48 protein-coding genes (2 of these 48 running past the window's edge) are annotated in these 57,365 nt (G+C 64.0%); 15 read left to right on the top strand and 33 right to left on the bottom strand.

The annotated features are described in order from the left end of the window. The 21 genes from lon to GGQ74_RS13260 all read right to left on the bottom strand — a co-directional run. Window positions 1–2,195, bottom strand: partial view of an endopeptidase La gene (gene lon / locus GGQ74_RS13360; protein ID WP_167942093.1) — the 5' portion only. The gene continues 229 nt to the left of window position 1, outside the view; only the first 2,195 of its 2,424 coding nucleotides appear in the window; the start codon lies at window positions 2,193–2,195; its stop codon lies beyond the left edge, outside the window. A 136-nt stretch (window positions 2,196–2,331) separates the two neighbouring features. Further along, window positions 2,332–2,610, bottom strand: a complete 279-nt coding sequence (locus tag GGQ74_RS13355; protein WP_425338093.1) for an acylphosphatase — start codon at window positions 2,608–2,610, stop codon at window positions 2,332–2,334. Window positions 2,611–2,644: 34 nt separating this feature from the next. Further along, window positions 2,645–3,322, bottom strand: coding sequence for a RadC family protein (gene radC, locus GGQ74_RS13350; RefSeq protein WP_167942092.1), 678 nt, complete (start codon window positions 3,320–3,322; stop codon window positions 2,645–2,647). A 99-nt stretch (window positions 3,323–3,421) separates the two neighbouring features. Beyond that, the gene (holA, locus tag GGQ74_RS13345; RefSeq protein WP_167942091.1) at window positions 3,422–4,423 is read right to left on the bottom strand and encodes a DNA polymerase III subunit delta; all 1,002 of its coding nucleotides are present in this window, start codon (window positions 4,421–4,423) and stop codon (window positions 3,422–3,424) included. Window positions 4,424–4,505: 82 nt separating this feature from the next. Beyond that, entirely contained in the window at window positions 4,506–5,006 is a 501-nt protein-coding gene (gene lptE / locus GGQ74_RS13340) for an LPS assembly lipoprotein LptE (RefSeq protein WP_167942090.1), read from the bottom strand. Continuing rightward, window positions 5,007–7,496 (bottom strand): leucine--tRNA ligase, encoded by a 2,490-nt coding sequence (gene leuS / locus GGQ74_RS13335; protein WP_167942089.1) that lies wholly within the window; start codon window positions 7,494–7,496, stop codon window positions 5,007–5,009. It lies immediately after the preceding gene. 11 nt (window positions 7,497–7,507) lie between these two features. Beyond that, window positions 7,508–8,050 (bottom strand): hypothetical protein, encoded by a 543-nt coding sequence (locus GGQ74_RS13330; protein ID WP_167942088.1) that lies wholly within the window; start codon window positions 8,048–8,050, stop codon window positions 7,508–7,510. Further along, on the bottom strand, window positions 8,028–8,498 hold the full coding sequence (nusB, locus tag GGQ74_RS13325) for a transcription antitermination factor NusB (RefSeq protein ID WP_167942087.1): 471 nt from the start codon (window positions 8,496–8,498) through the stop codon (window positions 8,028–8,030). Before nusB ends, GGQ74_RS13330 begins: the two co-directional genes overlap by 23 nt. 3 nt (window positions 8,499–8,501) lie before the next feature. After that, a complete protein-coding gene (gene ribH / locus GGQ74_RS13320; RefSeq protein ID WP_167942086.1) occupies window positions 8,502–8,972 on the bottom strand; it encodes a 6,7-dimethyl-8-ribityllumazine synthase in 471 nt (156 codons plus the stop codon). Window positions 8,973–9,035: 63 nt separating this feature from the next. Next, window positions 9,036–10,253 (bottom strand): bifunctional 3,4-dihydroxy-2-butanone-4-phosphate synthase/GTP cyclohydrolase II, encoded by a 1,218-nt coding sequence (locus tag GGQ74_RS13315; protein WP_167942085.1) that lies wholly within the window; start codon window positions 10,251–10,253, stop codon window positions 9,036–9,038. Window positions 10,254–10,347: 94 nt separating this feature from the next. Beyond that, window positions 10,348–11,013, bottom strand: coding sequence for a riboflavin synthase (locus tag GGQ74_RS13310; RefSeq protein WP_167942084.1), 666 nt, complete (start codon window positions 11,011–11,013; stop codon window positions 10,348–10,350). Window position 11,014: 1 nt separating this feature from the next. Beyond that, entirely contained in the window at window positions 11,015–12,142 is a 1,128-nt protein-coding gene (gene ribD / locus GGQ74_RS13305; protein ID WP_167942226.1) for a bifunctional diaminohydroxyphosphoribosylaminopyrimidine deaminase/5-amino-6-(5-phosphoribosylamino)uracil reductase RibD, read from the bottom strand. After that, window positions 12,129–12,587, bottom strand: coding sequence for a deoxycytidylate deaminase (locus tag GGQ74_RS13300; RefSeq protein WP_167942083.1), 459 nt, complete (start codon window positions 12,585–12,587; stop codon window positions 12,129–12,131). Before GGQ74_RS13300 ends, ribD begins: the two co-directional genes overlap by 14 nt. 162 nt (window positions 12,588–12,749) lie before the next feature. Then, complete coding sequence (gene glyA, locus GGQ74_RS13295) at window positions 12,750–13,988, bottom strand: serine hydroxymethyltransferase (protein WP_167942082.1); 1,239 nt, start codon at window positions 13,986–13,988, stop codon at window positions 12,750–12,752. A 71-nt stretch (window positions 13,989–14,059) separates the two neighbouring features. Then, complete coding sequence (gene fabF, locus GGQ74_RS13290) at window positions 14,060–15,304, bottom strand: beta-ketoacyl-ACP synthase II (protein WP_167942081.1); 1,245 nt, start codon at window positions 15,302–15,304, stop codon at window positions 14,060–14,062. A 123-nt stretch (window positions 15,305–15,427) separates the two neighbouring features. Beyond that, window positions 15,428–15,658 (bottom strand): acyl carrier protein, encoded by a 231-nt coding sequence (gene acpP, locus GGQ74_RS13285; RefSeq protein WP_167942080.1) that lies wholly within the window; start codon window positions 15,656–15,658, stop codon window positions 15,428–15,430. 67 nt (window positions 15,659–15,725) lie between these two features. Then, window positions 15,726–16,469, bottom strand: a complete 744-nt coding sequence (gene fabG, locus GGQ74_RS13280; RefSeq protein ID WP_167942079.1) for a 3-oxoacyl-[acyl-carrier-protein] reductase — start codon at window positions 16,467–16,469, stop codon at window positions 15,726–15,728. A gap of 161 nt (window positions 16,470–16,630) precedes the next feature. After that, window positions 16,631–17,620 carry a beta-ketoacyl-ACP synthase III gene (locus tag GGQ74_RS13275; RefSeq protein WP_167942078.1) on the bottom strand — a complete coding sequence of 330 codons (990 nt, stop codon included), beginning with the start codon at window positions 17,618–17,620 and terminating at the stop codon, window positions 16,631–16,633. Window positions 17,621–17,719: 99 nt separating this feature from the next. Continuing rightward, window positions 17,720–18,748, bottom strand: coding sequence for a phosphate acyltransferase PlsX (plsX, locus tag GGQ74_RS13270; RefSeq protein WP_167942077.1), 1,029 nt, complete (start codon window positions 18,746–18,748; stop codon window positions 17,720–17,722). Then, on the bottom strand, window positions 18,738–18,917 hold the full coding sequence (gene rpmF, locus GGQ74_RS13265; RefSeq protein WP_167942076.1) for a 50S ribosomal protein L32: 180 nt from the start codon (window positions 18,915–18,917) through the stop codon (window positions 18,738–18,740). The genes plsX and rpmF overlap by 11 nt, the downstream gene beginning before the upstream one ends. Before the next feature lie 61 nt (window positions 18,918–18,978). Then, window positions 18,979–19,512, bottom strand: coding sequence for a YceD family protein (locus GGQ74_RS13260; protein ID WP_167942075.1), 534 nt, complete (start codon window positions 19,510–19,512; stop codon window positions 18,979–18,981). 211 nt (window positions 19,513–19,723) lie between these two features. Here GGQ74_RS13260 and rpmB point away from each other — a divergent pair, with 211 nt between their 5' ends. Further along, window positions 19,724–19,921: a 50S ribosomal protein L28 gene (gene rpmB / locus GGQ74_RS13255; RefSeq protein WP_167942074.1), complete on the top strand. Its 198-nt coding sequence runs from the start codon at window positions 19,724–19,726 to the stop codon at window positions 19,919–19,921. Between the two features lie 186 nt (window positions 19,922–20,107). Here the strand turns inward: rpmB and gltX are convergent, their stop codons facing one another. Together gltX and GGQ74_RS13245 are read right to left on the bottom strand one after the other, a co-directional pair. Further along, complete coding sequence (gene gltX / locus GGQ74_RS13250; protein WP_167942073.1) at window positions 20,108–21,499, bottom strand: glutamate--tRNA ligase; 1,392 nt, start codon at window positions 21,497–21,499, stop codon at window positions 20,108–20,110. Window positions 21,500–21,639: 140 nt separating this feature from the next. Then, window positions 21,640–21,861, bottom strand: coding sequence for a NifU family protein (locus GGQ74_RS13245; RefSeq protein WP_167942072.1), 222 nt, complete (start codon window positions 21,859–21,861; stop codon window positions 21,640–21,642). Window positions 21,862–22,090: 229 nt separating this feature from the next. Between GGQ74_RS13245 and GGQ74_RS13240 the strand changes: the two genes are divergently transcribed. From GGQ74_RS13240 to GGQ74_RS13230, 3 genes are all read left to right on the top strand, one after another. Then, complete coding sequence (locus tag GGQ74_RS13240) at window positions 22,091–23,260, top strand: UDP-N-acetyl glucosamine 2-epimerase (RefSeq protein WP_167942071.1); 1,170 nt, start codon at window positions 22,091–22,093, stop codon at window positions 23,258–23,260. Window positions 23,261–23,311: 51 nt separating this feature from the next. Next, complete coding sequence (locus GGQ74_RS13235; protein ID WP_167942070.1) at window positions 23,312–24,448, top strand: AI-2E family transporter; 1,137 nt, start codon at window positions 23,312–23,314, stop codon at window positions 24,446–24,448. Between the two features lie 69 nt (window positions 24,449–24,517). Beyond that, window positions 24,518–25,642 carry a glycosyltransferase gene (locus tag GGQ74_RS13230; RefSeq protein WP_167942069.1) on the top strand — a complete coding sequence of 375 codons (1,125 nt, stop codon included), beginning with the start codon at window positions 24,518–24,520 and terminating at the stop codon, window positions 25,640–25,642. 41 nt (window positions 25,643–25,683) lie between these two features. On the opposite strand, the gene GGQ74_RS13225 is transcribed toward GGQ74_RS13230, so the two are convergent. Further along, a complete protein-coding gene (locus GGQ74_RS13225; protein WP_167942068.1) occupies window positions 25,684–26,277 on the bottom strand; it encodes a VOC family protein in 594 nt (197 codons plus the stop codon). 194 nt (window positions 26,278–26,471) lie between these two features. Between GGQ74_RS13225 and rdgC the strand changes: the two genes are divergently transcribed. From rdgC to lgt, 3 genes are all read left to right on the top strand, one after another. Beyond that, a complete protein-coding gene (gene rdgC, locus GGQ74_RS13220; protein ID WP_167942067.1) occupies window positions 26,472–27,086 on the top strand; it encodes a recombination-associated protein RdgC in 615 nt (204 codons plus the stop codon). A gap of 14 nt (window positions 27,087–27,100) precedes the next feature. Continuing rightward, window positions 27,101–27,625 (top strand): hypothetical protein, encoded by a 525-nt coding sequence (locus GGQ74_RS13215; protein ID WP_167942066.1) that lies wholly within the window; start codon window positions 27,101–27,103, stop codon window positions 27,623–27,625. 105 nt (window positions 27,626–27,730) lie between these two features. Next, entirely contained in the window at window positions 27,731–28,525 is a 795-nt protein-coding gene (gene lgt / locus GGQ74_RS13210; protein WP_167942065.1) for a prolipoprotein diacylglyceryl transferase, read from the top strand. A gap of 192 nt (window positions 28,526–28,717) precedes the next feature. Here the strand turns inward: lgt and GGQ74_RS13205 are convergent, their stop codons facing one another. The 4 genes from GGQ74_RS13205 to thiL form a co-directional block, all read right to left on the bottom strand. Next, on the bottom strand, window positions 28,718–30,169 hold the full coding sequence (locus tag GGQ74_RS13205; RefSeq protein ID WP_167942064.1) for a hypothetical protein: 1,452 nt from the start codon (window positions 30,167–30,169) through the stop codon (window positions 28,718–28,720). Window positions 30,170–30,348: 179 nt separating this feature from the next. Next, window positions 30,349–30,651 carry a hypothetical protein gene (locus tag GGQ74_RS13200; protein WP_167942063.1) on the bottom strand — a complete coding sequence of 101 codons (303 nt, stop codon included), beginning with the start codon at window positions 30,649–30,651 and terminating at the stop codon, window positions 30,349–30,351. Window positions 30,652–31,053: 402 nt separating this feature from the next. Further along, window positions 31,054–32,037, bottom strand: coding sequence for a tRNA (N6-threonylcarbamoyladenosine(37)-N6)-methyltransferase TrmO (tsaA, locus tag GGQ74_RS13195; protein ID WP_167942062.1), 984 nt, complete (start codon window positions 32,035–32,037; stop codon window positions 31,054–31,056). Between the two features lie 10 nt (window positions 32,038–32,047). Further along, window positions 32,048–33,031 carry a thiamine-phosphate kinase gene (gene thiL / locus GGQ74_RS13190; protein WP_167942061.1) on the bottom strand — a complete coding sequence of 328 codons (984 nt, stop codon included), beginning with the start codon at window positions 33,029–33,031 and terminating at the stop codon, window positions 32,048–32,050. Between the two features lie 260 nt (window positions 33,032–33,291). Between thiL and GGQ74_RS13185 the strand changes: the two genes are divergently transcribed. The 7 genes from GGQ74_RS13185 (at window position 33,292) to GGQ74_RS13155 (ending at window position 48,956) form a co-directional block, all read left to right on the top strand. Beyond that, window positions 33,292–34,614 carry a tetratricopeptide repeat protein gene (locus GGQ74_RS13185; protein ID WP_167942060.1) on the top strand — a complete coding sequence of 441 codons (1,323 nt, stop codon included), beginning with the start codon at window positions 33,292–33,294 and terminating at the stop codon, window positions 34,612–34,614. Between the two features lie 162 nt (window positions 34,615–34,776). After that, window positions 34,777–36,696, top strand: a complete 1,920-nt coding sequence (gene glgB / locus GGQ74_RS13180) for a 1,4-alpha-glucan branching protein GlgB (protein ID WP_167942059.1) — start codon at window positions 34,777–34,779, stop codon at window positions 36,694–36,696. 22 nt (window positions 36,697–36,718) lie between these two features. Then, entirely contained in the window at window positions 36,719–38,266 is a 1,548-nt protein-coding gene (gene malQ / locus GGQ74_RS13175; protein ID WP_245168303.1) for a 4-alpha-glucanotransferase, read from the top strand. Window positions 38,267–38,382: 116 nt separating this feature from the next. Then, a complete protein-coding gene (locus tag GGQ74_RS13170; protein ID WP_245168302.1) occupies window positions 38,383–39,708 on the top strand; it encodes a TolC family protein in 1,326 nt (441 codons plus the stop codon). Between the two features lie 360 nt (window positions 39,709–40,068). After that, entirely contained in the window at window positions 40,069–45,699 is a 5,631-nt protein-coding gene (locus GGQ74_RS13165; RefSeq protein ID WP_167942058.1) for a FecR domain-containing protein, read from the top strand. Between the two features lie 471 nt (window positions 45,700–46,170). Further along, the gene (locus GGQ74_RS13160) at window positions 46,171–47,799 is read left to right on the top strand and encodes a Gfo/Idh/MocA family oxidoreductase (protein ID WP_167942057.1); all 1,629 of its coding nucleotides are present in this window, start codon (window positions 46,171–46,173) and stop codon (window positions 47,797–47,799) included. Further along, window positions 47,796–48,956: a DegT/DnrJ/EryC1/StrS family aminotransferase gene (locus GGQ74_RS13155; RefSeq protein ID WP_167942056.1), complete on the top strand. Its 1,161-nt coding sequence runs from the start codon at window positions 47,796–47,798 to the stop codon at window positions 48,954–48,956. The genes GGQ74_RS13160 and GGQ74_RS13155 overlap by 4 nt, the downstream gene beginning before the upstream one ends. Window positions 48,957–49,104: 148 nt before the next feature. On the opposite strand, the gene GGQ74_RS13150 is transcribed toward GGQ74_RS13155, so the two are convergent. The 5 genes from GGQ74_RS13150 to GGQ74_RS13130 all read right to left on the bottom strand — a co-directional run bounded on the left by GGQ74_RS13150 (window position 49,105) and on the right by GGQ74_RS13130 (window position 56,486). After that, window positions 49,105–51,738, bottom strand: coding sequence for a M16 family metallopeptidase (locus GGQ74_RS13150; RefSeq protein WP_167942055.1), 2,634 nt, complete (start codon window positions 51,736–51,738; stop codon window positions 49,105–49,107). Between the two features lie 187 nt (window positions 51,739–51,925). Beyond that, window positions 51,926–52,195, bottom strand: a complete 270-nt coding sequence (locus tag GGQ74_RS13145) for a hypothetical protein (RefSeq protein ID WP_167942054.1) — start codon at window positions 52,193–52,195, stop codon at window positions 51,926–51,928. A 55-nt stretch (window positions 52,196–52,250) separates the two neighbouring features. Then, window positions 52,251–52,844: a DUF1318 domain-containing protein gene (locus GGQ74_RS13140; protein WP_209280203.1), complete on the bottom strand. Its 594-nt coding sequence runs from the start codon at window positions 52,842–52,844 to the stop codon at window positions 52,251–52,253. After that, a complete protein-coding gene (locus GGQ74_RS13135) occupies window positions 52,844–56,110 on the bottom strand; it encodes a hypothetical protein (protein ID WP_167942052.1) in 3,267 nt (1,088 codons plus the stop codon). The genes GGQ74_RS13140 and GGQ74_RS13135 overlap by 1 nt, the downstream gene beginning before the upstream one ends. A gap of 136 nt (window positions 56,111–56,246) precedes the next feature. Continuing rightward, window positions 56,247–56,486 carry a hypothetical protein gene (locus GGQ74_RS13130; RefSeq protein WP_167942051.1) on the bottom strand — a complete coding sequence of 80 codons (240 nt, stop codon included), beginning with the start codon at window positions 56,484–56,486 and terminating at the stop codon, window positions 56,247–56,249. 501 nt (window positions 56,487–56,987) lie between these two features. On the opposite strand from GGQ74_RS13130, the gene GGQ74_RS13125 reads away from it, so the two are divergent. After that, on the top strand, window positions 56,988–57,365 hold the 5' portion of the coding sequence (locus tag GGQ74_RS13125) for a Ros/MucR family transcriptional regulator (protein ID WP_167942223.1). It continues 30 nt past the right edge of the window; only the first 378 of its 408 coding nucleotides appear in the window; it begins with the start codon at window positions 56,988–56,990; its stop codon lies off the right edge, out of view.

Raw genomic sequence — 57,365 nt, 5'->3', positions numbered from 1 at the left:
TCCGGGCGCACGGGGGTTTCCGTGAGGGCGGAGATGAGCGCCGTGACCAGCGTGACGCCCGCCGAGGGGCCGTCCTTGGGGGTGGCACCGGCCGGGACGTGGACGTGGATGTCCAGCTTTTCGGTGAACTCGGGGTCGATGCCGAAGAGTTCGGCGCGGCTGCGTGCGTAGGACATTGCCGCCTGCGCGGATTCCTTCATCACGTCGCCGAGCTTTCCGGTGAGGGTCAGCTTGCCCTTGCCCTTCATGGGCGTGATCTCGATGTGCAGCACCTCGCCGCCGTAGGGCGTCCATGCGAGGCCAAGCGCAACGCCGGGAGGCAGGATCTTCTCCATCTCGTCGTCGCGGAAGCGGGCCGGGCCGAGGTACTTTTCGAGGGCCTCGGCGTCCACCACGTAGGGACCGCCGTCACCCTCGGCCTTGCGCCGGGCGAGCTTGCGGCAGATGGAGCCGATTTCGCGCTCGATGTTGCGCAGACCTGCCTCGCGCGTGTAGTCGCGCACGGTCTGGGTCAGCACCTCGTCGGAAATCTGCACCTCGTCGAGTTCGAGACCGTTGTCCTTGGCCTGCCGGGGCAGCAGGTAGCGCCGGGCGATGCGGACCTTCTCGTGCTCGGTGTAGCCGGGGATGCGGATGGTCTCCATGCGGTCGAGCAGCGCGGCGGGCACGGTGTCCAGCGTATTGGCCGTGCAGATGAACATGATCTTCGACAGGTCGAAGGGCACGTTGAGGTAGTGGTCCGAGAACGAGAAGTTCTGTTCGGGGTCCAGCACCTCCAGCAGGGCGGACGACGGGTCGCCGCGGAAGTCCGCGCCGAGCTTGTCAATTTCGTCGAGCATGAACACGGGGTTGCGCGTGCCGACCTGCTTGAGGCCCTGAATGACGCGGCCGGGCATGGCACCGATGTAGGTGCGGCGGTGTCCGCGAATTTCGGCCTCGTCACGCATGCCGCCAAGGGAGATGCGCAGGAACTTGCGGCCGAGCGCCCGTGCGATGGAGCGGCCGAGCGAGGTCTTGCCCACGCCGGGAGGGCCCACGAAGCACAGGATCGGTCCCTTCATCTTCGGGTTCAGCTTGCGCACGGAAAGGTATTCGAGGATGCGCTCCTTGACCTTTTCGAGGTTGTAGTGGTCCTCGTCGAGGATTTCCTGCGCCTTGACGATGTCCAGCCGATCCTTGGAGGCCTTGCGCCACGGCAGTTCTGCGATCCAGTCGAGGTAGGTGCGGATAACCGTGGCCTCGGAGGAGTCCGGATGCATGTTGGCCAGCCGCTTGAGCTGCTTGTCGGCCTCCTTGCGGACCTCCTGCGGCGGGTTGGCCTTGTCGAGGGCCATGGCGATGTCCTCGATCTCCTCGTTTTCCTCGTCCATGTCGCCAAGCTCGCGGCGGATGGCCTTGAGCTGTTCGCGCAGGAAGAAGTCGCGCTGGGCCTTGTCCATCCCTTCCTTGGCCATGGACTGGATCTTGGCCTGCATGGAGGCAACCTCGATCTCGCGGGCGAGCTGGGTGTTGATCAGCTCCAGCCGCTCCAGCGGGTCGATGCATTCGAGGATGGCCTGCGCGTCCTCGACGCGAAGACGCAGGTTGGAGGCGATGAGGTCGGCCATGCGGCCCGGCTCGTGCACGCTGTTCAGCACGCCGAGGATGTCCGGCGAGGACATGCCCTTGAGGGTCATGAGCTTTTCGCTCTGGTCCTTGGCGGTGCGCAGCATGGCCTCGGTGGTGGGCGTCACGTCGGTGACGTCCATCTCGCGGATCAGTTCCACACGTGCGGTGTGGTAGGGCGTGTCGCCGGTGAATTCGGTGACGCGGGCGCGCGAAAGGCCCTGCACGAGAATCTTCAGGCGGCCGTCGGGCATTTTGAGCATGCGCATGATCATGCCGACGGTGCCGATGGTGTAGAGGTCGTCGCCGGTGGGGTCGTCGACCTTTTCGTCGCGCTGGGAAAGAATGAGAATGTGGCGCTTGTCGGCCAAGGCGGCGTCCACGGCGGCCACGGACTTCTCGCGTCCGACGAACAGGGGCAGGATCATGTAGTTGAAAACCACGATGTCCCGCACCGGAAGGACGGGAAGCTCCTCGGGAATCTCGGGGACGACGACGCTGTTGTCGTCCGCCCCTTCGCCCGTCTTCGCCCCTGCGGTGTCGTCGCCTTCGGAGACGAGGAGGATGGTATCGAGTATATCGTCCGTCATGTGCGCTTCCTTTGGAGTGCAGTGTTGTCGAATCGTTCGGGCGCACTGATCGAAGCGCGCGCTTTCGCGGCGCGTTTCGGCGGTGCGCCCGTGCATGCCCCGTGGCCCTGCGGCGCGGGGGCGTCCTGTGCGTGCGTCAGGATCGGATCTGGAACCCCTGATGTTCCTTGTCGTAATCGATCCATTTGCACTGCACGTTGTCAACCCGTGAGAGGGGCGGCCCGGCCAAAAGGCGGCGCTTGAGCGTGTTGATGGACTCTTCGTCCCCTTGCGCCAGCACCTCGACGGTGCCGTCCGCCAGATTGCGGATCCATCCGTTGACGCCGAGGTTGCGAGCCTGGTCATGGACCCAGCTCCGGAACATCACGCCCTGAACTTTGCCCGTGACGACGCATTGCAGGCTGCGAACCATCATGGCCTCCTTTGTTCGGGTTGGCGCGCGAAAAAAACTAGAGCATCCCCTGAGACTGAAAGCTGAAATATCGTCCGTCCGCGACCACGAGATGGTCGAGGACGCGCATGCCCAGATCATGCGCCGCCCGGCATATGCGGGCCGTTATCTCCTCATCCTGCACCGACGGCTTCAGGTTTCCGCCGGGGTGGTTGTGGATGAGGATGATCGCGCTGGCCGCGCGTTCGAGCGCCATGGACAGCACCTCGCGCACGTAGACCGGAGCCTGATCCACTGTGCCGCTGGAGAGCCGCTCCCAGGCCAGCAGGCGGTTGCGCGTGTCGAGCAGCGCGATCCAGAATTCTTCCTTCACCGCAGGGCCGAGGCGGGCAAGGGCCATTTCGGCCACGGCGGCCGGGGTGCACAGCACCTCGCGCTCTTTCACGCGCGATTCGCCCATGCGCGCCCATGTCTCCCGCCACAACCGCCAAAAGTTCTCAAGCTGCGGGCCGAAGCCCGGCACGGCGCGAAGCTCCGCAGGCCGCGCGGCGAAAACTCCGTACAGGGAGCCGAAGCGCGTCAGAAGCTCCTTGGCCAGCGGCTTGGTGTCCACGCGCACGAGGACGTGGCCGAGCAACAACTCCAGAATCTCGTAGTCGGCCAACTGGGCGGGATTGGTGGCCAACTGTTCCCGCAGGCGTTTGCGGTGGCCCAGATAATGCCTGTTATCGCTCATAATAGGTCTTCGTGGCGAGGCGGGCAAGGGGCCGCCAGCATTTTTCGCGGTGGCCGCACAGGGTGGCGTGTGACGCATCCTGCCGGATTCAAGAAGGATTTATCTCATTCCGGTAGGATTTGCATCCCGAAAAACGCCATACAGACCGCCGACGAGGGCCTCGAAGGCCTGCTCCGGCGTGCGCTGGCCGGACTTGATGCCGAACTCGGCTTCGAGCGAGAGGTCCCAGATGCGGGCGAGTCGCGTCGCGCCGAGGCTGCGGGCCATCTTCGTCTTGGCGGAGAGTGCGCCACGGGGCACGTAGGCCGAGGGCTGGTCGCCGTGGGCCAACTCCCACAGGATGCGTGCCTCGCGTTGCAGCAGGGCGAGGAAGGAAAAGAGGATGCTGTCGGTGGAGCTGACGAGCCGGTTGTCGAAGACCTTCTTCCACACCTTTTCCGGCGATCCGCCGGAGAACAGGGTGGAGATGAATTCGAAGACATCCATGTCCGTCTCCGCCGCGACGATGGACAGCATGGACGCGTCCACGCGGCCCGAGTCCCCGGCGGCGAGGATGAGCTTGTCGAGTTCGTTTCGCGCGCCGAGGGCGTCCAGCGGAAGCAGGTCGGACAGGGCGTTGAGCGCGTCGGGCTGGATGGTCACGCCGTTTCTGGCGGCGTGGCGCTTGATGAAGCCGGGGAGGGTGGAGCGGGTCAGGCCCGCAGAGCTCCAGACCCAGCCGCGCTTTTCGGCCACGGCCCAGTACTTCTGCTTGGTCAGCGTGGCCGGAGCCTTGGGGTTGCCCTGCTTGTCCAGCCCGGCTTCGAGGCAGAAGATGGGCCAAATGTGGGAGCTGAAGCTCGACAGGGTGGAGGTCAGCCGGTTCCAGCCGTCCACGAGGAAGGCGTTGGCCCGGCGCACCACCACTAGCCGCGAGGTGCCCATGAGGTCCGGGATGGTCAGGTCCTGCCAGAACGCGCCGGGGAGGTCGCCGTCGTCGGCCCAGTAGACGCGGCGGAACCATGTGGTCCCCTCGCCGTGGGTTTCCACGAGGGTTTCGATCTGCTGGCGCAGGAGTTCCGCGTCGGGGCAGAGGAGGAAGGAGAATCCGGGGCGGGGCATGCTGCTCCTGACTGGTAGGCGTGAATGTGCCGCGCAGGCCCGCATGGTGCGGACCTGCGCGGCGGATATGCCATTGGGCGGGCTAGTAGGCCTGCGTCAGCCTGTCGGCCAGTCTGCGCACGGCGAGGTTCACGACGACGTGTTCCGCCGATTCCTTGCCGCCGGTGGTGAAGGACTGGCTGGCGCTCACGGGGCCGGAGTTCCACAGCTCCGCGCCCGTGTCTCTGCTCACGATTCTGGCCGTCAGCGTGATGGTCGAGCTGGACTTGATGGTCTCGTCGTCCGAGTCGGTCAGCGAGGCGTCGGACCGGAAGGAGTTGACCACGAGGTGCAGGTCGGCCTGCGCGTCCTTGACGGATGCCCAGTCGATGTGCCCGCGGCGGGTGAATTCGTCGCGCACCTCGGCACGCAGAACGCTTTCGAGCCACGGCTTGAGCGTGGGGTTCTCCACGCTACGGATGCACAGGGCGCGATGCGAGGCGTCGAGGACGAGGTGTTCGCCGTGGCCGGTGGCGTGGTAGCCGCATCCGGACAGGGCGAGGGCGAGAACGGCCGAGAGGAGAATCGTGCGCAGTACAGTCATTTAGCCCACCACTATGTTGACCAGTTTGCCGGGAATCACGACGACCTTGCGCACCGTCACGTTTTCGAGGTGCTTGGTCACGTTGGGTTCCTCAAGGGCCAGACGCTGCACGTCCTCGCGCGAGGCGGAGGCGGGCACGGTCAGGCGGCCGCGCAGCTTGCCGTTGACCTGCACGACGACGGTCAGCTCGTCGCGGACGAGGGCCTTTTCGTCGAGAATGGGCCAGGGCTGGGCAGCGAGGTGCGAGGTGTAACCCATCATCTGCCAAATCTCCTCGCACACGTGGGGCGCGACGGGAGAGAGGACGGTGAGCGCGGTGCTCACGGCGGAGGACAGGACGAGATTTCCGTCCTTGGTGCCGGCCAGTTCGTCCTTGGCGAGGTATAGGGCGTTGACCAGTTCCATCACCGCGGCGATGGCGGTGTTGAACTGGAAGTTCTTCTCGACGTCCGAGGTGACCTTGAGCACGGTCTCGTGCTCCTTGCGGCGCAGGTCGCGGGCGGCGGTGGAAAGCTCCACGCCGTCCACGGGGGCGCAGGCGCCAACGGGCGAGAGGGTGCCTTCGAGTTCCTCGACAAGACGCCACACGCGCTTGATGAAGCGGGCGGAACCTTCGATGCCCTGATCGCTCCATTCGAGGTCCTTCTCCGGCGGAGCGGCGAAGAGGCAGAACAGGCGCACGGTATCAGCGCCGTAGCGGGCGATCATCTGGTCGGGATCGACGATGTTGCCCTTGGACTTGGACATCTTGGAGCCGTCGAGCAGCACCATGCCCTGCGTGAGCAGGTTGTCGAAGGGTTCGTCGATGTCGATGAACTTTTCGTCGCGAAGTGCCTTGATGTAGAAGCGCGAGTAGAGCAGGTGCAGGATGGCGTGCTCAATGCCGCCAATGTACTGGTCCACGGGCAGCCAGTAGCGCACCGCCTCGGGGTCGAGGGCCTGCTCGTCGTCGCGGGCGCAGGTGTAGCGCAGGAAGTACCACGAGGACTCCATGAAGGTATCCATGGTGTCGGTCTCGCGGCGGGCCATGGCGCCGCACTTGGGGCAGGGGACGTTGAGGAATTCGGGCGTCTCCGGCAGGGGGCTGCGTCCGTCTGGCCGGGTTTGGACGTGCTCGGGCAGCTGCACGGGCAGGTCCTTTTCGGGCACGGGCACGATGCCGCACTTCTTGCAGTAGATCATCGGAATGGGCGCGCCCCAGTACCGCTGGCGGGAGATGTTCCAGTCGCGCAGGCGGTAGTTCACGGTCTTGCGGCCGCGTCCGGTCTCGGCGAGGTGGTCGGTGATGGCGGTCTTGGCCGCCTCGTTGTGCATGCCGTCGAACTGTCCGGAATTCACGAGGATTCCGGGTTCGGTGTAGGCAGCCTCCATGGTGGCCGGGTCGAGGGTTTCGCCCTCGGGCTGGATGACCACCTTGAGGGGCAGGCCGTACTTGCGGGCGAATTCGAAGTCGCGCTGGTCGTGCGCCGGAACGGCCATGACCGCGCCGGTGCCGTAGTCCATGAGCACGAAGTTGGCCACGTAGATGGGCATGCGCGCGCCGGTGACGGCGTTCACGCAGTATGCGCCGGTGAACGCGCCTTCCTTTTCGAGGTCGTCGGAACCGCGCACGATCTTGTCCATGTTGCGGACCTTGTCCACGAACGCGCGCACGGCCTCGGCCTCGGGCTTGCCGTCGATGAGCTTCTCGACCAGCGGATGCTCGGCGGCGAGGCTCATGAAGGTCGCACCGTGGAGGGTGTCGGGCCGGGTGGTGAAGACCGGGATGCGCTCCTCGATGCCCTCGATCTCGAATTCCAGCTCGGAGCCGTAGCTCTTGCCGATCCAGTTGCGCTGCATGGTCTTGACGCGCTCGGGCCAGCCGGGGAGCTTTTCGAGGAACTCAAGGAGTTCGTCGGCGTAGTCGGTGATCTTCAGGAACCACTGGGACAGCTCGCGGGTCTCAACAACGGAGTCGCAGCGCCAGCACAGGCCTTCCTCCACCTGCTCGTTGGCGAGCACGGTGTGGCAGGTGGGGCACCAGTTCACGGGTGCCTTCTTGCGGTAGACGAGGCCCTTCTCGAACAGGCGCACGAAGAACTGCTGCTCCCACTTGTAGTACTTGGGATGGCAGGTGGCCACCTCGCGGTCCCAGTCGTAGGAGTAGCCGAGGCGCTTGAGCTGGGTGCGCATGGTGGCGATGTTCTCGTAGGTCCACTTGGCCGGGTGCACGTTGTTCTTCACAGCGGCGTTTTCGGCGGGCAGGCCGAAGGCGTCCCAGCCCATGGGATGCAGCACGTTGAAGCCCTGCATGCGCTTGAAGCGCGCCACCACGTCGCCGATGGAGTAGTTGCGCACGTGGCCCATGTGGATGCGACCCGAGGGATAGGGGAACATTTCGAGGCAGTAGTACTTGGGCTTGCTAGGATCGACCTCGGACTTGAAGTGTCCGGCCTCTTCCCAGATTTTCTGCCACTTGGCCTCTATGCTTTCCGGAGCGTAATCAGGCATTGGGTTTCCTTTCACAGTCTGTCGCGGATGCGGGAGAACAGGTCGGCCACGCGTTCGGTCAGTGTCGCGTTGCGTCTGGCCTCGGCCTCCTGCCGTTCCCGGAGATCAATGTCGAAGCTGTTGTTGAAGGCCACATGCGGGAAGCAGCGTTGCCACGCGAGGATGCTCGCGTAGGCGGACTCGCGCAGGGTGTCGCCGACCAGCACGTAGACCACGCAGTCCGCGTGGTAGTGGGGCCAGAAAGCCTGCCCCCACAGGGTCAGCGACTCGGTGACCGAACGGCCGAGGGTGGCGGCCACGGATTGCGTGTCCAGCCACCACTCCTTCCAGTTCAGGTCCGTGAGGGAGGCGGCCATGCCGCCGCCCCACTGCCCAAGACGCGAGACATCCGCCGGGACATCCCAGCGGAGTTCGTAGCGCTGGCCCTTTCTGTCGGACCATGCGCAGATGGTTGGGCGGGCCTCTCCGGCGGCGTCCGCGCCGCGTCCGAGATAGACGCGCGGGGTGCCGGGCGGGGTCTGCCCTGCGTCCCTAATGAATCCTAAGTTGACCATTTTCAACAGCTTTGGCAATGGCGTCCAGAATGCCGTTGACGAAGTTCTTGGAATTGTCGTCGCCAAAGCGCTTGGCCAGCTCCACGGCCTCGTTGATGGTGACCTTGACGGGCACATCGTCGAGCCAGAGCATTTCGTACAGGGCCAAGCGCAGGATCGTCAGCTCGATGCGGGCGATGCGCGATAGCTTCCAGTGCTGGGAGTACTCGTCAATCCTCTTGTCGATGGCGGCGAGGTTGCGCCACACACCGGCTACGAGCTCCCAAGCGAACTCCTTCCTGCCGGCGGCATTGCGCTCGGCTGCTTCATCGGACGGAGCCGGTGCGAGGGTGAACGCCCGCTCAAGCTGGTCGATGCTCTGGACAGTGTTGAAGCACAGTCCGTACAGAACCTCGAACGCCCGTCTGCGGCCGCCTCTGCGGCTCCCCTTCTTCATCTCGTCGGTCATGGATTAGATCTGCTCCAGCACGCGAATCATCTCGAGAGTGGCGGCGGCAGCCTCCACACCCTTGTTGCCGCCCTTGGAACCGGCGCGCTCGATGGCCTGTTCGAGGGTATCGGTGGTCAGCAGACCGAAGCCGATGGGCAGGTTGGTTTCCAGCGAAACGTGGGCGATGCCCTTGGCGCACTCGGAGCACACGTAGTCGAAGTGCGGGGTCGCGCCGCGGATCACCGCGCCGAGACAGATGACGCCGTCGTACTTGCCGGAGGCGGCCAGCTTGCGGGCAGCAAGGGGTAGCTCGTAGGCGCCGGGCACCTTGACGAGGGTCAGGTTGTCCTTGGATGCGCCGTTGCGGCACAGGTAATCGACGGCACCGCCGATGAGACGGTCAACGATGAAATCGTTGAAACGGCTCGCGACGATGGCGAAGGAAAGTCCCTCGGCCTGGAACTGTCCCTCGATGGTTTTGATGTGGTACATGCGGGTCTCCTCGCAGATGGAAAGATATGAAATGGGGGGCGGGCGCTTTCGCCCGCCGGGCCGCTATTCCTCGTCGTCGAGATGGAGCATGTGCCCCATCTTCTTTTTCTTGGTCTCAAGATAGTGGTAGTTCCACTGGCAGGACTTCATCTCGATGGGCACGCGGTCGACAACCTCCAGACCGTAGCCTTCGAGGCCCACGATCTTCTTGGGGTTGTTGGTCATGAGCCGCATCTTGGTCACGCCGAGGCTGACCAGAATCTGCGCGCCAACGCCGTAGTCGCGCAGGTCCGCCTTGAAGCCGAGCTTCTGGTTGGCCTCGACGGTGTCGAGACCCTTGTCCTGAAGGGCGTAGGCCTTGATCTTGTTGCACAGGCCGATGCCACGGCCTTCCTGGCGCATGTAGAGGATGACGCCCTTGCCTTCCTCGGCGATCATGTTCATCGCGGTCTGGAGCTGGCCGCCGCAGTCGCAGCGCAGGGAACCGAGCGTGTCGCCGGTGAGGCACTCGGAGTGCACGCGCACCAGCACAGGCTCGCCGGGTTCGATGTCGCCCTTGACCAGAGCGAGGTGCTCCTTCTTGTCGATGTCGGAGTAGAAGGCCACGGCCTTGAACATGCCGCCGAAGCAGGTGGGGAGGTCGGCCTCGGCCACGCGGTCCACGGCAAGCTTGCCGAACTTCATGCGGTATTCGATGAGGTCGCGGATGGTGGCGATCTTGAGATCGTGCTTCTTGGCGAACTCGATGAGGTCGGGCATGCGAGCCATGTTGCCGTCCTCGCGCATGATCTCGCAGATGACGCCAGCGGGCTTGAGGCCTGCGAGCTTGGCGAGGTCCACGCTGCCTTCGGTCTGTCCCGCGCGCACGAGCACGCCGCCGGGATTGGCCTTGAGCGGGAAGATGTGGCCCGGAGTGACGATGTCGTCGGGGGTCACGTCGTCGTTGATGGCGGTGAGGATGGTGGTGGAACGGTCATAGGCGGAGATGCCGGTGGTCACGCCGTTGCGGGCCTCGATGGACACCGTGAACGGAGTCTGGAAGCCGGACTCGTTCTTGGTGGTCATCATGGGCAGCTGGAGGCGGTCCACCATTTCGCCGGCCATGGACAGGCAGATGAGGCCGCGACCATGGGTGGCCATGAAGTTGATGACCTCGGGGGTGGCGAACTCGGCCGCTATGGTGAGGTCGCCCTCGTTCTCGCGGTCCTCGTCATCGACGAGGATGATCATCCGGCCTTTGCGGATTTCTTCGATGGCTTGTTCAGCCGTGCAGATGGGCATGGTTTCTACCTCGTTGAATATATCGCCGGACGCGAGTGCGCCCCGGCATCTGGCCCGCCTCCGGGGAAGTGGGCCGAGAGAAGTCCTGTGCGATCTAGAATCCGTTCATGCGCAGGAAGGCCTCGGTGATTCCGGAGGAATCTTCCGTGCTTTGCGCGTCGTCGCCGGTCCAGGGGGCGACCATACGACGCACGTACTTGCCTATCAAGTCCGTTTCCATGTTCACGCCATAGCCGGGCTTCCAGCCAGAGATGGTGGTGGCGCGCTGGGTCTCGGGGATGATGTTCACTTCGAGCCAGTCTGGACCGCAGGCGTTGACCGTGAGGCTGATGCCGTCGAGGGCCACGGAGCCCTTTTCTATGACGTAGCGGCCGTGTTCGGCCGGGAAGGAAAGTCGGTAGATGCGCGAGAGGCCCGCAGGGGAGATGGACTGAACCCGCGCGGTGCAGTCCACATGGCCGCTGACCAGATGCCCGCCCAGCCTGTCGCCGAGGGCGAGGGCGCGTTCGAGGTTGACCAGCGAGCCGGGGCGCAGCGTACCGAGATTGGTGTGGGAGAGCGTTTCGGCGGAGGCGTAGGCGGTGTACCAGTCCTTGCCGAAGGTTTCCACCGTGAGGCAGGTGCCGTTGACGGCGATGCTCTCGCCGAGTTCGAGATCGGGCAGCGCACTGGACGGGAAGCCGATGCACAGCCGCGTCTCGCTGCCGCGCGCTTCCACGGAGCGTACGGTTCCGGTTGTCTGCACAAGTCCGGTGAACATGTCAGTCCGCCTCCCGACGGTAGATAATGAGCGTGTCCTCGCCGCACTGCCGGGTCTCGGCGGTGCGCAGGGCGATGGCCTCGTCCATGGTGAGCGGACTGCGGCCGGTGAACAGGTTTCTGGCCATTTCGTCGCCGAGAATCTTGGGGGCGACGAAGAGGCGGAACTCGTCAATAAGGCCACTGGCGAGGAAACTCAAGGCCAAACCGCCGCCGCCCTCGCACAGTGCGCGTAGGCACCCGCAATCGCTGCGGAGCTTTTCGAGACCTTTTGCGAGGTCCAGACCGTCACCCGAGGAGGGCAGGCCCCAGACCCGGCAGCCGAGCGTGCGCAGGGCGTCGGCCTGCAGGCCGTCGGCCGCGTCCTGTGTGGTCCAGAAGATCGTTTCCGATGCGCGGCGCGCGAGGAGCTGGAAGTCCGCGTCGGCGGCGGGCAGGGTGGCGGTGACCACCACGGCCAGCGGCTGGCGCAGGGCGTCCGGCGCATTCTGCGGGCGTGCGTCGAGTCCGGGATTGTCGGCGCGGAAGGTGCCGCCGCCCACGATGACGGCGTCCACGCGGGAGCGCAACTCGTGCACGGACCGGCGCGAGGCTTCGCCGCTCACCCACTGGGAGTGCCCGGTGCGCGTGGCTATCTTGCCGTCGAGGGTGGCGGCCATCTTGAGGATGACATAGGGGCGCTCGGTGGCCTTCCACACGCGGAAGTCCGCGATGAGGTCGCGGCAGGCCGATTCGGCCACGCCCACGTGCACGGCGACGCCGTTCTCGCGCAGGAATTGCGCACCGCCCTTGGCCACGGGGTTGGGGTCCAGCGTTCCGACGTAGAGTTCGCGCACTCCGGCGGCGAGGACGGCGCGGGAGCAGGGCGGGGTCTTGCCGTGATGGTTGCACGGCTCCAGCGTGACGAACATGGCGCACTGGGCCGGGTCCACGCCACGGGCCTTCGCGTTGGCGAGGCATTCGATCTCGGCATGGGGACCGCCGAAGCGCTGGTGCCAGCCCTCGGCCACGATCTCGCCATCGCACACCAAAAGCGCGCCGACGCTTGGGTTCGGTGCGGTGTGGCGGCGGCCGCGCTTGGCCAGCTCCACGGCGTGGAGCATGAAGGCGGTGGCCCTATCGGGGCTGATAGTCGAGACGTTCAAGTCCCACCCCCGCTTCGGCGAACATGGTTTCGGAAAGCTCGTCGGGGTAGCCCTCGGCGAAGAAGATGGTTTTCACGCCGCAGTTGATGAGCATTTTGGCGCAGATGAGGCAGGGCTGGGTGGTGCAGTAGATGTCCGCCCCGGCGATGCTGACGCCGTGCACGGCGGCCTGGATGATGACGTTTTGTTCCGCGTGGAGACCGCGGCAGATTTCGTGGCGCTGGCCGGAGGGCACGCCCAGCTGTTCGCGCAGGCAGCCCACGTCTAGGCAGTGGGAAATGTTTGCGGGCGCACCGTTATAACCGGTGGCGAGGATGCGCTTGTCCCGCACGGCGATGGCGCCAACCTTTCGCCGCAGGCAGGTGGAGCGTTCAGACACCATGTAGGTGATTCCCATGAAGTATTCGGGCCAGGGCAGTCGTGTTTCCATAGGCGCATCCGTGTGCGACGGGCGTCCCGTCGCGTCTTCTCGTTGTCAAATCGGGCAAAGTGCCCGTCGTTTCGCCGCCGGTGGCGGCGCGCCCGTCCTGCGATCATGGCGGGACGCGACGAAAGTCCGGGCGGGACTGGCCCGCCCGGACGGCAGTGCTTTCTACCAGGCGAACAGGGGGAACTGGCGCGAGAACGTTTCGACGTCCTTGCGGATTTCCTCGAGGCGCGTGTCGTTGTCGATGTTCTTGAGGACATCGACGATCCAGCCGGCGACCTTCTCTATGTCGGCTTCGCGGAAGCCGCGAGTGGTCAGGGCCGGGGTGCCGAGGCGCACGCCGGAGGTCACGAAGGGCGAGCGGGTCTCGAAGGGCACGGTGTTCTTGTTGCAGGTGATGCCCGCCTTGTCGAGGGCGATCTCCGCGTCCTTGCCGGTGATGTCCTTGTTGGTGAGGTCCATGAGCACGAGGTGGTTGTCCGTGCCACCGGAGACCAGCTCGTAACCCGCGTCCACGAGGCTCTTGGCCAGCGTGGCGCAGTTCTTGAGCGTCTGCTCCTGATAGCGCTTGAACTCGGGCTTGAGGGCCTCGCCGAAGGCCACGGCCTTGGCGGCGATGACGTGCATGAGCGGGCCGCCCTGAATGCCGGGGAAGATCTGGGAATTGAGGGTCTTTCCGTACTCCTCGCTGGAGAGGATCATGCCGCCGCGGGGGCCGCGCAGGGTCTTGTGCGTGGTCGTGGTGGTGATGTGGGCCACTCCGATGGGCGAGGGGTGCAGGCCCGCAGCCACGGGACCGGCGATGTGCGCCATGTCGACCATGAGCTTCGCGCCCACCTCGTCGGCGATGGCGCGGAAGCGGGCGAAATCGATGATGCGCGGGTAGGCGCTGGCACCGGCGATGATGAGCTTGGGCGAGTGCTCGCGGGCGAGGGTTTCGACCTGCTCGTAGTCGATGGTGCCGGTCTCGCGCTTCACGCCGTAGGACACCACGTTATACAGCTTGCCGGAGAAGCTGACCGGGCTACCGTGGGTGAGGTGACCGCCGTGGGAGAGGTCCATGCCCATGATGGTGTCGCCGGGCTTCAGGAATCCGAAGTAGACGGCCATGTTGGCCTGCGATCCGGAGTGGGGCTGGACGTTGGCGTACTCCGCTCCGAACAGCTGCATGGCGCGGTCGCGGGCGAGGTTTTCGCACATGTCGACGTATTCGCAGCCGCCGTAGTAGCGCTTTCCGGGGTATCCTTCGGCGTACTTGTGGGTGAGCACGCTTCCCATGGCCTGCCGGACGGCAGGGGAGGTGAAGTTCTCGGAGGCGATGAGCTCGAGCTTGCTGGTCTGACGATCGATTTCGAGGTTGATCGCCTTCGCGATCTCCCTGTCCTGAAGCAGCAGTTCTTCCATTGGGACGACCTTCCGTTTGTGGGTGTGACGATGCGTGGGCGCCCCGGCGGCTTGCGCCGCCGGGATGCTCGCTAGTCTTCGTATCGCTTGAAGATGATGCTGGCGTTGGTCCCGCCGAAGCCGAAGGAGTTGGACATGGCGTAGGTGCACTGTCTTTCGACGGAGCCGTTCGCGGTGTAGTCCAGATCGCACTCCTCGCCGGGGATGTCGAGATTGGTGGTGCCGGGGATGATGCCCCGGTTGAGCGCCAGCACCGAGAACACGGCCTCCACGCCGCCGGCAGCGCCAAGCAGGTGGCCGATCATGGACTTGTTGCCCGTGATGGCGATGTCCTTGGCGTGGTCGCCGAAGACGGTCTTGATGGCGCGGGTCTCGCACAGATCGTTCAGATAGGTCGAGGTACCGTGGGCGTTGATGTGGTCGAGCTCCTCGGGGGTGAGACCGGCGTCGGACAGGGACGCGCGCATGGCGATGGCCATGCCTTCGCCGTCCTCGGCGGGCGCGGTCATGTGGAACGCGTCGCCGGATGCGCCGAAGCCGATGATCTCGGCGTAGATCTTCGCGCCGCGAGCCTTGGCGTGCTCGTATTCCTCAAGCAGCAGCATGCCGCAGCCTTCGCCCATGACGAATCCGTCGCGGTCCTTCTCGAAGGGACGGGAGGCGCGTTCCGGCTCGTCGTTGCGAGTGGTCATGGCCTTGAGGGAGCAGAATCCGCCGAAGCCGAGAGGCGTGATGGTGGATTCCACACCGCCGCAGATCATGGCGTCCGCCCTGCCGAGGAGAATCTCGGAGAAGGCGTAGCCGATGGCATGCGTGCCGGAGGCACAGGCCGAGGTGGACGCGAGGTTCGGGCCCTTGGCGCCGACCTCGATGGACACCATGCCCGGAGCCATGTTGGAGATGACGATGGGGATGAAGAAGGGGGACACCTTGCGGGGGCCGCCCGTCATCAGCTTCTCGTGGGTCTTCTCGATGGTGTCGAGACCGCCGAGGCCGCAGCCGAGGTTGACGCCCACGCGGTGGGCCTCTTCGGCCGGGATGGTCCAGCCCGCGTCATCGAGAAGCATTTTGGAGCACGCCACGGCGAACTGGGTGAAGCGCTCCATGCGCTTGGCCTGCTTGGCCGGGATGAAATCGGTAGGCTCGAATCCCTTCACTTCGCCCGCGATGCGGGTGGCGAACTCCGTGGCGTCGAACTGGGTCACGGGTCCGATGCCGGAAACGCCGTCGACGAGGTTCTTCCAGCTCGTCTCGACATCGTTTCCGATGGGGGTGAGGGCCGAAAGGCCCGTAACAACTACCCTTTTTCTGGTCATTGTTCCTCGCCTCTTGAGGGTCGGGGACGCGCTAGTGAGCGCTCTATTTGAAATGCCGAAGCGCCTTGAGGCCGTAGGACCGCAAGACGCTTCGGGGTCGAATATCGAAAAGCGGGGAAATCCCTACTTGTTCTTGGCGATGTAGTCGATGGCGTCCTGCACCTTGACGAGCTTCTGGGCCTCGTCGTCATCGATCTCGATGCCGAACTCCTCTTCCATGGCCATGATCAGCTCGGTGAGGTCCAGGGAATCCGCGCCGAGATCCTCGACGAAGGAAGCGTCGTTTTTGACTTCGTCTTCGGCGACGCCCAGCTGGTCGACAATGATCGCTTTGACTTTTGCTTCAACGGACATAATGCCCTCCGATGTGTTTTTTTTGCCCATGTGGGGCAATGTTTTCAGTTTGTAACGTATCAGTCAATCACATGTACATGCCGCCGGTGACGGACAGCACCTGGCCGGTGATGTAGGAGGCATCGTCCGAAACCAGGAAGGCCACGGCCCCCGCGATGTCCTCGGGCGTGCCGGGACGCTGCAGGGGAATCTGCGCCTTGAACGAGTCGAGGACCTGTTCGGGCAGATCGGCGGTCATGTCGGTGGTGATGAAACCCGGAGCGACGGCGTTGACCGTGATCCCGCGGGAGGCCAGCTCCAGCGCGGCGGTCTTGGTCAGGCCGATGAGACCGGACTTGGAAGCGACGTAGTTGGCCTGACCGGCATTGCCGGACTGCCCGACCACGGACGCCATATTCACGATCCGGCCCGCACGCTGGCGGACCATGATCTTCGCGGCCTCGCGCAGACAGGCGAACGCACCGGTGAGGTTCACGTCGATGACGCGGTCCCAGTCGTCATCCTTCATGCGGATGAGCAGACCGTCGCGCGTGAGTCCGGCGTTGTTCACCAGTGCGGAGAGGTGCACCTGGCCCTTGATGTGTTCGGCGAAGAAGGCCGCAACGGCCTCCCTGTCGGAGCTGTCGAGCTGGAACGCGCGGGCGGTGCCGCCTGCGTTCGCGATTTCCTCGACCACCGCCTCGGCCTCGGCCGGGCGGCTGACATAGGTCAGATATATCTGGAAGCCCTCGCGGGCAAGGCGCAGGGCGCAGGCCTTGCCGATGCCGCGAGACCCTCCGGTCACCAGCGCTGTTTTGACGAGATCGCTCATTTTCAATCTTCCTCTTGTTCCCTGATAGGAACGGAACCAGAGTTTTTAGCTCAATTCCGGGCAGACTTCAACCTTGGCGTTGCACACGGAAATCCTGCAAAACCGGATGGTTGCAAATGACCGTTGCGCACGCATGTATGAACCTGAGAAAAAAGCGCTTCCTAGAAGCGCAGGAGGAAGGCTCCCCAGGTGAAGCCGCCACCGAAGGTGGTGACGAGCACGGTCTGTCCGGGACGGATGTCCCCGTTCTGCACGCCTTCGGCCAGCGCGATGCCCACGCTCGCGGCGGAGGTGTTGCCGTAGCGGTCCACGTTGACGAAGACGCGCTCGGTGGGAATCTCCAGTTTCTTGCCCACGGCCTCGATGATGCGGCTGTTGGCCTGATGGGGCACCAGCCAGTCCACGTCGGCGATGGTCATGGAGTTCTTTTCGAGCAGGCGTTCGCAGGCGCTGACCATGCTGCGCACGGCCACCTTGAACACCTCGCGTCCCTGCATCTGGATGAAGTGGGATTCGCCCACGGTGTCGCCCAGCTTGTAGGGGACGGCGGAGCCGCCGCCGGAGATGGTGAGCAGGTCGCCATACTGGCCGTCGGATTCGAGGAGCGCGTCCACGAGCTCCACGCCGTTCTCGCCCTTCTCGGAGGTGAGCACGGCAGCGCCGGAGCCGTCGCCGAACAGGACGCAGGTGGTGCGGTCCCCCCAGTTGACGCGCGAGGTCATGACCTCCACGGCGCACACGAGAACCTTGGCCGACGGCTCAAGCGCGAGCATGGCGCGGCCGGCCTGCAGGCTATACAGGAAGCCGGAGCATGCGGCGCTGATGTCGAAGGCCATGCAGCCGCTCGCGCCGATCTTGTGCTCCAGCCGGGTGGCCGTGTTGGGGCAGTAGGAGTCGGGCGTGCAGGTGCCGCAGATGATGTGCGTCAACTCTTCGGGCGCGACGCCCGCCGAGGCCAATGCCTTGCGCGAGGCCACGGCGCCGAGGTCGGAGGCGCATTCGCCTTCGGCGGCGACGTGACGCGCCCGGATGCCGGTGCGGGACGTTATCCATTCGTCGGAGGTCTCGACGATCCGTTCCATGTCCGCGTTGGTGAGAACCTTTTCGGGCACGTGGAAGCCGAGTCCGTGGATATATGCTTTCGTGGTCATTGCTCCATCAACTGTTGAATGTGCCGCTGGGTCGCCGCGCCGATGCGCGGCACGCAGGCAGTCTGCGAGGCAGGAAAGGGCGAGTGCTGTCCGTAGGCTCTAGGCGCAGGCCGAGAGGTCCTGATTGGACTGCAACTCCTCCTTGATGTGCTCGTTGGCAGCGCTGCGTACGAATTGACCGGCCATCTTCACGGCGTTGGTGATGGCCTTCTCGTTGGATGCCCCATGGCAGACGATGACAATGCCGTTTAGGCCGAGGATGGGAGCGCCGCCGTATTCGGCGTAGTCCACGAACTTGGCGAAGCGCTTGAGGCGCCCCTTGGCGAGGAAGGTGCCGATCTTGCCGAGCCAGCTGCCGAGCAGCTCGCGCTTGAGGACCTTTCCGAGGCTCATGGCTAGGCCTTCGGAGAGCTTGAGAGCCACGTTGCCCACGAAGCCGTCGCAGACGATGACGTCCACGTCGCCCGTGAACACGTCGCGACCTTCCACATTGCCCTTGAAGTTCATGGATGAGGCCTTGAGCAGGTCGAAGGCTTCCTTGACCTGCACGTTGCCTTTGCCCTCTTCCTCGCCGATGGACATGAGTCCCACGCGGGGGCGCTCGTAACCGAGCACGTCACGGGCGAAGACTTCACCCATGATTCCGAACTGGAACAGATGTTGAGGCTTGGAATCCACGTTGGCACCCACGTCCAGAAGGACCATGGGCTTCTTTACCGTGGGGAGGACGCTGGCGAAGGCAGCACGTTTTACGCCGCGGACGCGGCCGATGATGAACATGCCGCAGGCCGTCGTGGCACCAGAGTGCCCGGCGCTGACGACACCGTCCGCAAGACCGTCCTTCACCAGACGGCATGCCACCTGGATAGAGGTGTCGGTCTTGCGACGCAGGATTTCGGAGGGCTTTTCGTGCATCTCAGCGACGTCCCCGGCGTGGACAACGGAAATGTCCAGTCCGGCGGTGTCGAGGCGGAACAGCTCGGTGCTGATGGCCGACTCGTCTCCCACGAGGGTCACGGACAGGCCGTGCTCCCGTGCCGCCCGGACAGCGCCGGGGACGACGATGCTGGGGCCGTTGTCGCCGCCCATGGCGTCAACGGCAATACGCGGCTTCGTATTAGGCTTCATCCTTGAAAAGCATCTGCTTGCCTTTGTAGTTGCCGCACTTGCTGCAGGCGCGATGAGGCAGGGTGGGCTCGCCGCACTCGCAGAAGATGACGTTGGGAACGGAAACGTGGTCATGCGCACGACGCATGTTGCGCTTGGACTTGGACGTTTTTTTCTTGGGGACTGCCATGTTCGTCTACCTCTTTTTTTCGTATGTATGCTCGCCGCCCGCGAGGGACGGTGACATCCGTTTAGTGTTTCTTGCGATCCGGAATGGTCAGGCCGCGAAGGGCAGCCATGCGGGGGTCGCCGTCATCGGCGGAGCAGCCGCAGGGGCCTTCGTTGAGGTCCGCGCCGCATTTGGAGCACAGGCCCTTGCAGTCGGGCGTGCACAGCGGTTTGGCCGGAAGGGCAAGAAGGAATTGTTCCCAGAGGATGGCGCCGGCGTCAAGTACAACGATGTCGCCTTCCTCTCGGAGTCTGGGCTCGTCCGTCTCGTCGGTATCGCCGATTTCCTCAAAGATATCGAACTCCTGCTCGATATCCACGGGGGCGTCGTTCATGCAGCGGTCGCAGGGCAGAATGATTCTGCCGGTGAGGGTGCCGCGAACGAGACAGGCTTTCGGACCCTGCGGAAACACGGACAGACGCCCCTCAAGGGGCTGGACGATCGTCGCCTGAAGGCCGCAGGCCTGCGCAGGTTCGGACCAGAGCTCCTGATCCGTGAAAGTAAATTCCCGGCCCTCGGCCGGGATGTCGATCATGCTGATAATGTATTCTGCCATGCTTTCCTCACAAGAGGCACTCTCTATATGTGATTATTTCCCATTGTCAAGGCTAAAGCGCTTGCGTTTTGCTCCGGGAAGGGATAAAGGGGCAAATTCCGTGTGGGTGATTCCCTCTCGCACGGACGGTGGAAATTGAGTACGATCACTTGAGCGGAACGTGCCCCGGTACGTCAACCGTCGAGAAATAGTGGATTTGAGGAGGTCTCCCATGAGTCAGGTTTGTGCAGTCTGCGGCAAAGGGCCCCAGGTGGGCAACAATGTGAGCCACGCCCACAACAAGAGCAAGCGCAGGTTTAATCCTAACCTGCAGCGTGTTCGCGTGCAGCTCGAAAGCGGTCAGGTCAAGCACCTCGACGTGTGCACCCGTTGCATCCGTTCCGGCGCCGTGACCAAGCCCGTCAAGTAGCTCGGCTGACCGACGCTTCGCAATCAGGTTTTACGCGAAAAAGCCCCGGGTGGAAACCCGGGGCCTTTTTCATTTGCCGATTTCTTGATGCCAGCGACGGGCCATGCCCGAGTGAAAGCACAGAAAAGCCCCCGGCGGAACATTCCGTCGGGGGCTTTTGTATTTCTTTTTGGATAAAGAACGGCGCTACAGGGCGAGGGCGCGGTCCATGCGGGCCAGCGTCTTTTCCCTGCCAAGCACGAACAGCGTCTCGTGCAGGCCCGGGCTGAAGGTGCGGCCGGTCACGGCCACGCGCACGGGCTGGGCGAGCTTGCCGAACTTGATGCCCTTTTCCTCGACATAGGCCTTGAGCGCCACGTCGAGGGCCTCCTCGGTGAACTCGGGCAGGGCGGCCAGCATGGCGCGTACCTCGGCCAGCATGGCGCGGGCGTCCTCGGTGAGGTGCTTGGCCACGGCCTGCTCGTCGTATTCGAGGGTGGCGTCGTCCGTGAGGAAGAACGCGCACTGCTCGGCCATTTCGACCATGGTCACCGCGCGGGGCTGGTAGAGGGGCACGATCTGCGCGAGCTTCTCGTGCGGGGCCTCGATGCCGAGGTCGCGCAGGTAGCGGGCCAGCAGCGTGGCGAGGCGCTCCACGTCGCCTTCCTTGATGTAGTGGGCATTGACGTGTTCGAGCTTCTTGAGGTCGAACATGGCGGGCGAGGAATTGAGTCCGCGGGTGTCGAAGACCTCGATGAGTTCCTGAAGCGTGAAGATTTCCTGATCGCCGTGGCCCCAGCCGAGGCGCACGAGATAGTTGAGCATGGCCTCGGGCAGAAAGCCCATCTTCTCGTATTCCATGACGCTCATCGCGCCGTGGCGTTTGGAGAGCTTCTTGCGGTCCGGGCCGAAGATCATGGGCATGTGGCCGAACTCGGGCACCTCGTAGCCAAGGGCCTTGTACAGGGCGATCTGCTTGGGCGTGTTGGACAGGTGGTCCTCGCCGCGCAGGATGTGGGTCATGCCCATTTCGGCGTCGTCAACGACCACGGCGAGGTTGTACATGGGCGAGCCGTCGGCACGGCGGATGATGAAGTCGTCCACCATCTCCTCGAATTCCATGGAGATGTCGCCCTTGACCATGTCCTTCCACGCGCAGACGCCCGTGGGGGCCTTGAAGCGCACCACGCGGCCTTCGCCGGGGCCGAGCTGCCTATCGCGGCAGTGGCCGTCGTACTTGGGCTTGCGGCCTTCCTGACGGGCCTTTTCGCGCATGGCCTCGACCTCGTCGGGGGTACACTCGCAGTAGTAGGCGTGGCCGGTGGCGAGGAGCTTCTCGATGGCGAGGTTGTAGCGCTCGGTGCGCTCGCTCTGGAGGTAGGGGCCTTCGTCCCAGTCCAGCCCGAGCCAGGTCATGCCGTCGAGGATGGCCTGCGTCATCTCCGGGGTGGAGCGGGCGGTGTCGGTATCCTCAATGCGCAGCACGAAGTGGCCGTTGTTGGAACGGGCCAGCAGCCAGTTGAACAGGGCCGTGCGGGCACCGCCGATATGCAGGAAGCCCGTGGGGCTCGGGGGAAAGCGTGTAACCATTGCGCTCATGGGTTCTTGTCTCCTGAAAATGCGAAGTATGATGTGCGGCGCGTGGTAGTGCGCCGGGAAATTTGATGATATACGTCAAATGCCCCGCAGCCGAACCCGTGGTGCGGCGCGGGGCCTGTGACGGCGCGATGGGGGCGGCGCTAGACGGCCTCCACTCCCTTGATTTCCGGGACTTCCTTGAGGATGAAGCGCTCGATGCCGTGCTTGAGAGTCATCTGGGACATGGGGCAGCCCTTGCAGGCACCCTGCAGGCGGACCTTGACAATGCCGTCTTCGGTCACCTCGACGAGTTCGACGTCACCGCCGTCGGCCTGGAGCGCGGGCCGGACCTTGGCCAGCGCCGCTTCGATTCTTTCCCGCATGGCGTTCCTCCTTGCGCGGTTGTTTGCTCCCGGGCTGTAGCGCCTCGGACCGGGGCTTGTCAATTTTGGCGCGAGCGCGCATCCGCGCGCGAGGGGACGTAGCGAGGGCTAGTCGGGGCAGCCTTGACAATATCGTCCCGGAAAAACTAGTTCCGGCATCATGCCCGCGTCGTGCGGGCGCGGGCCGCATGGGCGGTTCGCCACTTTCGCCTAACGGAGTTCACGTCTCATGCGCATTGCCATCATCGTTGGGGCGCGTCCCCAGTTCGTGAAGGCCGCCGTCATCGAACGCGCCCTGCGCGCTGCCGGGATGGAGACCTTCATCCTGCACACGGGCCAGCACTACGACGACCGCATGTCCGAAGTCTTCTTCCGCGAGCTTGGCCTGTCCGCTCCGGCGCGCAATCTCGGCGTTGGCTCCGGCAGCCATGGCGCGCAGACCGGGCGCATGCTCGAAGCGCTGGAGGCCGCTCTCGTCGAGGACCGGCCCGACGCCGTCGTCGTCCCCGGCGACACCAATTCCACGCTTGCTGGCGCGTTGGCCGCCGTGAAACTCGGCATTCCCGTCGTTCACGTCGAGGCGGGCATGCGCTCGTTCAACCGCGCCATGCCCGAGGAACACAACCGTGTCCTCGCCGATCACGCGGCCGATATTCTGTGCGTCTCCACCGCCGCTGCCGTGGAGAACCTGCGACGCGAGGGGCTGGCCAACGTGGCCTTTGGCGGGCGACGCGTGGAGGCCGAGGACGTGGACGGCACACCCCTGTCCTGCGTGGGTGCGCCGCTGGTGGTCAACGTGGGCGACGTGATGTACGACGCCGCCCTGCACTACGGCGAGCGGGCGCAGGCCGAATCCAACTGCCTCGAACGGTTGGGGGTGCGCCCGGGCGAGTATGTGCTGGCCACGGTCCACCGCGCCGAGAATACCACGAAGGGAAAACGCCTGTCCTTCATCTTCCGTGGGCTTGCGACCATTGCGCGGGAGATTCCCATCGTCCTGCCCTTGCATCCGCGCACGGGCGACGCGATCAATTCCGCCATCTGCGGGCGCTGGCCCATTCCGCTGTCCGGCATGACCCTCATCGAGCCGCAGAGCTATCTGGACATGCTGCAACTGGTGCGCAATGCTCGCGCCGTGTGCACGGACTCCGGCGGCTTGCAGAAGGAAGCCTATTTCTTCGGCCGCCCCTGCGTGACGCTTCGCGACGAAACCGAATGGGTGGAGCTGGTGGACGGCGGCTTCAACGTGGTTTCCGGAGCGGACCCGGACGCCATTCCCGAGGCCTACCACCGCGTGCGCGACCTGAGCTTCACGCCGCAGCCGGATTTCTATGGCAGCGGCAGGGCTGGCGAAGCCATGGCTGCTGTGATACGCAACGTACTGGAAAAGCGGGCCTGATCCCGCATGCCGTAACGGCTCGACAGGCGGGATTCTCCCGCCGGAGGAATCATGAACCACTCTTCGGGATCCGGTCTCGGATGGCCGACCCGGCACGGGAAACGCTACTATTCGCTGTTTCTCTTCGCCCTCATTCTTTTTGCCCTGTACATGGCCTACAGGGTCTTTAGCCCGTTCCTGCACGCCATCATCTTTTCCGGGGTGCTGGCGGCCATTTTCACACCGCTGTTCACGCGCATTTCCGCGCGCATCGGCGGACACGACAACATCGCCGCGGGCATTGTGGTCCTTCTGGTCACGGTGTGCATCTTCATCCCGGCGTTTCTCTTTCTCACCGGTCTTGCCACGCAGGCTGCGCAGTCCGTTGCCCAGATTACGAATTGGATACGGCATACGAACTTCGAGAGCCTGCTCGCCCAGAGTCGCATGGACGCCGTGCTGGCGTGGGTGGATGCCCAGCTGCCTTTCATCCATCTTGAGGACATCGACATTCAGAGCGGTCTTCTGCGCTTTTCCCGTCAGGTGGGCGAAGTGTCGATCCAGCTCGGGACGAGCCTTCTGACCAACGCCTTTTCGGTGCTGCTGCATTCGCTCATCATGCTGTTCATCCTGTTCTTCCTCCTGCGGGACGGACGACGGGTGATCGCCACCGTGAAGTACCTCTCCCCCCTGCGCGAGGCGCAGGAGGACTCCATCATCCACAGCTTGCGGCGCGTGTCGCGCTCGGTGCTGGTGGGCGGTCTGCTGGTTGCCGTGCTTCAGGGCACGGTGGGCGGCATCGGCCTTGCCGTGGTGGAGATTCCGGCCCTGTTCTGGGGCACCATGATGGGCTTTTCGTCCCTCATTCCGGTGCTCGGAACCGGGCTGGTCTGGGTGCCCGCCTCGGTGTACCTGCTCATCATCGGACACTGGAAGGCCGCGCTGTTCCTCGTCCTGTGGTGCGGCATTCTGGTTACGAGCATCGACACCTTCCTGCGGCCCTACTTCATGAAGGGCGCGTCGGGCATGCCGCTTCTGTACATCTTCCTGTCGGTCATTGGCGGGTTGCAGGCCTTCGGGCCTGCCGGACTTCTGTATGGGCCGCTCAGTCTGGCCTTCGCCATGGTCATGCTGCGCATCTACGGCGAGGAATACCGCGACCTGCTGGAGGAACACGACGAACCCCACGCAGAGGTGGACGGCAACTGAATCTCGGACGCCGCGCGGAGCATCGCTCCCCGCGGCGTCTTTGTTTATCGACAAGCGGAGGGTGCGGGCGTGCGGGTGCTTCACCTGATAACGGGACTCGAAACCGGCGGCGCGGAGACGGCGCTGTCGCGGCTTGTGCCCGGTCTGGCCGCAGAGGGCTTCGAGCAGCGGGTGGTCTGCATGCTGCGGCCCGGACCGCTGGCCGCGCCCATCGAATCCGCCGGGGTGGCTGTCGAATCCCTCGGCATGGAGCGCGGGTTGCCCACGCCGCGCGCCCTGTGGCGGCTGGTGCGCATCCTGCGTTCCTTTAGTCCGCACATCGTCCAGACATGGCTGTACCATGCCGATTTCCTCGGGCTTCTGGGCGTGTCCCTTGCCCGCGTCGGCACTCTCGTCTGGAACATCCGCTGCGCGGACATGGACCTCTCCCGCTACCGTCGGACCACGGCGTGGACCGTGGCCGCCTGCGCAAGGCTCTCGCGCCTGCCCGCCGCCGTTATCGCCAATTCCGAGGCCGCGCGGGAGCATCATGTGCGGCTGGGTTACCGCCCACGGCGATTCGAGATCATTCCCAACGGCTTCGACCTCGACGCCATGCGCCCCGTCCCCGGCGCACGCGAGGCCCTGCGCCAACAGATCGGCGCTCCGGAGGATGCGCGGCTTGTCGGCATGGCCGCCCGTTTCGATCCCATGAAGGGGCACGAGGTGTTTCTGGCCGCCGTCGGTGAGCTTGTCCGCCAGCGTGGCGACGTGCGTTTCGTCCTGTGTGGTGATGGTGTGGATGAGGAAAATGCCGCTCTCGCCGGACTGATCGGGCGCGTGGGCCTTCAGGGGCGGGTGGCGCTTTTGGGGCGGGTGGCCGACATGGCCGCGTTCCACTCCGGTCTCGACGTGGCGGTGCTGTCGTCACACAGCGAGAGCCTGCCCAACGCCGTGGGCGAGGCCATGGCCTGCGGCGTGCCCTGCGTGGTGAGCGACGTGGGCGATGCCCGCGCGTTGGTGGGGGAGACCGGAATCGTGGTGCCGCGCGGCGACGCTTCGTCCCTTGTCCGCGCCATGGCGGACATGCTGTCCCTGCCGGAATCCGAGCGCTCAGAGCGTGGCCTTCGCGCCCGCGAGCGCATCGCCGAGCGCTATTCCCTTCGCGTGGCGACGGCCCGTCAGGCCTCGCTGTACCGGGAACTCGTCGGATAAGCCGCGTCCTGCCCGCCGCCTTCCGGCTTGGCCCTGTCGTCTCATTTCTTCCACGCGTTGCGCTCCGGGCGGAGCAGTTCGCGCCCCTCGCCGGGGTAGTCGGCACGCTGGTCCTGTGACGTGGGTGTTGGCGCAGGCCAGTGTCCGGGCTGCGGATTCGGACCTTCGAGGGTCACGCCGGACGGGGCGCTGTCGGCCATGGCCGGTGTGCGGCGCGGGTCGGTTCCGGGCACGGACGCGGAGAATTCGATGGGGATGCCGTTCGGGTCGAAGGCGTAGACGGATTTGATGAAGCCGTGGTCCACCACCTCCGATGGCTCAAAGCCCGCCGCCGCCAGCCGGTCCTTCACCTCCCACAGGTCGTCCTCCCCCGCAACGCCGAAGGAGACGTGGTCGAAGGCGAAGGGGCCGGACACCGGGACGCCGTGGTCCTTCTGCGGCAAAGGCCGTGTGCCCGGCCACTCGAAGAATGCGATCATGTCCGTGGGCGAGATGGACAGAAAATAGTGCCGGTAGCCCGGCCGTCCCAGCCCGGCCACCAGTGGCATGCCGAGCAGATCCCGCCAGAAGCGGATGGTGGCGTCCATGTCGCCCGTGGCCATGGCCAGGTGATTAATTCCCGTGAAGGTGGGCATGATGCGCTCCTTTGCTTCCGGTCCGTCGAGGCTGCAGGGTGCCGCCCTTCAGGATAGCGGAGCCGTCGCCCTGCGGCAACGGGCGGGGCGGGGCACAAGGTTGGGTCTTGCCCCCGATGGCCTCGGGCGTTATGCAGGGCCTTTGATCGAAGGCGGCCCCGGGCCGCCGCACTCCCCGACACAAGGAGACTACCGTGGGATTCCTTTCCGCAAGTTCGACGTTCACGCGCTACCGCCTCATCGAGGAGGTGCCGGATTCCCTGTGGCCGCAGATTCCGGATCGCCTCAAGCGCAACGCGTTTCAGGACATAGACGACACCGCCGATGAGCGGTCCTTTGGCTGGGTCAGCTTCGAGAACATGCTCGACAACGAGTGGCTTACCGCGCCGCCGGACAAGGGCCAGTATCTCGCCTTTGCCCTGCGTCTCGACACCCGGCGCGTCAGTGCCGCCGTGGTCAAGAAGCATGTGCAGATCGCACAGGATATTGAGTTGGAGCGTGTGCGCGAGCAGGGTAAGAAGTTCGTCTCGCGCGAGCGCAGGAACGAGATCAAGGAGCAGGTGATGCTGCGCCTGCGCGCCCGTACCCTGCCCGTTCCCGCATACTTCGACGTCGTGTGGAACATCCGCGACAACGTGATCTACCTCGCGTCGTCCCAGTCCAAGCTCCGCAGCCTGTTCGAAGACCTCTTCACCCTCAGCTTCGATCTGCATCTGGAGCCGCTCACCCCCTATTACAAGGCCGTGGAGCTGCTCGGCGAGGAGCGCGCCGCCGCCCTCGACGACATCGAAGGCGAACGCTTCGTCTAGTCAGGAGAAACGACATGGAAGACGCATATCTCGGACAGGCCAAGGACATCATCCTCGGTCAGGATTTTCTGACGTGGCTGTGGTATAAGAGCGAGGCCAAGGCCGGACTGTTTACCATGCCCGATGGCGAGGCCTTTTCGCTGTTCATGGAACAGCGCATTTCCGTGCAGGGCGGCGAGGGTGACTCCAAGGAGACGACCTCCGTCAGCGGTCTCATGAGCGAACTGCGCGAGGCCAAGCTCGGGCTGGCCATGGGCAAGAAGGTCACCAAGGGCCAGATCCGCATCGAAGTGGACTCCGACGCGTGGCAGATGAGCCTTCGGGCCGAAGACTTCTCCTTCAACGGCTTCAAGACCCCCAAGGTCGATACCAAGCGCGACGAGGGCGACGACCCCGACGCCATCTTCCTTGAGAAGATGTACCTCATCGAGCGAGGACTCTCCTTCATCGACCACCTGTTCTTCGAGTTCCTCAAGCTGCGCCTCTCCGAAGGCTGGGCCGAGGAATGCGAGAACGTGCGGGTGTGGCTGTCCAAGTAGCCCGGCACAACCGCCACCGAAATTCCGATTCGCAGCGCGGCGGACCTTGGAACAGGGCCGCCGCGCATCATTCCCCCTTCCGTTTCCGCCCGAGGAGGCGCGTGCATGCTGATCTATCCCCACATCGACCCCGTCGCCCTGCATTTCGGCCCGCTGTCCGTGCGCTGGTACGGACTCATGTATCTCGTGGGCTTCGCCGCCGCGTGGAGCCTCGGCCGCATGCGCGCCGCGCGCCCCGGCTCCGGCTGGACCCGCGAGCAGGTCGATGATCTCATCGCGTGGGGCATGCTCGGCGTTATCCTCGGTGCGCGCCTCGGCTACGTTCTCTTCTACGATCTGCCCGTCTACCTCGACAATCCGGCAGAGGTTTTCATGATTTGGAAGGGCGGGATGTCCTTCCACGGCGGGCTGCTCGGCGTGCTGGCCTGTTTCTGGCTCTTCGCCCGCAAAACCGGCAAGACCTTCTTCGAGGTCTCCGACTTCATCGCGCCCTTCGTGCCCATCGGCCTGTGTGCCGGGCGCATCGGCAACTTCATCAACGGTGAACTCTGGGGACGTGTGTCCGACGTTCCGTGGGCCATGATCTTCCCCGGATTCGAAGCTGGTCCCTATCCCCGCCATCCCTCGCAGCTCTACGAAGCCACCCTCGAAGGCCTCGTCCTTTTCGCCATCATGTTCTGGTTCTCCGCCTCCCCGCGCCCGCGACGCGCCGTGTCCGGCCTGTTCGCACTCGGCTACGCCAGCGCGCGCATCACAGTGGAATTCTTCCGCGAACCCGACGCCCAGCTCGGCTTCCTCTTCGGAAACTGGCTCACCATGGGTATGATCCTTTCCCTGCCCCTCGGCCTCCTCGGCGCGTGGCTCCTGTGGAGCGCCTACCGCCGTCCCGCCGCCGCGTAGCGTCGCGCCGCTGCGCGTTGTGTGTGGGACGACCACCGGTGGCTGGTACGGGGGAAGAGATGCCTCCGGCGGCCGGGGCTTTGCCCCGGACCCCAGTCAAGGGGGTGACCCCCTTGACAATCCTCACTAGGGCTTCGTTTTGGTATTAAGTAGCAAAAGTACAAGGCTTGCTACTTGATTTTATTGACCAAATTACAGCTTGCTGGCGGATTTCTTTGGGATGCCATCTATTATCACAAGTTCTGTTGGGCGTTTGCCCATGAAATTGAAATCATTCTTTGCCTTCGCCAATTTTTTTTCTTTTGTTGCCATCTTTCCGACGTCAATAACTACGTAAAAAGCAGCTTTGGCATCTTCAGCAGTCCTGTATGCTTCTAGCTGATTTGTTAAACCTGTTACAACTTTTGAGTTTGTCGAAAGCTTTATTTCGACTACAACCCTATTCCCATGACCTTTCGAAAATTTAAAGTCCACAGGTCCGCCACCGCTGTCTGTTTCAGGGCTTATGTCGAGGTCATGAATCCTGCATATTTCATCAGCAACCATGAAAAATAACTTTTGCGAAGTTTTTTCTTTCCTAGGATTGCCCTTACTATCCCACAATTCAGTAGAAATTCTTCTGTCTTCAATCCAAAATTGAAAACGTTCAATAATTTTACTTACAACATTAAAAGCATCTTCTTCTGTTTTTACTTTTTTGAAATCACCAGTCTTTATTTCGTCTGTAATTTTATCGATAGACCTCCGCCAAACAATGAATCCTTCAGGGTCATCCTTATAATCATACGGAGATTTTTCTATTGCATTAAACATATCCATTGCTGCTGAAAATGCTTCTGCATTTGTTTTGATTCTTTTCTGCGCAATTTCAAATGCAAGCCGCTTGTCTTTTTTTGTTTTAGCATAGAAAATATCGCCAATATATTTGTTTACTCTGTTCCTAATTTCATCAACTTCTGCGGCAGCATCCATCGCACTTTCCCAATCTGTCGCGATTGGTATTTTTCTTAGTATATCCAGCGGAACCAACAGAATCCTGGAATTGTCTTTCGTGAATGGATTTGTAGGAAGGGTGTATCTGTTGCCACAACTGCTTTCGTGGACATCTGTGGGCAGTTGTAATTTTCCACACATATCTTCGGTGAATCGGCAAAGAACCTCTTCGATAACGTTGGCCGTCATGTCGCTAATTCTGTCAGGGCCATATCCGGCATCCAAAACAGCCATTAAACTAAACAAGTAGGGATCTTCGTAGCCTGCCTTCGCAATTTCGTATGTGGCTTCGAAAAGCTGCTTCGTCAGCTTTTTGCCTGCCCCTCGCCCTTCTACCGTAGCCCCGCCGACACCGAGGCATATTCCCTTAACTTCTGGAAATTGGAGGTTCTTAACGGCAGACTTGAAATAAACATCCCCAGGGCGCTGGATCTTGCGCATCAAAGCAAGAACGCCTTTGAAATGCTTCTCAAAGGCTTCGCGGGCGTTGTTTTGAATTAATTCATGGCTGCTGTATTTTAGCAGCAGCGGATCAATAAAAAGTGGGGTGTCTGCGGTAAGTAAAGGGTCAAAAATGCCTAATTCGTCGAATCGACGATGGTTAACCCCTGTAAGCCTGGATAAACTGACATAAGAATTAATAATGGCCATTATTGACCTCCCCTCATTTCATGGCTTGGCTAGTACATTGCGATTGAAAAATAAATATTTGCTGATTTATTCAACAGAATTATCTGTAATCGTTTGCAATGAAAAACTTGTCTGACAATAATTGTTTAATATTATTGACTTTTTGTGCATTAAACATTCCTGTCTCCTCGATAACCGGCCTAAATTTCACATTTTCTGCCATAATCATTTAGTTCTGCGATACTTGCTGGCCTTATTTCACAGGAAGCTATTATGGCAGGATCATTGTCCAACCGTGGGATCAAGCTTTGAATTCTAAGGATATAGCATTCAATACGCCTATCAATATCATGTTTTGATAATGGTCTTTCTGGATACTCTTTTAACGCCTGCAGAACAAGCTGTATCAGTTCACCACCTTTGAAGATTCGCTTGTTTCTTTGTCGAATCACGACTTTTGGCGATGGCTTGCCGTTTAGGCCGAGTTCTATCGTGCGTTCCAAGGCGTAAAGGTCCTGTTTAATGAACGTAAGTTCTTCGCGGATACTTGCAGCTTTCCGTTCTAAGTTTGCCTTCAATTTTACTAAGTCCTCGATTGTTAGGTCTTTTAGCACTCTCCGATAATACAGAATAATGGCTTAGAAACTAAGTATGCCTTTGTGCGTTTGCTACTTAATACCGCTTCGTTCTGCAAAGCCGAACGACCAGCCAAGGGCAGACGGCCTATCGCATGTCGGGGTTCCAAGGGGCCAGCGGCCCCTTGGCCGGCGGAGCCTACGTCTCGCATCGGTCAGTGAACGATACGGTTGGGCTACGCGCCGGCGGAGCCTACGGCTTGCATGTCTCAGTGAACGATACGGTCGAGCGTCGCGCCGCTACGCGTGGCGTGGCGGCGCGTGTGAGGGCTATTCGGCGAGCAATTTGAGTTTGGCGATGGTGTCGAGTTCCTCGTTGAGAGCGAGGGCGGCGACGAGGGTTGGTCCCCAGCAGACGAGGCCGTGGTTCTTCATGAACACGGCCTTGTGCGTTTGTGCGGCCTTGCCGACGGCCTCGCCGAGGGCGGGTGTTCCGGGCTCGATGGCGGGCACGCGGGTGAGGAGTTTCTGGTAGGCGGCGGCCTCGTAGAGGGGGAGGTCGATGATGGAGTCGCCCTTGCGCACGGCGTAGGCGAGCAGGTGTGCGGGGTGGGTGTGGACGATGGCGTGCGCTTCTGGCTGGTTGCGGTAGATTTCGAGGTGCACGGCGGTCTCGGTGGAGGCCTTGCCGGGGCCGGTGGTGCGGCCGGTGGCGAGGTCCACGGTGGTGAGGTCGCCGGGCTGGAGGAAGCCCTTGGCCGCGCCGGAGCGGGTGATGATGATGGTGTCGCCGATGCGCATGGAGACGTTGCCATTGAAGCCGGAGAGCAGGCCGCGTTCCCAGCCCGCGCGGCAGATGCGGCGGAATTCGTCGCCCACGGCGGGGGAGATGCCAGCGCCCCAGTTTTCGCGGCCGGGGGTCTCGGTGGCGATGGGCTTGAGGTCCACCACGGGGGTCTGGTCGAGCGCTTCGAGGCGGTCCACGCGGATGCGGGTGCCGTCGATGGCGAGAATGCGCACGTGATGCAGGCCGATGGGATTGGGCCTGTCGGGCGAGCGGGTGGCGAAGACGCCCTTCATGGGCACGTCCGGATTGCCGCGCGGGTGGACCATGAGCGTGTCGCGGTCGGCCTTGTGCAGCCACGTGAAGACGAGCAGGTCGTTGCCGGGCTGGAGGGCCGAGAGGGCGGTGGCGTAGTCGGCGTGAATTTCGATGACCGCCTCGGGTGCGCCTTCGGAGTACTGCTTGGGGCAGGAGGCGAGGTCCGTGAGCGGGGAGTGGACGGTGCCGATGATGTCGAGACGTGCTTCCATGGCGATGGTCCTATTCGTGGGTTGCGAAGTGGTCGAATCCCGTATGGTCGAAGGGCTGGCCATTCACGGTGATGCCCGGCGTGGCGGCGACGGTGCCGATGCGCGTGGCTTGCGGGATGCGGGCGAGAATGTCGGGAACGCTGTCCGGGGCCGCCGTGGCGATGAGGGCATAGTCCTCTCCGCCGAGGACGGCGAAGGGCAACGCGGGCTGGCCTGTGCGGGTGCAGTGGGCGATGAGGTCCGGATGCAGGGCTGATTCGGTGAGCGTGAGGTCCGCGCCGAGGCCTGGGCCCGTGAGGCGGGCGAGGTCGCGCGCGAGACCGTCGGAGAGGTCCATGGCTCCGTGGACGCCGGGGATGTCGGCCAACGCGAGGCCATCGGCCACGCGGGGTGTGGGGCGCAGGTGCGCGCGGATCGCGTGGGGCACGAGGGCGATGGCTTCGGGGCCGAGCTCTTCGAGGGCGAAGAGACCTGCGCGGGCGAGACCGATGGGACCGCAGGCGAGGATGGCGTCGCCGGGGCGGCAGGTGTTGCGGGTCAGGACGCGGCCGGTGGGGCCGGGGGTGCCCCAGACGGTGACGGAGAAGCCGAGATACGGTCCGCGCGATAGGTCGCCGCCGGTGAGCGGAATGTCGTGTGTGTGGGCGAGGGCACCCATGCCGCCGAGAAGATCGTTCCAGAAGGCGGTGGTGAGGGTCGGGTCGTCGGGGATGACGAGGCCGAGGCTGAAGCCGAGCGGACGGCAGCCCATGCCCGCGATGTCGGAGATGTTGACGGCCAGCGCCTTGTGCCCGATGTCCGCCGGGGAGAAGTAGGAGCGGCGAAAGTGCACGTCTTCGAGGAAGAGGTCCGTGGAGAGGACCATGTCCTGCGGGCAGGCGAGGCGGACGCAGTCGTCCCCGCGGCCGAGGCGCATGTGCGGATGCGCGGTGGCGAAGTGCCTGTCGATGAGGTTCAGGAAGTCCTCTTCCGATGCGGGGGGGCGATGGATCATGTGCGCTCGCTTGGCCCGGATTCCGGGCGCTGGTGTGCTTCGCCGGGGCAGTCCGGCGCAGGGAAAGGTAAATCAAATCGCCACGGAATGAAAGGCGGGGACCGCTTGGCGGCGGTGGCGCGGTTCCTTGGGATTTCCTTGCCTGAACGTGGTTGATGCGGCATAATCGTGGTTGCTTGTGCAATTTTGTGCAGCGCGCAACCAGTGAATGGACGAATAGGGGTGATACGTTGGCCGTGACGATGACGAACGCGATCCGGATGAGGCAGTACGAAAAGACCATCATTGACTTCGTGGCCAAGGAGAATGGCTGCTTTTTCATTTTGAGCCATGACGCCACGTTCGTGAAGATGATGCGTACGACGCTGAACAAGGAACTCGTCATCGGAACGGACCGCATCCGAACCCTGACCGAGGAGGCGCAGGTCCTGCGCGAGATGAAGACGCCATTCTTCAAGGACAAGAAGGTGGTGCTTCTGGTCGAGCGGCTGCTCAATAATCGCAACACGCTGCCGTTCATCAAGAATCTCAAGACGATATACGACGACATGTATGTCGTTGTGCTGACCTCGGAAGTGGAGCGGCAGGTGCTCATCCTGCTGCACGAGATGGGCGTTGGCAATTTTATCACCAAGCCTGTGTCCATGGCCACGCTCATTGAGAAGATTGCCTTCACCATCAGGCCGCAGGGCAAGATTGGCCAGCATATCGAGCGCGCTCGGCAGTACTTCGACAAGGAGAAATACGACGAGGCCCTCGAAGCCGCGGACCGCATCCTCGAAATGAAGCCCGGCAGCGCCGCCGCGCTCATGATCAAGGGCGACGTGTTCAAGGCCACCGGGCGCACCGAGGAGGCCGTGACCGCCTACAGCGAGGCCCACGATGGTGCGGCCCTGTATCTGGAGCCGCTCAAGAAGCTGGCCGAACTGTACCGCGACGAGGGCGACCTGAACCGCCAGCTGGAGTATCTGGAGAAGCTCGACCGCCTGTCTCCGCTCAACGTGGAGCGCAAGATTTCCATGGGTGAGATTCATATGGAATTCGGCAATGTCGAGGCGGCGAACCAGCTCTTCGAGCAGGCCGTGGAGAACGCGCGCAAGGAAGCCCTGAGCATGATCGAGGAGGTCAAGCGTTCCATCGCCGAGAAGTGCATCGAGAAGGCTCCCGACGTGGCGGAACGATTCTTCCGGTCCATTCTGGATTCCAAGGAAGGCGGCCTCAAGAAATCCGACATCGAGACCTTCAACCGTCTGGGCATCGCGCTTCGTCGGCAGGGACGGTGGAACGACGCCGTCTCCGAGTACGAGCAGGCCCTTAAGATCGCGCCGGACGACGAGAATCTCCACTTCAACGTGGCCATCGCCTATTCCGAGGGGCGCCAGCACGCCAAGGCCGTGGTGAGCGTTGAGAAAGCGCTGACCATCAATCCCGACCTGTGCCTGATGTCCAGCGTGCTGTGCTTCAATATCGCCGTCATGTACTCCAACGCCGGAATGCGCGACAAGGCCATTTTCTACTTGAAGAAGACCCTTGAGGTTGATCCCGACCATCAGGGCGCGCGCAAGCTGCTCGGCGCGTTGTAGCTTCCGGTTCTTCCTCCCCTCCTTTTCGGAAAGCCGCGCTGGATGCGCGTTTCCCGTGTTCTGCGTCCGCGATTCACCTCGCGGTGGCCTTTACACACGGGCAATGGCGTGTAGTATGCGATGGAAGAGTCCTGTCCTGCTACGCATCGGGGGTTCAGACGAATGGCATCGCATGGCGGCATCCGGCACGGCGTGAGTCGGCTCACGGACCACGATATCTATCTGTTCAGGGAAGGGCGGCACTTCCGCCTCTACGAGAAGCTTGGCGCACATGTCATGGACGTGGACGGCGAGGAGGGGGTCCTGTTCGCCGTGTGGGCACCGAATGCCCGCACCGTGTCCGTGGTGGGCGACTTCAACGGCTGGAATCCCGAAACCCACTGTCTCGCGTCGCGCTCCGACAGCTCCGGAATCTGGGAAGGTTTCGTGCCGGGGGTCGGCGAGGGCGCGCTCTATAAGTTCCACATCCGTTCGAACGTCGGTGGCTACGAGGTGGCCAAGGCCGATCCCTTCGCCTTTTTCGGCGAGGCACCGGCGAACACGGCGTCCATCGTGCGCGGGCTGGACTACGGGTGGAGCGATGGCGACTGGATGCGCGATCGCTGGCGGGTGAACGCCGCGCAGGCTCCCATGTCCGTCTACGAGGCGCACCTTGGCTCGTGGCGGCGCGACGAGAACGGCTACAGCCTCAACTACACGGAACTGGCGCGGGACCTGCCGGGCTACGTGCGCGACCTCGGCTTTACCCACGTGGAGTTCCTGCCGGTGATGGAGCATCCGTTCTTCGGCTCGTGGGGCTACCAGACCACGGGGTACTTCTCGCCGTCGTCGCGGCAGGGCACGCCGCAGCAGTTCATGGACCTCGTCAACGCGCTGCATCGCGAGGGCGTGGGCGTCATCCTCGACTGGGTTCCTTCCCACTTCCCCGGCGACCAGCACGGCCTGCATTTCTTCGACGGCACGCACCTCTACGAGCACGAGGACCCGCGCACGGGCTTCCACCCCGAGTGGAACTCGTGGATTTTCAATTTCGGACGTTACGAGGTGCGTTCGTTCCTCGTCTCGAGCGCGCTGTTTTGGCTGGACCGCTACCACGTGGACGGCCTGCGCGTGGATGCCGTGGCGTCCATGCTCTATCTCGACTATTCGCGAGAGGATGGGCAGTGGGTGCCGAACGAGTACGGCGGCAAGGAGAACATCGACGCCATCGAGTTCCTGCGCACGCTCAACGTGAACGTGTACCGCGAGTATCCGGACGTGCAGACCATCGCCGAGGAATCCACGGCATGGCCCATGGTGTCGCGCCCCGCCTATCTGGGCGGTCTCGGTTTCGGCATGAAGTGGAACATGGGCTGGATGCACGACACGCTGGAGTACTTCACGCTCGATCCCGTCTACCGCAAGTTCCACCACGACAAGCTGACCTTCAACCTGTGGTACGCCTTTACCGAGAATTTCATGCTGCCCCTGTCGCACGACGAGGTGGTGTACGGAAAGGGCTCGCTGTACGGGAAGATGCCCGGCGACGACTGGCAGAAGCGCGCCAACCTGCGCCTTCTGTACGGCTACATGTTTGCCATGCCCGGCAAGAAGCTCCTGTTCATGGGCGCGGAGATCGGCCAGCATGGCGAGTGGAGCCATGACGGGCAGGTGCAGTGGGACCTGCTGGAGAGCGAGGGCGGCCGGGGGCTGTATCGCTTCCTGCGCGATCTGAACCGTGTGATGCGCTCCGAACCGGGGATGTACGAGCGGGATTTCGAGGATGGCGGGTTCGAGTGGGTGGACTTCCACGATTCGGATTCGAGCATCATTTCCTTCCTGCGCAAGGACGCCCACGGCGGCGGGGCCGTGCTGGCGGTGTTCAACTTCACCCCTGTCCCGCGCGAAAACTACGAGGTGGGCGTGCCGGAGCCTGGGCACTGGCACGAACTGCTCAACAGCGATTCCGAGTGGTACGGCGGAAGCGGGTGGGGCAACTATGGCGGGCTGGACACGCGGCCCGTGGTGTCGCACGGGCGTCCGCAGAGCCTGTGCCTGCACATTCCGCCGCTAGGGATGGTCCTTTTCAGGCACGAGGACTGAACGCGCCCCGGGAGGCGTCATCATGATCGAGCACATGTCCACGCGCGGCAGCGGGGTGCTCCTGCATGTGTCATCGCTGCCCTCGCCATACGGCATCGGCGACCTCGGGTCGGCGGCGCGGTTGTTCGTGGATTTCCTCGCGCGGGCCGGTCAGCGTTATTGGCAGATACTGCCGCTGACGCCCACGTCGTCCTATCTCGGCAATTCGCCGTATTCGAGCTTCTCGGCATTTGCGGGCAATCCGCTGTTCATCAGCCCCGAGAAGCTGGCCGCCGACGGCTGGGCGTGGCTCTCGGACATTCAGCCCGATGCGCCCATGGCTGCGGACCACGTGGATTATGTGCGTGCCGAGGCCTATAAGCGGCGGCTTTTGGCTGCGGTCCACGCGCGGGCGCGGGGCAGGCTGGCGCGACACGAGGGGTTTGCCGAATTTCGCGAACAGCACGGGCCCACGTGGCTGGACGGTTTCGCGAGCTTCATGGTGCTCAAGGAGCGTTTCGGCGGAATGCCATGGAACGAGTGGCCGCCCGAGTACCGCGACCGGAGCCCGCAGGCCCTCGACACGCTGCGCCGCGAAGCCGCCGAGGGGCTGGAGCGGGTGATGTTCGCCCAGTATCTTTTCTTCTCGCAGTGGGAGGAGCTTCGCGCCATGTGCCGCGAGAGGGGCGTGTCCATCATCGGCGATCTGCCCTTCTATCCGACCTACGATTCCGCTGACGTGTGGGAACACCGAAATGCCTTCCAGCTCGACGAAGAGGGCGCGCCGCGTAAGGTTGCGGGCGTTCCGCCGGACTACTTCAGCGAGACGGGCCAGCGCTGGGGCAACCCCGTGTACGACTGGAACGCGCTGGCCGCCACGGGCTACCGCTGGTGGGTGGAGCGCATCGCCCACAACCTGTTGCTGGCGGACATCGTTCGGCTCGACCACTTCCGGGGCTTCGCCGGATACTGGGTGGTGGACCCCGCCGAGGAGACGGCCATCAACGGGCACTGGGAGACCGGTCCCGGCGGACCGCTCTTTGCCGCCCTGCGCGAGCGGCTGCCCAATCTGCCCATCATTGCGGAGGATCTGGGCCTCATCACTCGCGACGTGATCGATCTGCGGCTGGCCTTCGATCTGCCGGGCATGCGCGTGCTGCAATTCTCGTTCGGGCCGGACGTGGGGGAGAGCGTGAATTCGCTGCACAACCACTGCGTGAACAGTGTGGCCTACACCGGCACCCACGACAACAACACCACCATCGGCTGGTTCGTTGACGATCTTGGCGACGCGGGGCGCAGCGTGTTTGGGGAGTACATGGGGCGCGGGGTGGATGCGGGCGAGGCGGCGTGGATGCTCATGCGCATGGCCTTCATGTCCCCGGCGCGCATCGCCATCGTGCCCATGCAGGACATTTTGTGCCTCGGGCGCGAGGCCCGCATGAACGTGCCTTCCCGGCCCAAGGGGAATTGGGAGTGGCGGCTACCCGCGCGGAAACTCGCACCCAGGCTTGCGGACAGGCTGCGCTCGGTTTGCGTTCTGTATGGCCGGACTGGCGAGGCTTCCCGGACGGTGTGTCCGGAAACCTGAGCCGGTGTTGACGCGACGGGCTTTTGCGGGCAATCTCCACCCTTGATGCCGTGGGGGCATCGTGTATTGAAATGACTGGGGGATTGGTGGAAACAGGAAGAACAAGGATGATTCGAATGAGAATTCCTCGCCTGAAAACGATCATTGCCGTGGCGCTCCTCGCGGCGTTCGCTGCGGTGCCCGCAATGGCGGAAACCACCGTCTACAATATGGAACAGGCTGTCGTCCGTGCCCTTGAGGCCAATCCGAGCATCATTGCCGCACGGCATGATCTCGCAGGCTCCGAGGAGGGACGCAAGTCCGCCCGTGGCGCGTTCCTGCCGTCCGCGAAGGCGACCTACGGCTACACCGCCAAGGACCACGCCAAGCCCAAGCCGCAGAGCGCCACGTCCGAGGCCGATCTGTTCTCGGCTGGCGTCAACGTGCACCAGAACATCTTCACCGGCTGGAACACCCTGTCCACCTACCAGAAGTCCGTGCTGGGCAAGGAGCGTTCCCAGGCCACGTTGCGTAGCGCCGAGCTGACGCTTGTGGGCCTCGTGCAGCAGAACTTCCTCGGGCTGTTGCAGGCCCGCGAGAACGTCCGCGTGGCCGAGGATTCCTTGAAGCGCTTGCAGGAGCAGCTCAAGGTCACCCGTGCCTTTTACGATGTGGGTCTCAAGCCGCGTCTCGATGTGCTGCAGGCCGAGGTGGACCTCGCCCGCGCCGAGGATACGCTCCTGAGCGCGCGCAATTCCGTGTCCACCCAGATGGCGCGGCTGAACACCCTGCTCGGGCTGGAGCTCGACGCCGACGCGGACTACGCCGGAAGCCTCGACTACGTGCCCTTCTCCGCCGGAATCGACGACGTGCTGGCCCGTGCCTACAAGGCGCGTCCCGATCTCGAGATCGCGGGCAAGAGCGTGGAGATCGCCCTCAAGGACGAGACCATCGCCAAGAGCGGCTACTACCCGCAGGTGGGTGCGGACTTTGACTGGAGCACCTATGGCGACGACATGACCGCCTCGGGTAGCGACCTCGTGAAGACCGAGTTCAGCGAATGGTCCGTGGGCGTCTCCGCCAGCTGGACCCTCTGGGAGTGGGGCAAGACCCACTACGCCGTCAAGCAGGCCAAAGAGAGCGTGAAGAGCCTCATCGCGTCCGCGGACAACACCCGTCAGGAGGCGACCTACGAGGTCAAGGCCAACCATCTTGATATCGGCAAGGCTGCCGAGAGCATCAAGGTCAACCGCAAGGCCGTTGAGGCCGCGCAGGAAGGCTACCGCATGGCCGTGGCCCGCTATCAGGCGCAGGTGGGCACCAACACCGACGTGCTCGACGCGCAGGAGCGTCTGACCACCGCCGAGGCCGGACTCATCAAGGCCCTGGCCGACTACCGCATCGCCCTGTCCAAGATGTTCGTGTCCATGGGCGAGCAGAATCCCGCCCTCGACAGCTTCTAGAGCGCATCGACGGGCCGTCCCGCATATTCGGGGCCGCAGCCAATGGCTGCGGCCCCTTCTTTTTGCGCAACATTCTGGTTTTGAATGAGTATTTGTAGATAATTGTAATGCGTTATCGGCAATACGAACTGCCATGGTATGATGATTTGTGTGTAATGAGCGGTGTTTGCCAAATGATTTGAAAATATGTGTGGTGAAAGTATGTTACATATGCTGCTAATGAAAAGCTTTTGAGTGGCAATATGTTGGTTGTGTTTTCTTTTTGAATGTGCACGATGGCATTTGCGCACCGCGTTGCATTGCGACTGAATTCATTGTATTCGAAAGAATGGGACAAATCCCTACGCAATGGAGGAAGCCATGGCGGAGCAGATCGGTGTCGTCGTCGCGTTGAAGGGGCAGGTGTTTGCCGAGTCCGGGGATGGAGCGCGCGAGCTGTCCATGGACAGCCCCATCTATGCGCAGGAGAGCCTTGTGACCGGTGGGGGGAGTAGCGTGGAAATCCGGTTCACGGACGACACGGTCTTCTCGCAGGGCGAGAACGCGCGCATGAGCGTGGACTCCTACGTTTTCAACCCCGATGTGGACGGGGCCTCGGGCATGGCGCTCAAGCTCGCCGAGGGCACGTTCCGTACCGTGACCGGCGCTATCGCTAAGGCCAACCCCGAGGGCGTGGAGTTGCGCTCGCCGCTGGCCACCATCGGCATCCGTGGCACCGGCGCCGACCTCGACATCCGCCCCGGCGGCGAGAAGGTGGGTGTGTTCCAGTACGACGGGCTGGACCTCACCATCACCACACCGTTCGGCACCGTGGTCATCACCGACGCCAACCGCATGCTCGACATCTTCGAGGGTGGGCGGCTGGGGGCGCTGCGTTCGTACACCGAGACGGAAAAGGCCTTCTTCCAGGCCATTGCGCCCATCCTTTCCATCCCCGTGCCCGAGGGGGGCGTGGAGGATGGCGGCGACACCGGAGGCGAGGGCGACGAGACCGAAGGGGCGGGCGAGGAGGAGTTGGCCGGCGTGGAAGAGACTCCCCCTGGAGAGGGAGAAGGCGAAGAGCTTCCCGAGGAGGGACCTCCACCTGACGAGGGTCTTCCGGAGGGGTTGCCCTTCGGCCCGCAGGTGCCCTTTGCAGGTACCTTCGAATTGACCGTGGGGATAGAGGAATTGCTTTCCAAGCTGTTTTCCGAGGCGGGGGATACGCTGGTGACCTTCGGGCCGCCCGAGTTCGTGACCACGGAGCTTTTCACGTCGACCGAGGGGGATGACGAAGACGTGGTGCCTCCGACCACGCTGCCTGCCGAGGAGACGCTTCCCGGAGGCGAGACGCAGCCCGGTGGTGGCGGCGAGACGGGCGGGGAGACTCAGCCCGGATCGCAGGAGGTTCCCGGGCGCGAGTTGGCGGACATCATCATCACCGGCACCGACGTGTCGGAAAAGCTCTATGCCTACGAGGAGGGCTACGGCAAGGCGTTCATGCTCGGCTACGGCGGGCATGATACGCTCGTTGGCTACTCGTGGTCCGACACGCTGGACGGCGGAACCGGCAACGACTCCCTGAACGGCTCGTACGGCGACGATTCGCTCTACGGGCAGGCCGGGCACGATACCCTCTACGACACGTCGGGCGATAATTCGCTCTACGGAGGCGAGGGCAACGACAGCCTTTACGGGCGCGGCGCGCTCTACGGCGAGGGGGGCAACGACACCCTCGTGGCCGGGGGCTATTCCACCACGCTTTACGGCGGAGACGGCAACGATTCGCTGGTGGATTCCTACTACGGGGCGACCCTCATCGGTGGTGCCGGGGACGACACCTTCGTGGGCACGTCCGGCACCGTCGTCTCTTACGAGGACAATGCCACGTCCATCACCGTGAACATGAGCACGGGCACCATCCTCGGCGGCTCCACGGATTCCATTTCTGGCAATGTGCAGATTGTCGGCTCGGACTTCGGGGACATGATGATCGGCGATAGCCTCGGCAATGCGTTGGCTGGCGGCGGCGGGAACGACACCCTCGACGGCGGTGCGGGCGACGACACCCTCTACGCCGGAGACGGCGCGGATTCGCTCATCGGCGGTGCGGGCAGCGACTGGGCGGATTTTTTGAAGGAGGGCGAGGACAGCGGGGGCACCGCGAACCTGACCCTTGGCCGGGCGTGGGGCACCATCGACCCGAGCGAGCAGGTGACCCTGTCCGGCATCGAGAACGTGCGCGGCACGGACTTCGCGGATACGGCCATTGGTGACAGCCTCGGCAACATCCTCGTGGGCGAGGGCGGCAACGACTCCGCAAGTGGCGGCGACGGGGCCGACACCATCTACGGCGACGACATGTCCGCCACCAAGACCGGCGCGGATACGCTCCTCGGCGAGGGCGGGGCGGACTACCTCTACGGCGGGCGCGGCGCGGACAGCATCGATGGCGGCGCGGACAACGACTTCATCGATGCGGGAGCCGACAACGACTCCGTGCAGGGCAACACTGGCAACGATCTCATCTACGGAGGGACGGGGCGGGATACCCTCATGGGCGGTGTGGGCGCGGACTCCCTGTACGGCAACGACGATGACGATCTGCTTCAGGGCGACGCGGACAACGACACGCTGACCGGTGGCCTCGGCAACGACAGCATCGACGGCGGGGCGGGCATCGACCGTGCCCTCTACAGCGAGCAGGTCAATGTGGACTTGAGCGCCGGGCGCGCTACGCAGGCCGGATCGTACACGGATACCCTCACGGGTATCGAACAGATTTACGGCAGTTCCTACAACGACACCCTAAGCGGCGACAGCCTCGCCAACACACTCGAAGGCGGCTACGGCAACGACAGCATCTACGGCGCGGCGGGCGCGGACAGCCTCGACGGCGGTTACGGCGACGATACGATTCGCGGTGGTGCGGGGGCCGATACGCTCGTTGGCGGCAGCAACAATGCCGTGTCCACAGGCGGTGGAGACCTGCTGTCCTACTCCGGATTTACCACGGCGATTACCGTAAACCTTGGCACCGGCTCGGGCACCGTCAACGACGGCACGGGCACGGACAGCTTCTCCTACATGGAGCATGCCGAGGGCGGCAGCGGCAACGACACGCTGACGGCCCGCTCCGATTCGGCGAGTTCCCTCATCGGTGGATCGGGTAACGACGTGCTGAACGCGGCGGGCGGAGCCAGCTACGCCGACACCCTGCGCGGCGGCGCGGGCGACGACTCGCTGCTTGGCGACGGTGATGACTGGGCGGATTTCAGCGGTGCTACCGCAGGCGTGAGCGGCTACCTCGCGGACACCGGCAACGCGACCTTCTCCGGCGAGGGGACTGACACCCTGAACGGCATCAGCAACATCATCGGTTCGAGCTACGCAGACACCTTCTACGGCAACAGCAGTGCGAACCAGATTCGCGGTGGCGCGGGGCAGGATACGCTGGATGGCTCCGGCGGGAATGACACCCTCTACGGCGGTGACAGCGACGACAGTATCCACGGTGGGTATTCCGGACAGGATGTGCTCTATGGCGATGCGGGTAACGATTATCTCGACGGCGGAAGCGAGGCGGACACCCTGTCCGGCGGCACGGGGAACGACTCGATGTGGGGCAACGATGACGATGACCTCATCTTCGGCGGCGCGGGTAACGACACCATCGACGGCGGCTCGCAGACAACGGCCGACACCGTGGACTATTCCATGGACGCCTACGGCGGCACAGCCTCGTACGAGGCCGTGGTGGTCAACCTGTCCTCGGACACGCTGACCATCGGCTCCACGAACTACAATCCCGGTACGGGCACAGCCGCGTCAGGCGCGGATACCATCGTCAACATCGAGAACGTGCGTGGCAGCTACGGCAACGACTACCTGCGCGGCAGCGCGTCATCCAACACGCTCTACGGCGGCTACGGCGACGACACCCTCGAAGGCTACGGCTCCGACATCGCCGGGGATTCCCTCGTTGGTGACTCCGGTACGGACTGGGCGAGCTTCGCTAATGTTTCCACGGCTATCTCGACATGTAGCGAGGACACGCAGAGCGGCGGCATCACCGTCACCATCGGCGGCTACGTCACCACGCTCTCGGGCGTGGAGGGCATCATCGGCACCTCGGGCGTGGATATGCTGATCCTCAGCAGCGGCAGCACGTGGTCGCGCAAGCTCTCGGGCCTTGGCGGGGGCGACGTGCTCGGCACCGGCAACGGCAACGACACCCTCGACGGTGGCGACGGCGATGATCAGATCTTGAGCGCTGGCGGCAACGACTCCATCCTCGGCGGCAACGGCAACGACACCGTGTCCGCAGGAGCGGGTACGGACACCGTCTACGGCGGCGCTGGCAACGACAGCCTCGACGCGGGAGCGGACAACGATACCATCTATGGCGGCGCGGGCGCGGACTATATCAACGGCGACACCGGAACGGACCTCGTGTCCTACATCGAGGAGACCACAGGGGTCAGCGTGGACATGAGCGGCGGCGGCGCGGGAGCCGGGTCCGTCACGACATCGAGCGGCAACGATACGCTGAGCGGCATAGAGCAGATCATCGGTTCGTCCTACGCGGACACCTTTATCGGCAAGGCCGAGCAGGGGACGTCCGGCAACTGGTTCAAGGGCGGAGCGGGCAACGACAGCATCGTCGGCGGCGGCGGAACGTCCGGCTCCAACGATTCCCTGTGGGGCGAGGACGGCAACGACGTGCTCTCCGGCGACACCGGCAATGACAGCCTCGACGGCGGCGCTGGTAACGACACGCTGTCCGGCGGCGCTGGCGACGACACCCTCGACGGCGGAGCCGGGGCCAACTCCCTGTCCGGCGGGACGGGCACGGACCGCGTGCGCTACTCCGAGGCCGTGAATTTGAATCTCGCCGCGGGTACGGCGGTCCATGGCGGGGTGACGGATACCCTCTCCGGCATCGAGGACGTGGACCTCTACGGCTATGCGGGCAATTCCACCGTGATTGGCAGCAGCGCGGCCAACCGCATCGAGGGCGATTATTACAATGATTCCCTGTCCGGTGGCGATGGCAACGACACCATCGACGGCGACTACGGCAACGATGTGCTCCGTGGTGAGGGCGGCAACGACAGCCTGCTTGGAAACTACGGCAACGACACGCTGTACGCCTCCACGGGTACGGATACCCTCGACGGTGGCGCTGGGACGGACACGGCGGACTTTTCCGGCCTGTCCGGCGCGGTGAGCGTGAATCTCTCCGACGGACTGTACACCGGTGCGGCCTCGGGCAACGTGAGCAACGTGGAAATCGTCATCGGCACGGCGCAGGGAGACACCATGCATGGCGGATCGACCGCCGTGGAACTGGACGGCGGCGCGGGCAACGACTCCCTGATCGGTGGCAGCGGCAACGACACCCTTGAGGGCGGCCTTGGTGACGATACGCTGGACGGCGGCGACGGCACCGACCTCGTGGACTACGACGACGCGACATCGTCCATCACCCTGAACCTCGCCAACACCGGGGCGCAGAACACCGGCGGAGCGGGCGTGGACGTGGTGCGCAACGTGGAGAAGGTGATCGGATCGGACTATGCGGACACCATCCTCGGCGCGGCGGCGGACGAGACCATCTCCGGCGGCAGCGGCAACGACTTCCTTTCCGGCGGCGACGGCTATGACAGCATCGACGTGGGCGAGGGCAGCGACACCGTCTACTTCGGCGATCCATCCCACGGCATGGACCACATCTCGAACTTCTACTGCGGGGTGGATACGCTCGCCTTCCTCGGTTCGGCCTTTGGCGGACTTGCGGCCGGAAAGCTCGACGCCGCGCGCTTCGTGCGTTCCACGGATTACACCGCTGGCGACAACGTGGGCGTGGACGGCGCGGTGTTCATCTACGACGCCCACAATGGCGATCTCTACTTCGACTCCGATGGCGACGACACCGGAAACACGTGGTACGAGGTGGCGGCCTTCGACTCGTCGAGCGAGGTGGACGAAACCTGTATTGTAATCGTTTAGCTTGTGACTTCCGAAGCCGCGTCGCATATGCGAGCGCGGCGTGACGAGGGCCTTTCGCGGCGGATTTCCGCTGCGGGAGGCCCTTCATCGTCGCGGTCCAATGGGTGCTGAAATGCGGCGTTTTGCGGGCGCTGGCGCGCAAACAGTCCTTGAATGGCAAGCGGCTGCGTGCGCAGGCCGATGCAAAGGGGGTTGACATGCGGGAGCCGTGGACGGAAGACAGAGCGGTATGCCCCGTGTCCCGTGCCGAATGCCGCGCCATGCGCGTGCCTCGTGCGATTGGGGGCGGAAGAAGGCATTTCAGCCCTTCCCGGATGCGCGGTCATTCTGCTATGATTTCCGGTGCGTTGCCTCCGCCGTTGTGGCGTTGGCGGCGCGGCGGACACGCATGGCGGATGCGCCTGCCGCGACGGATGGTCGCTGGCGAGCGGGGCAACCGTGGGAGGCTGACATCCTCCCGAAGGAGGCTGCATGGGCGTGACGAAACGGCCCGGCGTGGCGGTGGTCGGCTCCGGATACTGGGGCCGTAACCTCGTGCGCAACTTCCGCGAACTCGGTGCGCTCGTGCGCGTGTGCGACCGGGACGAGGAAGTGCTGCGGCTGTTTCGCGAGTCCGCCCCCGGCGTGCCCACGGGCGTGTCCTTAAGCGGTGTGCTGGCCGACGAGGCCGTACGCGGCGTGGTGCTTGCCACCCCGGCGGAGATGCATTTCACGCAGGCCCGCGAGGCGCTCCTTGCCGGGCGGCACGTGTTCGTTGAAAAACCGCTGGCCCTCGATGCCGACGAGGGGCGCGAGCTTGCCGGACTGGCGCAGGAGCGCGGGCTGGTGCTCATGGTGGGGCATCTTTTGCGCTACCATCCTGCCTTCGAACGGCTGGCCGAACTGGTGGACGCCGGTGCGCTGGGGCGCATCAACTACATCTATTCGCGCCGTTTGAATCTGGGCAAGATCCGGCGCGAGGAGAATTCGCTGTGGTCCTTTGCGCCGCACGACATCTCCATGATTCTGGCCCTCGCGGGCGAGGAGCCGGAGAACGTGATGGCCGTGGGCGGCAACTACCTGCACCGGCGCATCGCGGACGTGACGGTGACGCATCTTGATTTTCCGTCCGGACTCAAGGCGCACGTGTTCGTGTCGTGGCTGCATCCGTTCAAGGAGCAGCGCCTTGTGGTGGTGGGCGAGCGCGCCATGGCCGTGTTCGACGATACGCGCCCGTGGTCCGAGAAATTGGCGCTGTATCCGCACCGCATCGACTGGGAGGGGCACATGCCCGTGCCCACCCGCGCCGAGCCGGTGTACGAGCCGGTGGCCGAGGCCGAGCCGCTTCGTCGGGAGTGCCTGCATTTTCTCGATTGCATCGCACAGGGCGCGCGGCCCCGTACGGACGGCGACGAGGGCGTGCGCGTGCTGCGTGTGCTCAACGAGGCCCAGCGTTCGCTCGAATCCGGCCCCGCCAAGGGTGCAGCGCATAGGCGCAGCGGCGTGGCTCCAAGCGCCACCGTGCATGAGAGCGCCTACGTGGACGATGGCGCACACATCGGTTCCGGAACGGTGGTCTGGCATTTTTCGCACGTGATGACGGGGACCGAGATCGGCGCGGGATGCCGCATAGGGCAGAACGTGTGCCTCGGGCCCGACGTGCGCATCGGCAACGGCTGCAAGATTCAGAACAACGTGTCCGTGTACCGGGGCGTGACCCTGGAGGACGACGTGTTCTGCGGACCGTCCATGGTCTTCACCAACGTGTTCAATCCGCGCAGCCACGTGCCGCGCATGCACGAGGTGCGCGAGACGCTGGTCCGTCGTGGCGCAACGCTTGGGGCCAACTGCACCATCGTCTGCGGGGTGACCATCGGCCGCCACGCTTTCGTGGGAGCTGGGGCGGTGGTGACGCACAGCGTGCCGGATCACGCGCTGGTCATGGGCAACCCCGCGCGGCAGGCGGGCTGGATGTGCGCCTGCGGCGAACGACTTGACGATTCGCTGACCTGTTCCGCCTGCGGAACGCGCCATCGGCGCAACGGGGCGGGGCTGTCGGCTCTGCAACAGGATTCGGAAAACTCCGCGGCACTCCGCGGTCCATACGGAGATACACAATGAAAATGCCTTTCATCGACCTCAAGACCCAGTACCGCCACATCGAGAATGACATCAAGAAGCGCATCATCGACGTGCTCGAACACGGCCAGTACATCATGGGCCCCGAGGTGCACGAGCTTGACGCGAAGCTTGCGGAGTTCGCGGGCGTGAAGCACGCCATCAGCTGCTCCAGCGGCACGGACGCCCTGCTGCTGGCGCTCATGGCGCATGGCGTAGGCCCCGGCGACGCCGTGTTCACCACGCCGTTCACCTTCGTGGCCACCGCCGAGGTCATCGCCCTCACCGGCGCAACCCCGATCTTCGTGGACATCGACCCCGTGACCTTCAACATCGACGTGGACGCCCTGCGCCGCGCGATCATGGCCCTCAAGACCGGCGAGACCGCAGGCTGCCGCCTGCCTCGCTGCGCCAAGGACCTCACTCCCCGTGGCATCATCCCTGTGGACCTGTTCGGCATTCCCGCCGACTACGACGCCATCATGGATCTGGCCCAGAAGCACGGCATGTTCGTGCTGGAGGACGGCGCGCAGAGCTTCGGCGCGACCTACAAGGGCCGCCGCACCGGCTCCCTCGGCCACGTCGCGGCCACCAGCTTCTTCCCGGCCAAGCCGCTCGGCGGCTACGGCGACGGCGGCGCGGTGTTCACCGATGACGATCAGATGGCCAGCCTCATGCGCTCCATCATGATCCACGGCATGGGCGAAAACCGTTACGAGAACGTGCGCGTGGGCATCAACGGCCGCCTCGATTCCATCCAGGCCGCCGTGCTCCTCGCCAAGCTGCCCATCTTCCCCGGCGAGCTTGCCGAGCGCCAGCGCGTTGCCGATCGCTACACCGAGCTTCTGGCCGGTGTGCCCGGTTTGGTCACCCCCACGGTGCCCGAACACTGCACCAGCGCGTGGGCGCAGTACTCCCTGCTGGCTGAGGATCGCAACCTCATCCAGAAGGCCCTGCGCGAGGCGGACATTCCGTCCATGATCTACTACCCGCTGCCCCTGCACCAGCAGAAGGCCTTCGCTTCCCTCGGCTACCGTGAGGGCGACATGCCCGTCACCGAGGACAGCGCAAGCCGCATCTTCAGCCTGCCCATGCATCCCTATCTGGAGGACGCGCAGATCGTGGAGATCTGCAACGTCATCCGCGACGCGGTGAGCTAAGCGCCGCGCAGACAGATGCTTCGACGGGGCCGGATCGCCATTGGCGGTCCGGCCCTTTTCGTTGCGCGATGCTTCGGTGTTTCGCGAAATGGCAAAGCCCCCGGAATATCCGGGGGCTTTGCTGTTTTCAGGATGCGACGGGGCTTGGTCAGGGTTCGACGGTGATGACGTAGGCGCGGTCCCAGTCGAGGTACTTTTGGGACAGTTCGCGCAGCGCCTCGGGCGTGATGGTCTGAGCCTCGTCGATGAGCTTGCGGTTGTGGTCGAGTGCGTAACCGCGAATGCTCTGCCACGCAGCCTCGCGCGAGCGAGAGGACAGGCTCTGGTGCTCGCGGTAGTAGTCGCCGTGCAGCAGGTTGCGGGCGCGGTCAACGACGTCGGCGGGGAGGGTGTCGGCGTGCAGGGCGGCGACGGTGTCGCGGAATCCCTGCATGGCCTGCTCCATCTTGTCCGGATAGGTGCCGATGTAGAAGGCCATGAGACCAGTGTTCGGAGCCTGCCACAGGAAGGCCGTGACCGTGTAGCCAAGCCCCTGCCTGTCGCGCAGTTCGCGGAAGAGCAGGCCGCCCTGCCCGGCCAGTGTCTGGCGCAGCAGGTCCAGCCCTGCCGTCTCGGCGCTGTCCGAACCCGGCACCGGGAAGACCACGATGATGTGCGACTGGTTGCGTTCGGCCAGTTTCAACTCCAGCTGCCTGTCCGCGTTCCATTCCGGCGTGGGGAAGACGAACGGCTCGGCCTTGCCCTTTGCGGCGATGTCGTTCGCAAGGGCGAGGATGGCCTCGCGGTCGAAGCTGCCGCAGACGCACAGCGTCCAGCGCTGACGGGCCTGGCGGCTCCAGAAGTCCTTCACTTCCTTCGCACCGAAGCGGGACAGTTCCTCGGGAAGGCCTTCATGCAGATAGCCGTAGCCGCTACCGGTGAACAGGAAGGGGAACATGCGGCGGAAGGCCAGCCCCAGCGGCTGGTCTTCGCTGGCGCGGATGCCTGCGACCTGTTCGGTGCGGGCGCGGTCCACTTCCTCGTCGGCGAAGGTCGGCGCGTTGAGCGTGTTGGCGAACAGACCGAGCATGTCGGACTCGAAGCGCGAGGGATAGCGTGCGGAGACGGCGAACATGTCGCGGCCCACCGAGGCCGAGATGCCAGCCGCCCTGTCGGACAGGAAGTCTTCGTACTGCGGGGCTGAGAGGTTGCCCGCGCCCTTGGTCAGCGCATTGGCGGTCAGCGCGGCCAGTCCCTGCTCGTCCGGGAACAGTAGCGCGTCACCGCCGCCGTAGACCAGCGTGATGGACGTGTAGGGTAGCGTGCCGTCAGGCTGGAGGATGACGCTGTGGCCGTTGCCGAGGTCGATGGTCTCGGTGTCGCCACGGCTGCCAGCCGCATCGGCGTGGCGCTTGGCGGTCGTTCCCGGCCACGCCTTGTTCACGGCAGCGGCGAGGGAGGCCTCGACCTTTTGCGGCTCGTCGCCGTTGTCGGGCAACTGCACGGCCACGCACATGGATTCGGGGGAGATGTAGGTGGCGATGAGCCGCCCGAGCTCGGCGCGGTCCACGGCCTCCATGCGCGAGATGTAGCGGTCCTCGGCGTCAACGCCGTTTTCGAAGAACTGGAAGTAGCCGATTTTGGAGGTCAGCCCACCGATGGTCTCCTTGGAGGAGTACAGCGAGTCCTCCAGATTCAGGCGGGCGCGGCGCAGTTCGCCGTCCGTGAAGCTGTCTGCGCCGAGGGCGGCCAGCGTGGCGTGGAGTTCGGTCCAGAACTTTTCGAGCTTGTCGGCGTCGAGCACGGCGGACACGTAGAGCATCCCGGCCTGATCGAGCGTCATGCTGAAAGCGGAGATGCTGTCCACGAGGCCGAGCTCGTATTTGAAGCGGCGGTACAGGCGCGAGGTGTCGTCGCCGCCGAGCATGTGGCTCAACAGGTCGAGGCCGGGCACGTCGTCGGAATGCAGGCTTGGCAGGGGGAAGGCCAGCGCAACGTAGGCCTTGTTCCACGGACCCTTGGCCACGGCGTAGCGCGGACCGCCGTTTTCCGGCAGCGGCAGGGGCTGTTTGGGCGTGATGGTCACGTCGTTTCGCAGCTCGCCGAAGTATTTTTCCACGAGGGCGAGGGCGTCGGCTTCATTCACGTCGCCGCAGACCACGGCCAGCATGGACTGCGGCTGGTAGTGGCGGGCCACGTAGTTGCGGATGTTGTCGCGGGTGATGGCGGACACGGTGTCACGGTAGCCGATGATGGGCCACGCGTAGGGCGTGCCCTTCCACAGCATCGGTTGGATGGACTGGAACAGGCGGCTTGTGGGCGAGTCCTCGCCGCGCTCCAGTTCGGCGAGGACGACCTTCTTCTCTCGCTCCAGCTCCTCGGGGTCGATGGATGCGCCGAAGGTCATATCCTTAAGAACGTCGAGGCCAAGCTCGATGCGCTCGGCCGGGACGTCGATCTTGTAGACGGTGTAGTCGAAGCTGGTGGAGGCGTTCAGGTAGCCGCCCGCGCCTTCGACGTCCTCGGCCACCTGTCCCGCTGCGCGGTGTTCGGAGCCCTTGAAGACCATGTGCTCCAGCAGGTGGCTTATGCCCGCCTGTTCCGGCTGCTCGAAGGCGGAACCGGCGTGCACGTACAGGCGCAGCGACACCAGCGGGAAGCGCGTGTCGCGCTGGACGAGGACCTTGAGACCGTTGGGCAGAACCGAGAGTGCCGGGCCGGTCTGCGCGAAAGCCGTCGGTGCGGCGTTAAGCGATGCGCTCATGCACAGCGCCCCGATGAGCAGAACAAGTTTGCGAAGCATCTGTCACTCCTGAAATCTCCTTGGGTTTCCGTCCGCTTCAGCGTGGGCCGCATGTGTGGGACGGGTGCGCGTACCGGATGGTCGCATGACGTGTGTACCTGCAAACGGACCGGATGGCACGCGAAAAAGGGCGGGGATGCTGTCACCCCGCCCAACAGGATAAGTTCCCGTCATGCATTGGCAAGCCCTAGGTGATGCAGGCACCGCCCCCAAGGCAGTAGTTTTTGATGAATGTGCCGATCTGCACGCCGAGGTGGACGCACTTGACGCCCTCCAGACATTCCCGCGCGTCCGCGTCCGTGATGCGGGTACTTAATGTCGTGCCGCCTTTGTCGATGGTCACCAGCCAGTCGCCAGTGGCGGCGTCGGCCATGACGTTGACATCAAGGGAATGGCTGTCCAGTTCCGGGTACATTTCGCGTATCTTGGCCTCAAGTGCCGCTGCCGTCACTGTCATCGCGGTTCTCCTTTGGCTTGTGCCGCTGTGGGCGGCGGTGTTTCAGCCACGTTGGCTACTTTTGCCGCCATGCGCCGGAATCGTCCTGAATCCACCAACCTGCCGCGGCCTTGGCGCGCCATGTGTCGGCGAAGATGGCGCGGACCTTGTCCGTCTCCGTGGTCTGCAGGGCCTTGGCCACCTCGGCGTAGAGCGCCGCGCGGGTGGAGTTGTCCGCCGCGATGAGGCGCTTGACCTGCGCGAGCTGCTGCATGTTCAGCCCGCCGCCGTCACGCAGTGCGAGCGAGCCGTCTCGCCCGATGCCGACGTGCCCGCTGGTGTAGTAGGGCACGAGCGCGGTGTGGTCGTTTTGTATCTGGTCCTTGAGGCCGCGAATGGCGGCGTTGCTGACGGTTGTGGCGTCCTGCGCGTGGGCCGCGCGTGGGCCGAGGAGCGCGAGGATCGTCGGCAGGGCGCTGGAGTCACCGGGTTTGGCCTTCGGGCTCTCGGGCGCGGGCGTTTTTTGCGGCGTTGCGCCGTATACGTCATCGACGATCTTGTCCGCAGCCTGCCGCACCTCGGCGGCCGGGAAGTAGATGTTCACGGTCACGCAGGCCGCGAGCATGCCGAGGATGCCTATCCAGCCGAGAACGCGAGTGATCCGTTGCATCACGGTGCCTCCTTGCCGGTGTCCGCGTTCTCCGGGCGCTTGGCCGTCACGCGGCGGATGCGCTCCATCATGTCGGAGAAGGAGATGCGGTTGTCCGGGTTGCGGTTGATGACGTTGATGCCGAACAGCAGGGGCTTCTTGATGAGATACTCCATATTGCCATCGCGGTGGAGTCCTCGCACGGAGAGAATGTCGTCGTCGAGTTCGCAGCCGATGCCGATGACGGCGTAGCCGAAGTCCTTGAAGGCCGAGGCGAAGGCCCCGACGCCCACCCCCGCCAGCCCCTGTCCCGTTCCGATGACGGAGATCGAGTCCACGGCCTTGAGGCTCACCCGTTGGCTGACGCCGCGCGTGGGCACGGAGCGCATGGTCATGGTGAAGGCCACGGGTTGGCCGTAGGCCACGCGCAGGCCGTCGGTCATCCAGTCGAGACGGCCCGTGATGCGCCCGATGCCGAGGGCCTCGCTCATGCGGGCGAGGTCGATGCCCGGGATGTGCAGTCTGTCCACACCGATGACGCGTCCCGTGGACAGGGGGCGGCGCACGGAGACGCCACCGAGGTCGAGCCGTCCGCCGAAGAAGGAGCCGGAAAGTGACCCCGATGCCGCAAGTTCCTGCGTGTTGATACTGACGTGCCCGAGGCTTCCCGAGATGAGGCCTTCAAGCGGGATGCCGGTGGGCAATGCCGCGAGGTTGAGGTCTTCAACTCTGGCGCGGCACGTTGCGGCGAAGGCTTTGCCCAGCGGATCGTTCACGCGCAGTCCGTCGAGGGTGAGGCGGCCGCCGAATAGCGGCATAACGGCGGCATCGCGCAGCACAAGCCGGTTGGGCTGGAGGGCGATGCCAACGTCCATGGCCGTGGCGTTGCCCGTGGGCAGATGCAGGCGAGCGACGCGCAGGCGGCCCCATGCGTCGGTTGTCGGCGGTTTCGGAGTGGGCGGCGTGCGGCCGAAGGCGTAGGCGAAGGGCAGGTCGAGTTGCGCATCCTCGATGACCACGTCCCATGCGGGAGCGGCGATGGTCATGTCGCGCAGGGCGATGCGCCCCGCCGCGTCCGTGCTGGTCGTGTCACCCGTGATGTCCGCCCCGAGTTGCAGCTGCCCGTCGATGGCGCTGCCTGCGAGTTCCGGCCGAATGGCCCCCAGCGGTTCGAGCACAAAGGTGCGGAATAGGCCGGACAGGTCGTCGGCGCGGATGTCGATGCGCCCGGCGTAGGCCGTTTTGTCGTCGGCGAGGGCGAGGTGGGCGCGGGCGACGTCGGCCGTGCACAGTCCGGCGAAGCGCAGGTGGGCACGTAGGTCTGCGAGGGTGCGTTCGTCTGGCGCTGTGCCTGAGACGTCGGCAGCCAGCGGCATGTCGCCGAGGTTCAGGTACACGGTGCTCCACAGCAGTTCCCCGTGGTCGACGTTCGCGGTGAGGGTGAAGGGGCGCTTTGGCGATGCCGCGACTTCCGCCGTGAAGAGCGCATGGATTCCGCTTGTGAGTATCATGCCGTCGTCCGTGGCGAAACCTGCGTCTGTTATGTCCGCGTTGGCCCGCAGGCGTGTTCCGCCGGGCGCGGGGTCGGCGAGGAGCGCGATGTCGGCGTGCCCTGATGGAGTGGGGAGTCGTACGGGGAGGAGCTTCGATTCGTCGAGGATGGCGGCCAGCGTGGCCAGCGGCGCGGCGCGCAGGGTCAGGCGTATCCGCGATGCCGTCGGATCGGCGAGGGGAATGCGCAGGTCGCCGTCTGCGGTGCCGAGGCGCGTTTCGGCGATGCGCAGTTTCTCGATGTGCAAGGTTGTGGCGTGCAGGGTTCCGGCGTCGAGGCGCAGGCCAGCCGTGGCGGTGATGTCGCCCAGCGCGAGCCTCGTGCCCGCGATGGTCAGGGCGCGGGCCGGGAACTTCACCTCAATGCGATCCGCCACTGGCGCGTTTGCCGTGCCCGAGAGGGTGACGCGGGCGTCGAGGTCCGAGACGCCGAGGGCAGGCGATGCATGACTGCCCCGCAGGCGCAGCATGCCCGAGAGGGCCGTGGCGTTGGCGCTGGGGGCGGTGAGTGGCGCGGTGGCATCGACGGTGCCGGAAATGTCGAGGCGCGTGCCGTGGCGCGCGGAGTGGACGGCGAGCTTCGGCACCTCCACCTGTGCGTGCAGTTCCGGCGCGGCGTCCGGTGCGGCGTCTGGGGTTGGCGGCTCCGCGACGAGCGAGAGGGACAGCGCGCCCGAGGCTGACCAGTTGGCGATTTCCGCAGGTAGAAGCGGGGCGAGGACGGCGAGCGCAAGGGCAACGTCCGGCACGAGCGCCTGCAACGCGGCGTGACGCAGTCCGCTACGGTCCGCCTGCGCGGAGCCTGCCGCCTCCAGCCAGTCGCCGACGTGCAGTTCGAGTCCGGCGAGGGTGGCGTCCGAAGTGGCGAGGTCCACACCGCCGCGCAGGGACAGGGTCAGCGGCCCTGGCGTGATGGTCGCGTTGGCCTCGGCAATGGGAAGTGTGGCGTCGTCGAGGCGCAGTTCCAGCGAGTCCACGTCGAGCCGAGTGCCATCCATGCTGGCACCGACGGACAGCGTGCCCGAGGCCCCGACGTGGGGCGTAGCGATGGAGAGGGGGGCCGCGGTCATGATCGCGCGGGCGCGACCGTCCGGGTGGAAGGTGCAGCGTGCGGTCAGGGAGGCATTGCTCCGGCTGGCGAGGCCCGTGGCGGCGTCCGTGTGGACGGCGGCTTCAGCGGCGAGGGTGAGCAGCATGTCGGACCCGTCCGGTGCGGCGTCGATGGTGCAGCCCGTGAGCGCCGCACTCCAGCCGGGGGCGGCTATGTCCATGCCCGCATCGGCGACGCGCAGGTGCCCGATGGCGCGTGGAAGGCGGAGTGGGGGCGGGCCGGTACCGGAGCCTTCCGAGGCCCGCACGGTCAGGCGTACGCGCGGGGACTGCGCCTCTATGGCGGCTATCCAGCGCTCGCCGCGAAGGAGGGCTGCCGGGGAGAAGACGATGGAACAGCTTGGAACGCTGGCGGACAGGCGGGAGTCCGAGGTCTCGATGCCGACGCCCGCAAGGCGCAGTGAGGGCGGCGAAGGCGTGAAGGTGGCGTTTTCGACGGTCAGGTGGATTCCTGCCATTGCGGCCGCGCGTATGGCCATGGGCAGGGCGAGGTCCGGACGCAGGGCGATGAGGGCGGCGAGGGCGATGAGCGCGGCGAACGGTGCGGCGATGAGGAGCGCGGCGACGCGTGCGCGACGGCGCGGGGGGCGTGTGGGCTGTGGACGAGTCGGCTCTGTGGGGTGCATGCACCATCCTCCGCAGGGAATCGGCTCATGATAGCATGCACGGCGGTTAGCGCAATCGTCGTAAGTGGCGCAGAAAAACGAACGCCCCCTAGCGGTGTGCCGGGGGGCGTTGCTCTCTCTTTCCTGAAGGGCTTGGTCAGCCTTCAGCGGGTTCGAAATTTGCGGCGATCATGGTTGCGTCGTCTGGTCCAGCCTGTGTGCCGAGTTCCTTCGCGACGCCGTGGCAGACGAGCCTTCCGCCGATCATGTCCACGTATCCTGCGGAGATGACGACGGAATACGGAAGCTGCTCCCGCATCTCCTCATGCCTGATCTTGTCGGGAAAAATGAACGGGCAGGGGCGGCCGGAGAAATCCTCGAAGATGATGTATTTCATGTGTCCTCCTGCGTGCGGTTGCGAGGGCGTGTGCCATCGTCCGGTAGTCATGGTCTATAAGTCCATTCCGTGTCCTTGTAAATCCGCTTTGGGGCGATTGCGGCTCGTCTTTGGGGCGTGCGCGCAGTGGATGGCGGGTGAGCGGCCGTTTCGGGGGAAAATGGTCACGCGGTTTACGGAAGACGTCCGGTTTCGAGCCGTTTGCCGATGCTACTGCGAGTTTTTCGGAGAGAGCCGCATGTTCATGTTGTGGTGGGGATGCTCTGTGGATGCGAAGATGCAGGGGATAGTGGCGGTTCTCCACGTTTTTGGTGCGATGTTCACTGTGCGTGTGAAGGTATATCGCTTCGTGAAAAATGGGGTTGATTTGATAGGGCAAATATGCAACATACTAGATACAGTATGAAGTACTGTTGTGGCTGGAGTCGTCGGAAGTCTTTCTCTTTCTGACATCATGCACGGCAGGCGATATGCCCCGGCTGTAAACAAGGAGATGCCATGATGGATGATTACTTGAAGGAAGCGCTGGAGATCGTCAAGGCGCAGGCCAGCGTGCGCACCCTGACCGAAGAGGAAATCACGTCCATGGTCAGGAAGCTGGCCGACGGCATCAGGGGAATTTCCGAGGGCACGCCGCGCGTGGAGGAGAAGTACGAGCCGGATGTCGACCCGCGCAAGGCCATCCGCGAGAAGTCCATCATCAATCTCGAAGACGGCAAGCCCTACAAGATACTCACCAAGAAGAATCTCGCCAAGTTCGGCCTGACCCCGGACGAATACCGCGAGAAATGGGGCTATAAGAAGGGCACCCCGCTCATCTGTAAGGCCCTGCAGCGCGAGCGCCGCAAGAAGATGAAAGACATGAAGCTGTGGGAGAAG

The organism is Desulfobaculum xiamenense, assembly GCF_011927665.1.
In the GTDB taxonomy this organism is placed as follows: domain Bacteria; phylum Desulfobacterota; class Desulfovibrionia; order Desulfovibrionales; family Desulfovibrionaceae; genus Desulfobaculum; species Desulfobaculum xiamenense.
This window is presented reverse-complemented; position numbering and strand designations above follow the sequence as displayed.

What these genes read in the sequence shown, in the direction of transcription:
- GGQ74_RS13170 (WP_245168302.1), top strand. Translation starts at nt 38,383, where the DNA reads ATGAGAATTCCTCGCCTGAAAACGATCATTGCCGTGGCGCTCCTCGCG.
- lgt (WP_167942065.1), top strand. Translation starts at nt 27,731, where the DNA reads ATGCTGATCTATCCCCACATCGACCCCGTCGCCCTGCATTTCGGCCCG.
- leuS (WP_167942089.1), bottom strand. Translation starts at nt 7,496, where the DNA reads ATGCCTGATTACGCTCCGGAAAGCATAGAGGCCAAGTGGCAGAAAATC.
- GGQ74_RS13205 (WP_167942064.1), bottom strand. Translation starts at nt 30,169, where the DNA reads ATGGCCATTATTAATTCTTATGTCAGTTTATCCAGGCTTACAGGGGTT.
- tsaA (WP_167942062.1), bottom strand. Translation starts at nt 32,037, where the DNA reads ATGGAAGCACGTCTCGACATCATCGGCACCGTCCACTCCCCGCTCACG.
- GGQ74_RS13185 (WP_167942060.1), top strand. Translation starts at nt 33,292, where the DNA reads ATGAGGCAGTACGAAAAGACCATCATTGACTTCGTGGCCAAGGAGAAT.
- fabF (WP_167942081.1), bottom strand. Translation starts at nt 15,304, where the DNA reads ATGACCAGAAAAAGGGTAGTTGTTACGGGCCTTTCGGCCCTCACCCCC.
- radC (WP_167942092.1), bottom strand. Translation starts at nt 3,322, where the DNA reads ATGAGCGATAACAGGCATTATCTGGGCCACCGCAAACGCCTGCGGGAA.
- GGQ74_RS13330 (WP_167942088.1), bottom strand. Translation starts at nt 8,050, where the DNA reads ATGGTCAACTTAGGATTCATTAGGGACGCAGGGCAGACCCCGCCCGGC.
- GGQ74_RS13300 (WP_167942083.1), bottom strand. Translation starts at nt 12,587, where the DNA reads ATGGAAACACGACTGCCCTGGCCCGAATACTTCATGGGAATCACCTAC.
- GGQ74_RS13155 (WP_167942056.1), top strand. Translation starts at nt 47,796, where the DNA reads ATGAAAATGCCTTTCATCGACCTCAAGACCCAGTACCGCCACATCGAG.
- GGQ74_RS13130 (WP_167942051.1), bottom strand. Translation starts at nt 56,486, where the DNA reads ATGAAATACATCATCTTCGAGGATTTCTCCGGCCGCCCCTGCCCGTTC.
- holA (WP_167942091.1), bottom strand. Translation starts at nt 4,423, where the DNA reads ATGCCCCGCCCCGGATTCTCCTTCCTCCTCTGCCCCGACGCGGAACTC.
- GGQ74_RS13140 (WP_209280203.1), bottom strand. Translation starts at nt 52,844, where the DNA reads ATGCAACGGATCACTCGCGTTCTCGGCTGGATAGGCATCCTCGGCATG.
- GGQ74_RS13310 (WP_167942084.1), bottom strand. Translation starts at nt 11,013, where the DNA reads ATGTTCACCGGACTTGTGCAGACAACCGGAACCGTACGCTCCGTGGAA.
- glyA (WP_167942082.1), bottom strand. Translation starts at nt 13,988, where the DNA reads ATGGAAGAACTGCTGCTTCAGGACAGGGAGATCGCGAAGGCGATCAAC.
- GGQ74_RS13160 (WP_167942057.1), top strand. Translation starts at nt 46,171, where the DNA reads ATGGGCGTGACGAAACGGCCCGGCGTGGCGGTGGTCGGCTCCGGATAC.
- GGQ74_RS13315 (WP_167942085.1), bottom strand. Translation starts at nt 10,253, where the DNA reads ATGCCCATCTGCACGGCTGAACAAGCCATCGAAGAAATCCGCAAAGGC.
- GGQ74_RS13235 (WP_167942070.1), top strand. Translation starts at nt 23,312, where the DNA reads ATGAACCACTCTTCGGGATCCGGTCTCGGATGGCCGACCCGGCACGGG.
- rpmF (WP_167942076.1), bottom strand. Translation starts at nt 18,917, where the DNA reads ATGGCAGTCCCCAAGAAAAAAACGTCCAAGTCCAAGCGCAACATGCGT.
- lptE (WP_167942090.1), bottom strand. Translation starts at nt 5,006, where the DNA reads ATGACTGTACTGCGCACGATTCTCCTCTCGGCCGTTCTCGCCCTCGCC.
- GGQ74_RS13355 (WP_425338093.1), bottom strand. Translation starts at nt 2,610, where the DNA reads ATGATGGTTCGCAGCCTGCAATGCGTCGTCACGGGCAAAGTTCAGGGC.
- GGQ74_RS13275 (WP_167942078.1), bottom strand. Translation starts at nt 17,620, where the DNA reads ATGACCACGAAAGCATATATCCACGGACTCGGCTTCCACGTGCCCGAA.
- GGQ74_RS13165 (WP_167942058.1), top strand. Translation starts at nt 40,069, where the DNA reads ATGGCGGAGCAGATCGGTGTCGTCGTCGCGTTGAAGGGGCAGGTGTTT.
- fabG (WP_167942079.1), bottom strand. Translation starts at nt 16,469, where the DNA reads ATGAGCGATCTCGTCAAAACAGCGCTGGTGACCGGAGGGTCTCGCGGC.
- gltX (WP_167942073.1), bottom strand. Translation starts at nt 21,499, where the DNA reads ATGAGCGCAATGGTTACACGCTTTCCCCCGAGCCCCACGGGCTTCCTG.
- plsX (WP_167942077.1), bottom strand. Translation starts at nt 18,748, where the DNA reads ATGAAGCCTAATACGAAGCCGCGTATTGCCGTTGACGCCATGGGCGGC.
- ribH (WP_167942086.1), bottom strand. Translation starts at nt 8,972, where the DNA reads ATGTACCACATCAAAACCATCGAGGGACAGTTCCAGGCCGAGGGACTT.
- glgB (WP_167942059.1), top strand. Translation starts at nt 34,777, where the DNA reads ATGGCATCGCATGGCGGCATCCGGCACGGCGTGAGTCGGCTCACGGAC.
- GGQ74_RS13145 (WP_167942054.1), bottom strand. Translation starts at nt 52,195, where the DNA reads ATGACAGTGACGGCAGCGGCACTTGAGGCCAAGATACGCGAAATGTAC.
- acpP (WP_167942080.1), bottom strand. Translation starts at nt 15,658, where the DNA reads ATGTCCGTTGAAGCAAAAGTCAAAGCGATCATTGTCGACCAGCTGGGC.
- GGQ74_RS13245 (WP_167942072.1), bottom strand. Translation starts at nt 21,861, where the DNA reads ATGCGGGAAAGAATCGAAGCGGCGCTGGCCAAGGTCCGGCCCGCGCTC.
- GGQ74_RS13150 (WP_167942055.1), bottom strand. Translation starts at nt 51,738, where the DNA reads ATGCTTCGCAAACTTGTTCTGCTCATCGGGGCGCTGTGCATGAGCGCA.
- GGQ74_RS13260 (WP_167942075.1), bottom strand. Translation starts at nt 19,512, where the DNA reads ATGGCAGAATACATTATCAGCATGATCGACATCCCGGCCGAGGGCCGG.
- rpmB (WP_167942074.1), top strand. Translation starts at nt 19,724, where the DNA reads ATGAGTCAGGTTTGTGCAGTCTGCGGCAAAGGGCCCCAGGTGGGCAAC.
- GGQ74_RS13215 (WP_167942066.1), top strand. Translation starts at nt 27,101, where the DNA reads ATGGAAGACGCATATCTCGGACAGGCCAAGGACATCATCCTCGGTCAG.
- GGQ74_RS13135 (WP_167942052.1), bottom strand. Translation starts at nt 56,110, where the DNA reads ATGCACCCCACAGAGCCGACTCGTCCACAGCCCACACGCCCCCCGCGC.
- malQ (WP_245168303.1), top strand. Translation starts at nt 36,719, where the DNA reads ATGATCGAGCACATGTCCACGCGCGGCAGCGGGGTGCTCCTGCATGTG.
- thiL (WP_167942061.1), bottom strand. Translation starts at nt 33,031, where the DNA reads ATGATCCATCGCCCCCCCGCATCGGAAGAGGACTTCCTGAACCTCATC.
- GGQ74_RS13225 (WP_167942068.1), bottom strand. Translation starts at nt 26,277, where the DNA reads ATGCCCACCTTCACGGGAATTAATCACCTGGCCATGGCCACGGGCGAC.
- nusB (WP_167942087.1), bottom strand. Translation starts at nt 8,498, where the DNA reads ATGACCGACGAGATGAAGAAGGGGAGCCGCAGAGGCGGCCGCAGACGG.
- GGQ74_RS13240 (WP_167942071.1), top strand. Translation starts at nt 22,091, where the DNA reads ATGCGCATTGCCATCATCGTTGGGGCGCGTCCCCAGTTCGTGAAGGCC.